Origin of the sequence: Geobacter grbiciae, assembly GCF_018531165.1 — a bacterium.
Taxonomy (GTDB): Bacteria; Desulfobacterota; Desulfuromonadia; order Geobacterales; family Geobacteraceae; genus Geobacter; species Geobacter metallireducens.
On sequence record NZ_JAHDIW010000007.1, the window covers coordinates 114,584 to 172,254 of the forward strand.

46 protein-coding genes and 1 pseudogene (2 of these 47 running past the window's edge) are annotated in these 57,671 nt (G+C 62.3%); 27 read left to right on the plus strand and 20 right to left on the minus strand.

Annotation, left to right across the window (positions count from 1 at the left end):
• Positions 1-710, plus strand: partial view of a hydrogenase large subunit gene (locus KJB29_RS10490; RefSeq protein ID WP_215734536.1) — the 3' end only. Its footprint begins 811 nt before the window's first position; the window shows 710 of its 1,521 coding nt (coding positions 812-1,521); its start codon lies off the left edge, out of view; its stop codon occupies positions 708-710.
• A 15-nt stretch (positions 711-725) separates the two neighbouring features.
• Positions 726-1,460, plus strand: coding sequence for an NADH-quinone oxidoreductase subunit B family protein (locus KJB29_RS10495; protein ID WP_215734537.1), 735 nt, complete (start codon positions 726-728; stop codon positions 1,458-1,460).
• Here the strand turns inward: KJB29_RS10495 and KJB29_RS10500 are convergent, their stop codons facing one another.
• The gene (locus tag KJB29_RS10500) at positions 1,461-1,958 is read right to left on the minus strand and encodes a hypothetical protein (RefSeq protein WP_246561137.1); all 498 of its coding nucleotides are present in this window, start codon (positions 1,956-1,958) and stop codon (positions 1,461-1,463) included.
• Between the two features lie 212 nt (positions 1,959-2,170).
• Between KJB29_RS10500 and KJB29_RS10505 the strand changes: the two genes are divergently transcribed.
• The 3 genes from KJB29_RS10505 to KJB29_RS10515 all read left to right on the plus strand — a co-directional run bounded on the left by KJB29_RS10505 (position 2,171) and on the right by KJB29_RS10515 (position 7,676).
• On the plus strand, positions 2,171-2,635 hold the full coding sequence (locus KJB29_RS10505) for a cache domain-containing protein (protein ID WP_215734539.1): 465 nt from the start codon (positions 2,171-2,173) through the stop codon (positions 2,633-2,635).
• A 9-nt stretch (positions 2,636-2,644) separates the two neighbouring features.
• Positions 2,645-5,107 carry a methyl-accepting chemotaxis protein gene (locus KJB29_RS19700; RefSeq protein WP_215734540.1) on the plus strand — a complete coding sequence of 821 codons (2,463 nt, stop codon included), beginning with the start codon at positions 2,645-2,647 and terminating at the stop codon, positions 5,105-5,107.
• Positions 5,108-5,339: 232 nt separating this feature from the next.
• Complete coding sequence (locus KJB29_RS10515) at positions 5,340-7,676, plus strand: 3-keto-alpha-glucoside-1,2-lyase-like domain-containing protein (protein WP_215734541.1); 2,337 nt, start codon at positions 5,340-5,342, stop codon at positions 7,674-7,676.
• Positions 7,677-7,832: 156 nt separating this feature from the next.
• Here the strand turns inward: KJB29_RS10515 and KJB29_RS10520 are convergent, their stop codons facing one another.
• The 5 genes and pseudogenes from KJB29_RS10520 to KJB29_RS19830 all read right to left on the minus strand — a co-directional run.
• A complete protein-coding gene (locus KJB29_RS10520) occupies positions 7,833-8,795 on the minus strand; it encodes an SGNH/GDSL hydrolase family protein (protein WP_215734542.1) in 963 nt (320 codons plus the stop codon).
• Between the two features lie 118 nt (positions 8,796-8,913).
• Complete coding sequence (locus KJB29_RS10525; RefSeq protein ID WP_215734543.1) at positions 8,914-9,315, minus strand: PaaI family thioesterase; 402 nt, start codon at positions 9,313-9,315, stop codon at positions 8,914-8,916.
• A 167-nt stretch (positions 9,316-9,482) separates the two neighbouring features.
• Positions 9,483-10,952, minus strand: coding sequence for an IS4 family transposase (locus KJB29_RS10530; RefSeq protein ID WP_215734544.1), 1,470 nt, complete (start codon positions 10,950-10,952; stop codon positions 9,483-9,485).
• 720 nt (positions 10,953-11,672) lie between these two features.
• Entirely contained in the window at positions 11,673-13,340 is a 1,668-nt protein-coding gene (locus KJB29_RS10535; RefSeq protein WP_246561166.1) for a L,D-transpeptidase family protein, read from the minus strand.
• A 99-nt stretch (positions 13,341-13,439) separates the two neighbouring features.
• Positions 13,440-13,931, minus strand: a pseudogene (locus tag KJB29_RS19830) (Na+/H+ antiporter NhaA); the annotation flags it as partial.
• Positions 13,932-14,157: 226 nt separating this feature from the next.
• On the opposite strand from KJB29_RS19830, the gene KJB29_RS10540 reads away from it, so the two are divergent.
• From KJB29_RS10540 to KJB29_RS10560, 5 genes are all read left to right on the plus strand, one after another.
• Complete coding sequence (locus KJB29_RS10540; protein ID WP_215734546.1) at positions 14,158-15,054, plus strand: mechanosensitive ion channel family protein; 897 nt, start codon at positions 14,158-14,160, stop codon at positions 15,052-15,054.
• An 81-nt stretch (positions 15,055-15,135) separates the two neighbouring features.
• Complete coding sequence (gene uvrA / locus KJB29_RS19705) at positions 15,136-20,850, plus strand: excinuclease ABC subunit UvrA (RefSeq protein ID WP_215734547.1); 5,715 nt, start codon at positions 15,136-15,138, stop codon at positions 20,848-20,850.
• A 74-nt stretch (positions 20,851-20,924) separates the two neighbouring features.
• On the plus strand, positions 20,925-21,299 hold the full coding sequence (locus KJB29_RS10550) for a hypothetical protein (RefSeq protein WP_004513455.1): 375 nt from the start codon (positions 20,925-20,927) through the stop codon (positions 21,297-21,299).
• Between the two features lie 22 nt (positions 21,300-21,321).
• A complete protein-coding gene (locus KJB29_RS10555; protein WP_004513456.1) occupies positions 21,322-21,681 on the plus strand; it encodes a DUF2784 domain-containing protein in 360 nt (119 codons plus the stop codon).
• 83 nt (positions 21,682-21,764) lie between these two features.
• Positions 21,765-22,832: an NADH:flavin oxidoreductase/NADH oxidase gene (locus KJB29_RS10560; protein ID WP_004513457.1), complete on the plus strand. Its 1,068-nt coding sequence runs from the start codon at positions 21,765-21,767 to the stop codon at positions 22,830-22,832.
• A gap of 9 nt (positions 22,833-22,841) precedes the next feature.
• Here the strand turns inward: KJB29_RS10560 and KJB29_RS10565 are convergent, their stop codons facing one another.
• Complete coding sequence (locus KJB29_RS10565; protein WP_004513458.1) at positions 22,842-23,330, minus strand: FmdB family zinc ribbon protein; 489 nt, start codon at positions 23,328-23,330, stop codon at positions 22,842-22,844.
• A gap of 135 nt (positions 23,331-23,465) precedes the next feature.
• On the opposite strand from KJB29_RS10565, the gene KJB29_RS10570 reads away from it, so the two are divergent.
• The gene (locus tag KJB29_RS10570; protein ID WP_004513459.1) at positions 23,466-23,648 is read left to right on the plus strand and encodes a MerR family transcriptional regulator; all 183 of its coding nucleotides are present in this window, start codon (positions 23,466-23,468) and stop codon (positions 23,646-23,648) included.
• A 55-nt stretch (positions 23,649-23,703) separates the two neighbouring features.
• Here the strand turns inward: KJB29_RS10570 and KJB29_RS10575 are convergent, their stop codons facing one another.
• Positions 23,704-24,444: a hypothetical protein gene (locus KJB29_RS10575; RefSeq protein WP_215734548.1), complete on the minus strand. Its 741-nt coding sequence runs from the start codon at positions 24,442-24,444 to the stop codon at positions 23,704-23,706.
• A gap of 233 nt (positions 24,445-24,677) precedes the next feature.
• Between KJB29_RS10575 and KJB29_RS10580 the strand changes: the two genes are divergently transcribed.
• Positions 24,678-26,033: a DEAD/DEAH box helicase gene (locus KJB29_RS10580; protein WP_004513461.1), complete on the plus strand. Its 1,356-nt coding sequence runs from the start codon at positions 24,678-24,680 to the stop codon at positions 26,031-26,033.
• Between the two features lie 217 nt (positions 26,034-26,250).
• On the opposite strand, the gene KJB29_RS10585 is transcribed toward KJB29_RS10580, so the two are convergent.
• The 3 genes from KJB29_RS10585 to KJB29_RS10595 form a co-directional block, all read right to left on the minus strand.
• The gene (locus KJB29_RS10585; RefSeq protein ID WP_004513462.1) at positions 26,251-27,192 is read right to left on the minus strand and encodes a methyltransferase domain-containing protein; all 942 of its coding nucleotides are present in this window, start codon (positions 27,190-27,192) and stop codon (positions 26,251-26,253) included.
• A gap of 13 nt (positions 27,193-27,205) precedes the next feature.
• A complete protein-coding gene (locus KJB29_RS10590) occupies positions 27,206-28,099 on the minus strand; it encodes an ATP-binding protein (protein ID WP_215734549.1) in 894 nt (297 codons plus the stop codon).
• Positions 28,100-28,368: 269 nt separating this feature from the next.
• The gene (locus tag KJB29_RS10595) at positions 28,369-29,994 is read right to left on the minus strand and encodes a fumarate hydratase (RefSeq protein WP_004513464.1); all 1,626 of its coding nucleotides are present in this window, start codon (positions 29,992-29,994) and stop codon (positions 28,369-28,371) included.
• 238 nt (positions 29,995-30,232) lie between these two features.
• Between KJB29_RS10595 and KJB29_RS10600 the strand changes: the two genes are divergently transcribed.
• The 4 genes from KJB29_RS10600 to KJB29_RS10615 all read left to right on the plus strand — a co-directional run bounded on the left by KJB29_RS10600 (position 30,233) and on the right by KJB29_RS10615 (position 34,084).
• The gene (locus tag KJB29_RS10600) at positions 30,233-30,412 is read left to right on the plus strand and encodes a Rho termination factor N-terminal domain-containing protein (RefSeq protein WP_004513465.1); all 180 of its coding nucleotides are present in this window, start codon (positions 30,233-30,235) and stop codon (positions 30,410-30,412) included.
• A 177-nt stretch (positions 30,413-30,589) separates the two neighbouring features.
• Entirely contained in the window at positions 30,590-31,960 is a 1,371-nt protein-coding gene (gene dnaB, locus KJB29_RS10605) for a replicative DNA helicase (protein WP_215734550.1), read from the plus strand.
• The gene (lpxA, locus tag KJB29_RS10610; RefSeq protein ID WP_215734551.1) at positions 31,950-32,759 is read left to right on the plus strand and encodes an acyl-ACP--UDP-N-acetylglucosamine O-acyltransferase; all 810 of its coding nucleotides are present in this window, start codon (positions 31,950-31,952) and stop codon (positions 32,757-32,759) included. The genes dnaB and lpxA overlap by 11 nt, the downstream gene beginning before the upstream one ends.
• A 17-nt stretch (positions 32,760-32,776) precedes the next feature.
• Positions 32,777-34,084, plus strand: coding sequence for an enoyl ACP reductase FabMG family protein (locus tag KJB29_RS10615; RefSeq protein ID WP_215734552.1), 1,308 nt, complete (start codon positions 32,777-32,779; stop codon positions 34,082-34,084).
• An 80-nt stretch (positions 34,085-34,164) separates the two neighbouring features.
• Here the strand turns inward: KJB29_RS10615 and KJB29_RS10620 are convergent, their stop codons facing one another.
• The 4 genes from KJB29_RS10620 to dusB form a co-directional block, all read right to left on the minus strand.
• On the minus strand, positions 34,165-34,728 hold the full coding sequence (locus KJB29_RS10620) for a hydrolase (protein ID WP_215734553.1): 564 nt from the start codon (positions 34,726-34,728) through the stop codon (positions 34,165-34,167).
• A gap of 16 nt (positions 34,729-34,744) precedes the next feature.
• Positions 34,745-36,187: a sigma-54-dependent transcriptional regulator gene (locus KJB29_RS10625; RefSeq protein WP_215734554.1), complete on the minus strand. Its 1,443-nt coding sequence runs from the start codon at positions 36,185-36,187 to the stop codon at positions 34,745-34,747.
• Between the two features lie 79 nt (positions 36,188-36,266).
• Positions 36,267-37,358: a two-component system sensor histidine kinase NtrB gene (locus KJB29_RS10630; protein ID WP_215734555.1), complete on the minus strand. Its 1,092-nt coding sequence runs from the start codon at positions 37,356-37,358 to the stop codon at positions 36,267-36,269.
• A complete protein-coding gene (gene dusB / locus KJB29_RS10635; protein WP_215734556.1) occupies positions 37,355-38,329 on the minus strand; it encodes a tRNA dihydrouridine synthase DusB in 975 nt (324 codons plus the stop codon). Before dusB ends, KJB29_RS10630 begins: the two co-directional genes overlap by 4 nt.
• A gap of 178 nt (positions 38,330-38,507) precedes the next feature.
• Between dusB and KJB29_RS10640 the strand changes: the two genes are divergently transcribed.
• Positions 38,508-38,699, plus strand: a complete 192-nt coding sequence (locus tag KJB29_RS10640; protein WP_215734557.1) for a hypothetical protein — start codon at positions 38,508-38,510, stop codon at positions 38,697-38,699.
• Positions 38,700-38,709: 10 nt separating this feature from the next.
• Here KJB29_RS10640 and KJB29_RS10645 read toward each other — a convergent pair whose 3' ends face one another.
• On the minus strand, positions 38,710-40,371 hold the full coding sequence (locus KJB29_RS10645; RefSeq protein ID WP_215734558.1) for an HD domain-containing phosphohydrolase: 1,662 nt from the start codon (positions 40,369-40,371) through the stop codon (positions 38,710-38,712).
• A gap of 235 nt (positions 40,372-40,606) precedes the next feature.
• Here KJB29_RS10645 and KJB29_RS10650 point away from each other — a divergent pair, with 235 nt between their 5' ends.
• The 9 genes from KJB29_RS10650 to KJB29_RS10690 all read left to right on the plus strand — a co-directional run bounded on the left by KJB29_RS10650 (position 40,607) and on the right by KJB29_RS10690 (position 50,494).
• Positions 40,607-41,377, plus strand: coding sequence for an enoyl-ACP reductase FabI (locus tag KJB29_RS10650; protein ID WP_215734559.1), 771 nt, complete (start codon positions 40,607-40,609; stop codon positions 41,375-41,377).
• A gap of 61 nt (positions 41,378-41,438) precedes the next feature.
• On the plus strand, positions 41,439-43,079 hold the full coding sequence (gene hflX / locus KJB29_RS10655) for a GTPase HflX (protein WP_215734583.1): 1,641 nt from the start codon (positions 41,439-41,441) through the stop codon (positions 43,077-43,079).
• An 88-nt stretch (positions 43,080-43,167) separates the two neighbouring features.
• Positions 43,168-44,691 (plus strand): lytic transglycosylase domain-containing protein, encoded by a 1,524-nt coding sequence (locus KJB29_RS10660; protein WP_215734560.1) that lies wholly within the window; start codon positions 43,168-43,170, stop codon positions 44,689-44,691.
• Between the two features lie 41 nt (positions 44,692-44,732).
• Positions 44,733-45,464 carry a tetratricopeptide repeat protein gene (locus KJB29_RS10665; protein WP_215734561.1) on the plus strand — a complete coding sequence of 244 codons (732 nt, stop codon included), beginning with the start codon at positions 44,733-44,735 and terminating at the stop codon, positions 45,462-45,464.
• 77 nt (positions 45,465-45,541) lie between these two features.
• Entirely contained in the window at positions 45,542-46,756 is a 1,215-nt protein-coding gene (locus KJB29_RS10670; RefSeq protein WP_215734562.1) for a DUF401 family protein, read from the plus strand.
• A 55-nt stretch (positions 46,757-46,811) separates the two neighbouring features.
• Complete coding sequence (locus KJB29_RS10675) at positions 46,812-47,690, plus strand: OmpA/MotB family protein (protein ID WP_215734563.1); 879 nt, start codon at positions 46,812-46,814, stop codon at positions 47,688-47,690.
• Positions 47,687-48,415 carry a Smr/MutS family protein gene (locus KJB29_RS10680; protein ID WP_215734564.1) on the plus strand — a complete coding sequence of 243 codons (729 nt, stop codon included), beginning with the start codon at positions 47,687-47,689 and terminating at the stop codon, positions 48,413-48,415. Before KJB29_RS10675 ends, KJB29_RS10680 begins: the two co-directional genes overlap by 4 nt.
• A 9-nt stretch (positions 48,416-48,424) precedes the next feature.
• On the plus strand, positions 48,425-48,847 hold the full coding sequence (locus tag KJB29_RS10685; protein ID WP_215734565.1) for a hypothetical protein: 423 nt from the start codon (positions 48,425-48,427) through the stop codon (positions 48,845-48,847).
• A gap of 6 nt (positions 48,848-48,853) precedes the next feature.
• A complete protein-coding gene (locus KJB29_RS10690; protein ID WP_004513484.1) occupies positions 48,854-50,494 on the plus strand; it encodes an aspartate:alanine exchanger family transporter in 1,641 nt (546 codons plus the stop codon).
• A 6-nt stretch (positions 50,495-50,500) separates the two neighbouring features.
• Here the strand turns inward: KJB29_RS10690 and KJB29_RS10695 are convergent, their stop codons facing one another.
• From KJB29_RS10695 to KJB29_RS10710, 4 genes are all read right to left on the minus strand, one after another.
• The gene (locus KJB29_RS10695; protein WP_215734566.1) at positions 50,501-51,703 is read right to left on the minus strand and encodes a methionine adenosyltransferase; all 1,203 of its coding nucleotides are present in this window, start codon (positions 51,701-51,703) and stop codon (positions 50,501-50,503) included.
• Positions 51,704-51,836: 133 nt separating this feature from the next.
• Positions 51,837-52,061 (minus strand): hypothetical protein, encoded by a 225-nt coding sequence (locus KJB29_RS10700; RefSeq protein ID WP_215734567.1) that lies wholly within the window; start codon positions 52,059-52,061, stop codon positions 51,837-51,839.
• Positions 52,062-52,413: 352 nt separating this feature from the next.
• A complete protein-coding gene (locus KJB29_RS10705) occupies positions 52,414-53,241 on the minus strand; it encodes a hypothetical protein (protein ID WP_215734568.1) in 828 nt (275 codons plus the stop codon).
• Positions 53,242-53,267: 26 nt separating this feature from the next.
• Positions 53,268-55,706 carry an Rne/Rng family ribonuclease gene (locus KJB29_RS10710; RefSeq protein WP_215734569.1) on the minus strand — a complete coding sequence of 813 codons (2,439 nt, stop codon included), beginning with the start codon at positions 55,704-55,706 and terminating at the stop codon, positions 53,268-53,270.
• A gap of 290 nt (positions 55,707-55,996) precedes the next feature.
• Here KJB29_RS10710 and KJB29_RS10715 point away from each other — a divergent pair, with 290 nt between their 5' ends.
• Positions 55,997-57,671: the 5' portion of an ABC-F family ATP-binding cassette domain-containing protein gene (locus KJB29_RS10715; protein ID WP_215734570.1), read on the plus strand. It continues 251 nt past the right edge of the window; 1,675 of the gene's 1,926 nt are visible here — the first part of the coding sequence; it begins with the start codon at positions 55,997-55,999; the stop codon falls past the right edge of the window.

A 57,671-nucleotide genomic window follows, 5' to 3' on the forward strand; every position in this document is an offset into this window, starting at 1 on the left:
CCTTCTGTGGCCGTATCAGGGGGGATTTCCTCAATATGACCGCTGTCCTCTGCGGCAGCCGTTTCGGGCGGGGGCTTCTCGTCCCGGGCGGGACGATTTTCGATCTGACGCCAGGGTTGCGCGACGATCTTCTCAAGCGTCTGGCAGAGGCGCGACGTGATCTGACCAATGCGATTGAGCTCCTCTGGAGCTCGCCTTCGGTGATGGGGCGTCTGGAGGGGACCGGGGGATTGACGCGGGACCAGGCCCTCGAACTCGGCCTGGTCGGGCCTGCCGCACGGGCCTGCGGGATCAAGAGGGATGTCCGCCTTGACTATCCGTTCGGCATCTATCGCATGACCCATCTTCCGGTTGCGACCGCGTTCCATGGCGACGTGTGTGCGCGCACCATGATCCGGTGGCTGGAAGCCCAGAAATCAATGGATTTTATCGAAGAACAGCTGCGGCAGCTCCCCGGAGGCGGGCATCGGGTCGCTGCCGCCCCCTGTGCCGGCGAGCGTCTGGCCGTTGCCCTGACCGAGGGGTGGCGCGGGGAAATATGTCACGTGGCGGTCACCGACGATGCCGGGCGTTTCATGCGCTACAAAATCGTCGACCCTTCGTTTCATAACTGGCAAGGGCTCGCCTTGGCACTTCGGGGACAGCAGATATCCGATTTTCCGCTCTGCAACAAGAGCTTCAACCTGTCCTATTGCGGGTTCGACCTCTAGGGAGGATAACGTTACATGTTCCGAGCAATCGCTTCCCGAATCAAGCAAGGCCATCGCACCACCCCCTATCCCGCTGCGCCGCTGCAGATGCCTGAGCGGTTCCGCGGCTATCCGCTTGTCAGCCCGGTAAACGCGGCTTCTGAGGACACGTGCCCCTACGGTGCTTACTCAAAGGAGAGCGGCGGGTGTCTCGACATGGGCAAGTGTCTTTTCTGTGCCGAATGCCCGGTCGGAACCATCCAGTTTACCACGGACTATCAACTGGCCGTTACGAACCGTGACCATCTGCTGGTTCATCCCGGATCGGAACATCACCACGCTCGACCGTTGCCTCCCGACCTGCGGCGTCTGTTCGGGCGCTCCCTTAAATTCCGGGAGGTCAGCGCCGGCGGGTGTAACGCCTGCGAAGCCGATACCAATGTCCTTTCGACCATCGGCTGGGATCTCGGTCGGTTCGGCATACAGTTCGTGGCGTCGCCACGCCACGCAGATGGCCTGTGGGTGACCGGTCCGGTTACTGAAAACATGGCCAAGGCACTTCTTACCACCTATGAGGCGATTCCTGACCCGAAGATCGTTGTCGCCTGCGGCGCCTGCGCCATCAACGGCGGACCTTACATCGACACCCCCCAGGTCTGCAATGGCGTCGACAGCATTGTTCCCGTTGATTTGTACATCCCCGGTTGCCCACCCCATCCGGCTACCATCCTCGATGGCCTGCTGCGCATTCTGAATAAAATAAAGAGATAATCACTGACGGGAGTCGAGGAGAGCAAGGGCCTCGTCGACCATATCCTGGTGGTGCTGCCACTCCCGGGCCGCGTCGAAGCGGCTCCAGGCGGAGGTGCAGGCGAAGTCGGAGGCCGGTTCCAGGGCCTGGCAGGCACGGGGGCGTTCCTCGAAGGGGAGGGTGCACCCCTCGTCCCCCAGGAGGACGCATTCCCCGGCGCCGGGGACGACCCGGAGGCTCCCCTCCGCCTGCTCCCGCCGGGTGGCTGGCCGGGGGTAGAGAATGATCCGGTCCGGGTCCCCCGTCTCCCCCTTCCCGGGATCGTAGGGGACACCGTAGTGGGTGTCGAGGACCCAGAGGCCTGAGGCCAGCAGGCGCGCCAGCTCCTCGGCGGGATTGGCGGCGGCAAGGAACCGCGCAGGCGCCTCGATCCCCGGCCTGGTCCGGCAGCATTCGCCGCCGCAGGTACGGCAGAGGGAAAATTCCTCGTTGTTGGTGATAGAAGTGGTGTTCGGCATGGCAGAGTTTCTCATGGAATGGGACGAGGGGAACTCCTGTCAGGATACTTGGAAGGCTTCCTTGGAATCAAGATGAAAGACGAACCCAGAGCACGCTTTTGTTCGGGGTCATCCTGAATTAATCCTAAAGTATTAACGCTAATTGTCGATACAGGAATAAAGCAAATGATGACCATGATGGTCATCAACACTATGAAGATAGGGGGAAAAGAATGAAAAAATCGCTGGTTGCGCTCCTGGGAACTGTTGCTGTGTGCCTTGCCCTGCTTGTCTCCGTTTCGGTGGTCCGGGCCGATGAAAAGGATGAAGCGGTTAAGATGGTGAAGGAAGCCGCGGCTCTTTACAAGGCAAACGGGCTGGAAAAAGCCCTCGACGCCCTTAACGACCCCAAGGGGCAGTTTGTTAAAGGGGCTCTGTACGTCTTTGCGTATGATGTGAACGGCATTTTGATCGCCAATGCGACTGCCCCCGACAAGATCGGTCAGAACGTTCTGGACGTTCCCGATTCCAAAGGGAAAAAATTCCGCAAGGAGATTGTCGAACGGGCGAAGAAGGAAGGCTCGGGATGGGTAGACTACACGATCATCAACCCCAAGTCCAAGGTGGAAGAGCAGAAAACCTCCTATTTTGAGATGGCCGGAGAAATGGTCCTCGGTTGCGGCATCTACAGAAAATAGGAGCGGCACGTGAAAACCAGAACCTGGCTCTACGCGAGCGCGGCCGTCATGCTCGTCGGTCTCGGCATGCTGGCATTCGTCAGCGTCTATTCCATCTACGACATCCGCGGCATCATTTCCCAGCTCACCGACCGCTCCACTCCCCTCCAGATCAAGACCACGGAGCTGCAGCGTTCCATCGAGTCGCTGACCGGCGTGCTGCTCCGTCTCGGGGTGGCCACCGACAAGCGGGAAGTGGCGGAACTGGCGGCTGCCGCCGACGATCGCCTCAAAGGTCTCAAGACCGCCCTGGACGGCATCAAGGCTCTCGATGCCACCCAGGGCGGCGCCATAGACGTGACGGTCATCGACAAGGTTTACGATGATGTGAAGAGTGCCACCCGGGCGCGTATCGAAAGCCTTGGGAATTACCAGGAGGAATCGCGGAAGGTTGAGGCAGACATCCAGAATGTGGAGCGGGTTCTCGGTAACGTGCGGCGCGACATGCAGAACCTCACGGCGGCAAGCTCAAAGATGGTCGCCAACTCGTTCACGTCGTCCACCCAGATGGTTTCCGCTGCCCAGCAGGTCAAAGAGCTTGTTATCAGGCTCAAGGATGTCCAGGTCGTGCTGAAAGACCTTGAAATAGCAAAGAGCTCGACAGAAATTTTCGCCAACAAAGCGAAGATGAAGAACACGGTGGCGGCGATCCAGGAGATCAACGTCAATGATGAGACCGTGGCGGCGGTCAAAAAGGCCGTCAGCGACATCAACCAGAAGTTCACCAAGCCTGAAACCGGTCTGGTGGCCCTGAAACAGGGAGCCTTGAGCGGCAAGGACACCGATGGCAAGTTCTCGGAAGAAAGGCGTCAGATCAATAACGAGCTGATGGACCTTGCCATCAGGCTCAATACCGCCACTGCCCGGATCGAGAAGCGTGTGGAGCAGAACCGCAAGGATGTGGAGGGGGTTCTGGCTTCGAGTCAGCGCATCGCCGGCATCGACACGGCGGTAAGCGGTATCAGCCTCTCCGCCAAGACCCTCGACGCCAAGGTTCGTTCGCTCATGCTGTGCGAAACAGCCAAAGACGCCGAAATTGCCGCTGCCGACATCCGGGCGGTATTCAGCCAGATAACAGGGAATGCGGCCTCGGCCCGCCGGGAGCTGACCCGGATCAGGCAAACCGCCGCCCTGAGGAACATCGACGCGGCCTCTACCTCCGTGCGGGGAGCGGCAGCGTCGGTGGAGCGGATCATCGGGGCGCAGCTCAAGATCATCGAGAGCAACGACAAGGCGAAGAAGGCCCTCGCCATGGTGAAGGAGGCGGCAAATCGCGAACTCAAAACCGGCGAAGAGTTGGTCCGAAATACCGCCGTCGGGCAGCAGCAGATGGTCGAAAAGACCAATGCCGCCGCCCGGAAGATGACGGGCACCATCATTGTCCTCGCCATTGTCATTGCCGTCCTGTCGGCCATCCCCCTCTGGTACACCATCATCCGCATCACCCGATCCCTTTCCGGGGTCACGGCCATGGTCCGCGACATCGCCGAAGGGGAGGGGGACCTGACCAAGCGCCTCGACGAGAGCGGCAAGGACGAGTTCGCCGAACTGGCCCACTGGTTCAACCAGTTCGTCGGCAAGCTCCACGACACGGTCGTAACCATCTCGTCGCGGGCTTTGGATGTATCAGCCGCCGCGGACGGATTGTCCGGGCTCTCGTCGAAAATGGTCTCCACATCCGGCCAGTTGGCCCAGGAGGCCGATGGCATTGCCACGTCCAGCGAACAGATGTCCGCCACGTCCAACGATATCGCCAACAACTGTCAGGTCGCGGCGGAAAATGCCGTGGGTGCCGCGCAACTCACTTCCTCCGGCCGCAGCGTCATGGACAGCACCGTCTCCACCATGCGCAAGCTTGCCGACGAGGTCGGTGTGGCCTCGGACATCGTCAACAAGCTCGGCGCATCGACCGACCAGATCGCGGCAATCATCACCTCCATCGAGGATATCGCCGACCAGACCAACCTTCTGGCCCTCAACGCGGCAATCGAGGCCGCGCGGGCGGGCGAACAGGGGCGCGGGTTCGCCGTCGTGGCCGATGAAGTCCGGGTGCTGGCGGAGCGCTGCTCCGAGTCGGCCCATGAAATCAAGGAGATCATCCGGACCGTCCTCGACGGAACGGGCTCGGCCGTGCAGGCAATGGAGCGGAGCGTGGTGGAGGTCAAGTCCGGCGTGGGGGTAGCCGAAGAAGCGATGGAGGCCATGGACACGATCATCACGAGGATTGATGCGGTTTCATCCCAGGTGAGCCAGATAGCCACCGCCTCTGAAGAGCAGAGCGCAACCACCGGCCACATCACGAAAACAATCTCCAGCATCAGTCATCTGGCGTCGCAGGATTCCGACAGCTCCCGGAATGTGGCCGAAGCTGCGGAACGGCTCGATACATTGTCGGAAGAGCTTTCCCTCCTCATGGGGCGGTTCAGAACCTGATCCTGAGGCGGGAGAATGGATGTGAAAGGGGCGTCGCATTGTGTGCGGCGCCCCTTTTGTCTTGTGTACTGTCCGCATCATCGTGGTCGGCAACATCATGCTGAAGGAGGATGCCACGTCTTCCTGTGTCAGGTCCCGATCGCCGTTGGCCGCCCTTAATGTTGCATAATGATTCTGACGGGTTACACTTGCAGCATTCGTTTAGACCCCCTCCAGGGAAAGGAAAAACCCCATGATCAATCGCCTTACGGAAGTGAACGAAACCGTGCTGATCCAGAATACCTCCTTTTCGGTCGACATGCTGGGCCGCTTCATCTGCAACACCTGGGATGAAGCGGTCAACAACGGCGGCCTCCCCTTCGATGCGGTCGTGATCGGCGGGGGGATGTACGGGGCCTATTGCGCCGAAAAGATATACCGCGCAGGAGGGAGGGTGCTGGTGCTGGATGCAGGCCCTTTCCTGGCCTCCGAGCATATCCAGAACCTCACCCAGATGGGCCTTAACGCGCCGAGCCCCGCACGGGTTTTCTTCAATCAGGATGACCCCCAAACGCGCAACCTCGTGTGGGGAACTCCCTGGCACAGCGCCGAATCCTTCCCGGGACTCGCCTACTGCGTCGGGGGGAGGTCGCTTTTCTGGGGCGGCTGGTCGCCCCGCCTCACCGATGCGGACCTGGCTCAATGGCCCACAGAGCTGGTCACCTACCTTGCGGCCACCTACCCGTCCGTGGAAGAGGAAACCGGAGTCAACCCAACCACTGACTACATCTCCGGATCCCTCTTCCAGTCCCTCTTTGCCCGCTTTCAGGCAGTGCAGGGGAGCGTGCCGACAGTCACCGGAATAGAGGAAGCACCACTCGCGGTACAGGGGGCGGCGCCGGCCCCCGGCCTTTTCAGTTTCGACAAATACAGCAGCGCCCCGATCCTGTCCGATGCCGTCCGGGAAGATGTGAATCCGGCCGCTCCTACGCCTGATTCACAGCGTCGGCTCTTCGTTGTGCCGAGGGCCCACGTCGTGAGGCTGAACACAAGCGGAGGGCAGGTGGTGCAGATTGAGCTCTACGTGAATGGCCAGCATCAATTCCTCAACCTTTCACCCGACTGTGCGGTTGTGCTGGCGGCGAGTACCATCGAGTCGACCCGCCTGTCCCTCGAATCGTTTCCGACAGCGCTCATGGGACGAAACCTGATGGCCCATCTCCGCAGCAACACAACCGTCCGTATCAAGCGCTCCGTTTTCAGCGGCCTGCAGACACCGCCAACGCAGCTTGAGGCAGCCGCCCTTCTGGTCCGTGGCTCGGCAATGGCCGGCGGTGGAAACAGGCGCTACCACCTCCAGGTAACCGCCGCCGACGTTCAGGGAGCCAACCCGGAAAAGAACATGTTCCGCATGATTCCCGACATCGACCTCCAGCACCAGATCCTGGCGAATCAGGACCCCAACTGGATTGTCATCACCCTGCGCGGGATCGGTGAAATGGGAGGCGACAAGAACGCCATGCCCCAGAACGCCGGAACGAGCTGGATGAATCTGACCCTGACCGTTCCCGACCAGCAGGACGAGTTCTTCATGCGTCGGGCGTGGGTAAACCTGGTGAAGACCGCCGCCGACGACCAGCTCTGGCGGTCCATGGACGACGCAACGATTGCCCTGGCCCAGCAGTTGGCAAACAACGACCCTGCCAATATCCAGTATTTCTATGACGGGGGATGGCAGCCGACGCCTCCTCCGCCAAGCACCAACAACCGCCCCAATGATCCCAACAACAAGGTCCGCGACGGTCTCGGCACGACCCACCACGAGGCGGGCACCCTCTGGATGGGTACCGACCCCACCACCTCCGTCACCGATCTCAACGGAAGGTTCCATCACGTCAGCAACGCGTACGTCGCAGGTCCGGCTCTCTTTCCGACCCTCGGCTCCGCCAACCCGTCCCTGACCGCCTTTGCCCTGGCGCGCCGCACCGCCTCGGCAATCGCCATGCCGACGGTCGAGGCGGGATTCACCCCGCTATTCACCGGCTCGCTGGCTGATTGGCAGATGGCGGGTGCGGGAAGGTTCAACGTCATCGGCAATACCATCCTCGAATCCCAGGGAGGAATCGGCCTCCTCTGGTACACAAAGGCCCAGTTCGCCGACTTTATCCTCAAGGTAGATTGGCGGGCATCGAGCATCTTCGACAACTCGGGCGTGTTCATCCGCTTCCCCATCCTGGGGAGCAGCGACCCGGCAAACGACTGGAAGCTTGCGGTGGATAAAGGGTATGAGGTGCAGATTGACGACCGGGGCTACAACCCCGACACCAACAGTTTTGGCGATGCCCTCCATGAAACCGGGGCCATCTACACGTTCGCGGCGGCCTCCCGGCTGGCGTCGAAACCGGTCGGGCAATGGAACGTCTATGAAATCCAGGCACAGGGGAACAACTTCACGGTGAAATTGAACGGGGAAGTCGTCAGCACGCTCACCGGGGACGGGAGCCGGCCGTTGTCAGGGCATATCGGGCTGCAGAACCACCATCCGGGGTCACGGGTGCAGTTCCGCAATATCCGCATCAAGCCGCTGTAGGGAACACCACGGGGATAGACGGCCCACCCTGAATCTGGCGGGTGGAGATCTGTATGCATGAAAAAGGGTGGAGTAAAGGGGAGGATACGACCTCCTCTCTACGCCACCCTTTTACTTTTCGCGAGGGCTTTCCCGGTTACAGGGACGAGCCCGCGGTCAGTTTGCCAGCGCGGATGCCGCTTCCTGTGACATGATGGCATGAACCGCCCTGGTTGGGTGGGTTCCATCCCAGAACAGGAATTGATCGGGATTCTGGCAGGCGAACGGCGGGGTATTTGGCATTATGCAGGCACTGTCCACCACGCTCAGGCCGAATGTCGCCGGAGTGGCAACCAGCTCGTGCAGCTTCTGGAAAAAATCAACCCGCACGATCTCGATGCCGGGAAGCCCCGCCATCGACCCCAGAAGAAGATCGAGCCCCGAGTTGTAGGTCACCGTCAGAAAGCTGGCGAATTGGCCAGCGCCGGGGGAGAGCTTGTCAAGGGTGAGAACAGCGGGAGTCAGCGAGATGTCGGGGGCGTTACATATGAGGAACTTCCTCGCACCCGCCGCGTAGAGTGCCCCGAGGTTGTTGCCGATGGAGGCAAGGGCGCCTTCAAGGATGGGACCGCCGGCAGCGCCCGCCGCCAGGGCGTCGCGGATGTCGTTGCTGCCGAACTCCACCACGTAGAGGGCATCGGCCGGCGCAGCGCCGCCAAAAGCGTTGAGGAACGCGGTCACCTGGGCCTGGAGGTTGACGTTGATCCCGTCGTCATGGGCTCTGGCGCCACCTACTGCGTAATTGGTGGCCTCGGTATCCGATCCCTGGAAGGCCGACCGGGTGTTCCCGGCAAGCCCCAAGGGTTCTGAAAGCTGCTCAACCCAGGTTGCCCCGTTACTGAAGTGGTGCCCACCTCTCGCATAGGGTTTGTCAGGAATAAGGAGCTGGTCCAGGGTGTTGTAGGGCGGTGTATTCGCTCCCCCCTCCAAGGCAAACAGGTTGCCGGGATCGGACAGGCTGTCGCCGAATACCACGATCCGCCCAAACGTAGTCTGCGCCGAGGCCAGGCCCGGCACTTGCAGCACGAGAGCCAGCAAAAGGCCCATGACAGCCCATCCATTAACACGCGTCGTCTTCATCGGGTCGCCCTCCATGGTTATTGGTTTGAGATGTAATTGTTCCATGTAATTTCTTCATGTCCAGCGTATAGTTCGGCCTTCACTGCTTCATTGCCCCTGAATAGGCTGTTGTTCCTACTCAGGAAACCATCAACGTTACCGTTCCGTGCGCCACCAGTTTATCATTCTGGTTTTTCACCGTCACCGTTATGCTCGCCATCCTCCGCCCCATGTGTATCAGTTCCGAGCGGGCCGTCAGAACATCCCCCATGGTAGCCGGTCTGACATACGTGACGTTGAGATTGGTCGTTGTGCTGGATTTTCCGGAGGGGAGCAGCGGTCGGGGGAAGAACGAAACCGTATCCACCAGTGTCGCAATCAAACCGCCATGTGCTCCGCCGAAGTAGTTGCTATGAAGTTCGCAGACGGTTACCTCCATGATGGCGTGAGCGTCCCCGATCTCCCGCAGGTGAATGTTCAGCGCCCGAATCATCGGAATTTCGTTGCCTGACTTCAGAGTGGCGGGCTCAAGCTTCTGCATTGAATGGCATTCCTTTCGTTGCCTGATCGTTTCGGTCAAGGGGTCAGCTAATGATGTAGGCAGCCGTACCAGTCGCTATCAACAGGTCTGCGTCGTTGTTTAGCTCCATCTGCACGGAGGCAATACCACCGGGACAAAAAAAGGGGACAGGCTAGAATGGCGCTAGTTTAAGCATTACTAGCATGATATCTGTTCCGGTGTGGGATCTCCTTCATTTGCTGCCTTGGGGTGGTCATGAGCTCGTAATTTTTCGGCCGGCGTTTGCGACATCGAGGTTCACTTCGACCAGGGCGTTGTCGGATCGGAGTGTCGGTGATCGCCTCGTACAAGTCACACATCAATCGTAAACGTTCTGCCCTGCTGACCTTTGCTTGATTTAAATGGGGCTCCCAGTTGCGTAGGGCCTGTAGACTGCCTTTGAAGCTGACATCCCGAACCGCAAGATCAGCCTCTCTGGCCGCCTCGGACATCAGTTGCCGAATACAGTTGTAGGCAATGAAGTTCATCAAGACTTCTTTTCGAATCATTTCCGGTGTCTGGCATCGCAGCACATCCATCCCCATGGTTGTCTTGATGTCACGGAAAAAAAGCTCGACATCCCAGCGCTGGAAATAGAGATCGGCAATCTCGGCAGCGGGGTATTGAACGGGGTCCAGCAACGTGGTGACAATGTAAAAGTGCTGAACCCTGAAGCCCGGACAGGGCACAGTTACCCTGATCTGCCGCAAGGTTAATTCCTCCGGGAGGGTGCCCCATTCCTCCTTCGAATACGACGGCTTGTTGCTGTAGCGAGGGCGGGGCCAAGTTATCAGTAAGTCATAGGTGCCGAGCTTCTTCAGGCTTTGGGCCGATCGAACCGGTGCTCTTCGTGCGAGGGTGACCACGCTATCAACGCCCTGGTCCCTCAGTTGGGCCATGTCAAAATAGCTGCAAAACCCCTTGTCGCCCAGGAAGATGTCTCCTGACTTGAACGTCTTCCACTGTTGGCGAAACAGCCGAAGTTCATGGCTTTTTTTGTTGCCAGTGGCATAGCTGAGCAAGGCTCCGGTTGTCAGCGAGAAGCAGGCGCAAATACGGGCCGTGGGGAATCCGCACCCCGGTTGTTGACCGGTCGATTGAGGCCAAACCTCCTGATTCTTGACCGTGTCCGGCATGCTCACACCCGTGCCGTCGACAACAATCACCCGCCGGTTGTTCAAGCGGCCAGTCCTGGGCAGCCGTTCCCGCTGCCTGGTGGTATGTTCAAAGATATCGGTGAGAGTCTGAATATCAAGCTTCTTACGGGCGGTGCAATAGGAGGCGGTTGAGGAGGAAGGAAAGGCGATTCCCTTGATTGAAGCGTACGCCTGAAGCTTGCGAATCACTTCTTTGCAACCTCCGTCAGCATCGAGGATCTGGCTGAAAAAAGCCCAGAAAGTGTTCTCCTTGGAGAACAGCCTTCGGCGGCTCATCACACCGTCTTTCTCCGGCTTGAGAAGTGCCTTCGGTATGAACTTTTCAAAGACCTCTCCGACTTGCTTAATAGACTTTTGCTGCAAAAAAGCCAACTTGTCAGCAAGTTTTTGTGACTCTGAGCGAGGCTTGCGGCGGAGGGCCTGGAGATGAAAGCCCGGTAACATCGGTGTCGAATATCTCATGGCGCATTATGCCATTTTTAGCCAATATTTTCAGCTATTTTACCATGGGAAAAGGCCTTAAACTAGCGCCATTCGGGACAGGCTACTGGTTCTTGCTATAGCTGCGCACTTTTCTTGGTCCCAATATCTTTGCCAATTTCGACACCTCTGTTGGTTTGAGGTGTCTACACTACCGTGCCCTGTTGACCTGCCGTGCGGGGGTCTTTTCCGCACGGTCAGCGTCCGACAGGCTGGTTATGCCTATTTCCTCAACTCCATTGCTTCAGCTAAACTCAATTCAGTTTGGGCTCGGAACCCTTATGGAGTACAAACCTTCTCCGAAGGTTTGGCCCTCGGTTGTAATTGAAGTTTCCATGTTGAAGGCGAAGATGCCCCAAGCTAAACCTGCAACCATTAAACAAATTCCAAAAAATTTCATGCCGTTATTCCTCTCTTTCTTTTGGGGGTATAACTCGCTATTAATAGGTTTTCCTATATAAGAAACTTGTTTCCTATAAAGGATGCTTGTTTCTTATATAAGAAACCCGAGAGGTTTCCTATATAGGAAGCCTGACGTCTTTGGCTTCGTTCCAGCGTTCCTGCATGAAGTCCCTTGGTGGGCAAAATGATAAATGATCGTTCACGAAAATATCTTCCGAATGGAGGGATGTCAAGCTCCCGGGGGCGCGGAAGGAAGCTTTTCATGCCTGTTCAGGGGCGGGAGCCCGACGTGTCACAACCTTACGGGGAAGGGGGCGGTGTATCCAGGGCGGCTGACACAAGGGCATCCCGGGAGTAGAGGTCATCGCGAAACTGGATCACCCCATCCCTGTCCACCCATGCGGTCCAGTAGAGGAAGTAAACGGTAATCGGCCGTGCCAGGCGCACCCTTTTCTCCCGCTGTTGCTCCATGAGTTCCAGGATTTTCTCCTGAGGCCACGACGGGTCATCGGCCAGAAGGTACTCGGCAAGCTCCACGGGCTTGTCTATCCGGATACACCCTGAGCTGAAGCCCCGCACGGCCATCTCGAACAGTTCCCGGCTGGGGGTGTCGTGGATGTAGACATCGAACCGGTTGGGGAGCATGAATTTGACGCGACCCAGGGAGTTGCGGGGGCCGGGGTCCTGACGGAGCCGGTAGGGGAAATTGTCCTCGCTGAGACGCCGCCAATTTATGCTCCACGGATCGATCTGCCGTGCGTTCGCGCCCCATCCCCGGAAAACCCGTATCTTCTCCTTCGCCAGGAAGCGGCGGTCCTTCTGGATTTTGGGGAGGAGATCCTTCACGGCGATGCTGTGGGGAATGTTCCAGTAGGGGCTGAAAACGAGGTGGGTCATCGTGGCGGTAAATGACGGCGTCTGGCGGTACGGACGCCCCACGATGGCTTTCATCTCAAGCACAACCTTTCCCCCGTCCACCACTTCAAGCCTGAAATCGGCTACGTTCACCAGAATATAGCGGCTGCCAAGTTCAGCCGGGAGCCATCGCCGGCGTTCCAGATTCACCACGATCTGTTTCTCCCGCTCCTCTACCGGGACGTTGAGAGCGACCAAGGTCTGGGGGCCCACGGCTCCGTCGGGGTCGAGGCCGTGGCGAAGCTGGAAGTGGAACACGGCTTCCTCCACCTCTTCGTCGAACTCCTCTCCTTGGGCGAAGTCGGCATCGAGGTCGGCGGTGGCCACCAGGCGGGCGCGAAGGGCGGCTACACGGGGGCCGGTGTCGCCTGTCCGGAGCATGGGGCCGTCCGGGACGGGGGGCCATCCCCCCTGTGCGCGGATTTCCCGGTAGTGCGCGAGGGCCTCCTTGAGTCGCCCATAGGCGGGATCAGCGGGGAGAAGGCTGGTCAGGCTCGCTTTGATGTCGCCGGATTCGAGGGCTTTGCGCAGAATTGCCGCCGGGTCCGCTTCGGTGCGGCTGATATGCCATTCCGTCTGGAGCGTCTCCGGGTTCACGTGCCCCGCAAGGAGGTGGGAGGCATAGAGGAGGTATGCGTCGGTGAGCAGGAGGTCGAGGTCCGCCAGCGCCTCGGGCCGCTGGGGTTTCTGGCGTGCCGCCGCAAGCAGGGTTTCGATTCTTGCCAGATGGTAGTCGTGGGGTTTCAGCCCCTCTGCCTCGGCCCCATGGAGTGCCTCCAGCAGGGAGTCGGCCAGGTGCGATGGCCCGTCGGCACCAATCCAGGCCGGCTGGAACGCCCGGCCCTGGTAGAATCCGGTGACGGCTTCGGAGGCAAGGAGGATTTCCCCCTCTGCCACGATCTTCGGTGGGGTATCAGCCGATTCGATGCGTTGCCGCAGGAACTGGGCCGCTTCATCGTGGATATTCTCGCTGTAAGCTGCCGGGATGGGGAGCGTCTGGCAGGCCAGAAGTAGAAGAATAATGCAGAAAACCCGCACTCCAAAGGTTGCCATGTTCGCTCCCCGGGCTGATCGGTCAATGCTGCTTGGTGTTAGCAATATTACCCGAGTTTTTCGCCATGGCCACGGTTCGGGGCCAGTTTGTCCTGCACAGGGAATCCGTCGTACCTTCAGAACTCGGCCGAGGGCCACGGCCACCAGGAGCACGCCTCCCGAGAGGAGCGCCCCCATCTTTGGCGCACCCTGGATGTCGGGCTCCACGAAGGCTACCCCTGCCACGAAGAGGGCGACGGTGAGCCCCATGCCGGCCACCAGCCCCGTCAACGCCAGTTCCTTGGATCCGACTTTGGCAGGAAGGGGGAAGCCGAGGGCCTGCCCCAGGGAGCCCAAGGTGAAGATGCCCACTGTCTTGCCGACCAGAAGGGCCGTCAGCACGAGCCAGGTGGCCGTCCCCACGGATGAGAAGCGGACCCCTGCGTTGGCGAGGCCGAAGAGGAAGAGGCCGAAGTCGACGACGATCTTCCAGTCGTGCTCGAAACGGGCGAGGGGGGAAGTGTCGCGGGGGGCTTCCTCGAAGAGGTGCGCCGATTCCCTTGGAGGATGGGGGAGGAAGGGGATGATGAAGACGAGGGCCAGGGCCGGGTGGGCAAATTACGGGGACATCATACTTAACCTTCTGTCCGATCCTGTCCGCACCTGAAGTTCAATTCCCTCGGTGCCGCGCTCCTGAAGTTGCACAATCTCAACCCTCATCTAGAATTGGAGAAAGCCTATCTCGACCGCCAATGCCCCCGGAAAGCCCGTGCCGTTATAGGGAGATTCCTGTGAAAAAGCGAACCCCCGGTTCTGGCCTTTATCGCAAGGAGGCTTGATGGAAACCTTTCGCGACATCCTGATTCAGATCAAGCAATTCCTCGAAGTCCCCCTCGTGAAGCTGGGCAGTACGCCGGTGACCCTCTGGACCATTATCCAGCTTGTGGTGCTGGTGGGGCTCCTCTTCTACCTCTCGGGAAAACTCCGGGGCTGGATCGTGGATCAGTTCCTCACCCGGACGAGGATGGAGCTGGGTACTCGCCAGGCCACCGGCTCCATTATCCGTTACACCATCATTGCCATCGGTTTCATAATCATTCTCCAGACCGCCGGCATCGACCTCACCACCCTCAACGTCCTGGCCGGCGCCGTTGGAATCGGTGTCGGTTTCGGCCTCCAGAACATCGTCAACAACCTCGTTTGCGGCATCCTCATCCTCTTCGAGCGCCCCATCAAGGTGGGGGATCGGATCGTGGTGGGCAACGTGGAGGGTGACGTGGTGCATATCGGCGGCAGAAGCACCACGGTGGTGACCAACGACAACATTACGATCATTGTCCCCAACTCGAAGTTCATCACCGAAAATGTGGTGAACTGGAGCCACAACGAGCGAAAGGTCCGATTCCGGATACCGGTCAGCGTCGCCTACGAAAGCGATGTCCAGCAGGTGGAGCGGCTGCTGCTGGATGTCGCGGCTGCAAACCCGGATGTGCTGGAAAAGCCGGCTCCCGGGGTTCGGCTCATGGAGTTCGGCGACAATGGCCTCAACTTCGAGCTTAGGGTCTGGAGCACCACCCTCATTCACCGGCGGGGTCTCCTGACGAGTAACCTTAACTATGCCGTTTACCGCTCCTTTGTCGAGCATGGAATCGAGATACCCTTTCCTCGCCGTGATGTCCGTGTCCTGCGTGAGACGCGTCAGGCGGAACCGTTTGACGGCAACGGCAGTTCGTGAGGCTGCCTGCTGTTAGGTGAGGACGCTGAACGTGGCCGCTGACGTGGCAGGTGCACGTTTTGCCTGCTATACTCTCTCCCCATGAGCCACGAATCGATTTCCATCCGCAACGCCCGCCAGAACAACCTCAAAAATCTCGATCTCGACCTTCCCCTCGGCGAGCTGATCGTCGTCACCGGCGTCTCCGGGTCGGGGAAGTCGTCCCTGGCCTTCGACACGGTCTATGCCGAGGGGCAGCGCCGCTACGTGGAGACCTTCTCTCCCTACGCCCGCCAGTTCCTGGAGCGGATGGACCGTCCGGCGGTGGATCGGATCGACGGCATCCCCCCGGCCATTGCCATCGACCAGACCAACCCGGTCCGCACCTCCCGCTCCACCGTGGGAACCATGACGGAGCTGAACGACCACCTGAAGCTCCTCTTCGCCCGGGGGGCGCGGCTCTTCTGCCGCGGTTGCGGTCGGCCGGTCAGGCGCGACACGCCGGAGAGCATTGTGGATGAGTTGCTGGCGCGAGGCCCTCACCCGGCCTCCGGCCACCCTCTCCCGGAGGGCGAGGGTAAAAATCTCTCCCTCTCCCCCTCTGTCCTCGTCACCTTCCCGGTGCCGGTACCGGCGAACTTTTCCGCCGACGAGGTGAAGGGGTTTCTGGCCGGCCAGGGGTACACCCGCATCCACCGGGAGGAGGGCGGCGTCCTGGAGGTGATCCAGGACCGCACGCGGCTGGACCCGGAGAACCGCTCGCGGCTGGTGGAGGGTATGGAGGGGGCGCTGCGGGTCGGCCACGGGCGGCTCTTCATCTATCCCCTCGGCGGCGACGGCGCGCCGGGGGGGCCGTGGCGCTTCTCCACCGACCTCCACTGCCCCGACTGCGACATCTCCTACCACGACCCGGCCCCCCATCTCTTCTCCTTCAACTCGCCAGTGGGGGCCTGCGCCACCTGCCGGGGGTTCGGCCGGGTGATCGGCATCGACCACGGCCTCGTGATCCCCGACGAGTCCAAGACCCTGGCCGGCGGCGCGGTGAAGCCGTGGCAGACCGAGAGCTACCGGGAGTGCCAGGACGACCTGATGACCTTCGCCGCCAAGCGCGGTATCCCCGCCGACGTGCCGTGGCGGGAGCTGACGGAGGCCCAGCGGGAGTGGGTAATCGAGGGAGAGGGCTCCTGGGAGGACGGGCTCTGGTACGGGGTGCGGCGCTTCTTCGACTGGCTCGAAACCAAGAGCTACAAGATGCACATCCGGGTGCTCCTCTCCAAGTACCGGGCCTACACCCTCTGCCCCGCCTGTCGGGGGGCGCGCCTGAGCCCCGATGCGCTCCTCTGGCGGCTCGGGACGAAGGAGGAGGCCGACCGGGTTCTCGCCCCGGAGCTCCGCTTTCGCCCCGAGGGGATGGAGCTGTCCGATGAGATCCTGCGTAATCTTCCCGGCCTCACCATCCACGATGTCATGCTTCTCCCCCTGGACCGCTGCACCGAGTTCTTCGGCGCCCTGGCGCTGCCGCCCCCCCTGGACGAGGCGGCGGAGCTGCTCCTGCGGGAGATCCGTGCCCGCCTCGGCTACCTGGGGACGGTGGGGCTCGGCTACCTGACCCTGGATCGCCAGTCCCGGACCCTCTCCGGCGGCGAGGTGCAGCGGATCAATCTGACCACGGCCTTGGGGACCTCCCTCGTCAACACCCTCTTCGTGCTGGACGAACCCTCCATCGGCCTCCATCCCCGGGATATGGGGCGGGTGATCGGCGTGCTCCGGCAGTTGCGGGACGCCGGTAATACGCTCCTGGTGGTGGAGCACGACCCACAGGTGATGCTCGCCGCCGACCGACTGCTGGATCTCGGCCCCGGACCGGGGGAGCGGGGGGGCGAGGTGGTCTTCTTCGGCACGCCGGGGGGGATTCTGCGGGAGAAACGGTCGCTGACGGGGGAGTACCTGGCGGGGAGACGGCGGGTGAGCCCTCACCCGGCCTTCGGCCACCCTCTCCCGGAGGGCGAGGGTTATGATAGCCCCCTCTCCCGCCGGGAGAGGGTTGGGGTGAGGGGAGAGGAGAGGGAGAATGCCGGATACCTCGAAATCCTCGCCGCCGCCGCCCACAACCTCGCGGGGATCGACGTCCGCATCCCCCTGAACCGCCTCGTCTGCATCACCGGCGTCTCCGGCTCGGGCAAATCGACTCTGGTCCAGGATGTGCTCCACCGGGGGCTTCTGAAGCTGAAGGGGAAGCCGACGGAGCTGCCGGGGGCCCACGCCGCCATCAACGGCGCGGAGCTGATCGGCGACGTGGTGCTGGTGGACCAGTCCCCCATCGGCAAGACGACCCGCTCCAACCCTGCCAGCTACGTGGGGGCCTTCGACGCCATCCGCAAGCTCTTCGCGGCCGAGCCCCTGGCCAGGGAGCGGGGGTACACCACCGGCACCTTCAGTTTCAACGCTGGCACCGGGCGCTGCCCCGCCTGCGGCGGCAACGGCTTCGAGCACGTGGAGATGCAGTTCCTCTCCGACGTGTATCTGCGCTGCCCCGACTGCGACGGCCGCCGCTACCGCCCCGAGGTGCTGGAGGTGCGACTCGTGCCGGCCGGGGATGGGCGCCCCGTCTCCATCGCTGACGTGCTGGAGATGACCGTGACCGAGGCGGTGGCCTTCTTCGCCGGCCAGCGGGAGGTGCTCCGGGGTCTCGAACCCCTGGAGGCCGTCGGCCTCGGCTACCTCCGCCTGGGCCAGCCGGTGCCGACCCTCTCCGGCGGCGAGGCCCAGCGCCTGAAGCTGGCCGGCCACCTGGCCGAGGCGGGGAAGAAAAGGTTTTCCCGGTCCCCGGTCCCTGGTCCCCGGTCCCCGGTTTCAAGTCCCCGGTCCCTGTTTTTATTCGACGAGCCCACCACCGGCCTCCACTTCGAGGACATCGCCCGGTTGCTGGCCGCCTTCCGACGGCTCCTTGAGGCCGGCGACTCCCTGGTGGTGATAGAGCACAACCTGGATGTCATCGCCGCTGCCGACTGGCTCCTGGACCTGGGACCCGAGGGGGGCGACGGCGGCGGGCGGCTGGTCTGCGCCGGCACCCCGGACGAGGTGATGGTGTGCGATGAGAGCCACACCGGTCGGGCCCTGCGGGAGTACGGGGAGGAACTGGCCGCCCTGGTGAGGGAGTCGACCCGGACTGTGGCAGAGGCGCCCCCCGCCGTGGTGCCGGACCGCTCCATCCGTATCGTCCACGCCCGGGAGCACAACCTGAAGAACGTCACCATCGCCGTCCCCCGGGACCGCTTCACGGTCATCACCGGCATCTCGGGGAGCGGCAAGTCCACCGTCGCCTTCGACATCCTCTTCGCCGAGGGGCAGCGGCGCTACCTGGAATCCCTCAACGCCTACGCCCGCCAGTTCGTCCAGCCGGCGGCCCGTCCCGACGTGGACGCGGTCCTCGGCATCCCCCCCACGGTGGCCATCGAGCAGCGGACAAGCCGGGGGGGGCGCAAGAGCACCGTGGCGACCCTGACGGAGATCTACCACTTCCTCCGGCTCCTCTTCGTGAAGCTCGGGGTGCAGCACTGCCCCGACTGCAGCATCCCCATCACCCCCCAGACCCCGGATGCCATCGTGGCCCGGCTCCTGCGTGATTTCCGGGGGAAGCGGGTGGCGCTCCTGGCGCCGCTGGTCACGGCCCGTAAGGGGTACTACACCGACTTGGCCAAGTGGGCCGCCGGGAAAGGGTTTACAAGCCTCCGGGTGGATGGCGTCATGACCCCCGTGGAACCGTGGCCGCGGCTCGACCGCTTCCGGGAACATGACATCGACCTTCCCGTGGGGGAGATCACGGTGGCGGCGAAAGGGGAGGGGGCGCTGCGGGAGCTGCTGGACCGGGCCCTCGCCTTCGGCAAGGGGGTGGTGCGGGTGGCGGTGGCGGGGGGGGAGGAACAGCTCTACTCGACGCTCCGCGCCTGCACCTCCTGCGGCCAGAGTTTTCCTGAGCCCGACCCGCGGCTCTTCTCCTACAACTCCCGCCATGGCTGGTGCCCCCGCTGCTTCGGCACGGGGCTGGAGATCCCCGGCTTCGACGCGGAGCAGTCCGGCGAGGAGATCTGGTGGAACGAGTGGTTCGAGGGTGAGGAGCGGACCTGCTCCGCCTGCCACGGCGCCCGCCTCAACCCCGAGGCCCTGGCGGTCCGCTTCCGGGACCGGAACATCGCCGAGTTGACGGCCCTTACCGTGACCCAGGCGGCTTTCTTTGTGCGCGACCTGGGGCTGGAGGGGCGGGAGGCGGCCATCGCCCGGGATATCGTGGCCGAGATCACGACGCGGCTCGCCTTCCTGGGCGAGGTGGGGCTCGGCTACCTCGCCCTGGACCGGGCGGCACCCACCCTCTCCGGTGGCGAGGCCCAGCGGATCAGGCTCGCGGCTCAGCTCGGCTCGAACCTGCGGGGGGTCTGCTACATCCTGGACGAGCCCACCATCGGCCTCCATCCCCGGGACAACCGGATGCTCCTGGACACCCTGCGGAAGCTGGAGGGGAAGGGGAACACCATCGTGGTGGTGGAGCACGACGAGGAAACCATCCGCCGGGCCGAGCACGTCATCGACCTGGGCCCCGGCGCCGGCGTCAACGGCGGTCTGGTGGTGGCCGAGGGAACCCTGGAACAGGTGATGGCGGCCCCGGACTCCCTCACCGGCCGCTACCTGGCGGAGCCCCTGCGCCACCCCCTCGTGGAGCGGCGTCCCGCACCGACACCGGAGGAGCCGAGTATCCAGGTGCTGGGGGCCACCCTCCACAACCTGCAAGGGGTCGACGTCGCCTTCCCGCTCCGGCGGCTCGTCTGCGTCACCGGCGTCTCGGGGAGCGGCAAGAGCACCCTGGTGCGCAACGTCCTCCACTCCTCCATCCAGGGGCTCCTGGCCCACGGCAAGGGAGCCCATGCCGCGGCCGGGTGTCGGGAAATCACCGGGTGGGAGCAGCTCACTCGCGTCCTGGAGGTGGACCAGACCCCCATCGGCAAGACCCCCCGGTCGTGCCCCGCCACCTACGTGGGGTTCTGGGACGCCATCCGGAAACTCTACGCCGGCACCACCGAGGCGCGGCTCCGGGGGTACGGCCCCTCCCGCTTCTCCTTCAACGTGAAGGGGGGGCGGTGCGACGAGTGCGAGGGGCAGGGGGTGAAGACCATTGAGATGAGCTTCCTCCCCGACGTGAAGGTGGCGTGCGAGGTCTGCGGGGGCTTGCGCTTCAACGCCGAGACCCTCATGGTCCGCCACCGGGGGAAATCCATCGGCGACCTCCTGGCCATGAGCGTGGACGAGGCGGTCGGGTTCTTCGCCGCCCACCGGGCCATCCTCCACCCGCTTCAGCTGCTGCAGGACGTGGGACTGGGGTATCTGACCCTGGGGCAGCAGAGCCCCACCCTTTCCGGAGGCGAGGCCCAGCGGATCAAGCTCGTCACCGAGCTGGCCAAGGCGAAGCCGGTGAAGGACGCGCTCCGGGTGCCGCGAAACGCACCCCACTCCCTCTATATCCTGGACGAGCCCACCATCGGCCTCCACATGGCCGACGTGGAGAAACTGGTCCGGGTCCTCCACCGGCTGGTGGCGGCGGGGAATTCGGTGGTCGTCATCGAGCACAACCTGGACGTCATCGCCGAGGCCGACTGGCTCATGGACCTGGGGCCCGAGGGGGGGGACGGCGGCGGGATGGTTGTTGCCCAGGGAACGCCGGAGGAGGTGGCCCGTATGGGCGGCGTTTCCCACACGGGGCGGATACTTGGGGAGTTCCTGCGGGAGCGGGGATCGGAAGGGGAAGTAAAGCGGACACGAGAGTGATTTCTCCCTTGAAGTGAAGGGGAGGGGTGTTGTAGGTTGTTTCGAAATTAGAATTTGATAAAAGGGGGAATGGTATGCCAATCACAAAGGGTAAAGTATTCGGCGGGATAGCCGGAATAGTGGTGCTGGTGCTGGTGGCGATTGCCGGATACACATGGTTTTCTCTCACCTGGACCTATTCCACGGGGGAGCGCGCCGGATACGTGCAGAAGTTCTCGAAAAAGGGATGGGTGTTCAAGACCTGGGAGGGTGAGCTGCAGATGCTTCCAGTGCCCGGCGCAATCCCGGAGAAGTTCGCGTTCAGCGTGAGGGATGACGCCATCGCCCAACAGATCAATGCTGCCGTAGGGAAAAAGGTCGTTCTCCACTACGGGCAGCACAAGTGGGTTCCCTCGACGATCTTCGCGGAAACGGAATACTTCGTGGAAGAGGTGAAGGTGCTGGAGTAGCCGGGAGCGTGCCGGAGGCGTGATGGGGTATTCGCTCCTTGCCGATGCGGTGGTGCTCGTCCACGGCCTGTTCGTGCTCTTCGTGGTGCTGGGCGGGCTTGTGGTGCTCCGGTGGCCGCGGCTGGCATGGCTCCATGTTCCGGCGGCCATATGGGGAGCCATGATCGAGCTGAGCGGCAAGGTCTGCCCCCTGACCTACCTGGAGGTCCGCTTCCGGCGCCTGGCCGGGGAGACGGGCTACACGGAGAGCTTCATCGAGCACTATATAGTCCCGCTCATCTACCCGCCTGGGCTCACGCGGGGGTGGCAGATAGCCGTGGGGCTTCTGGTGGCGGCCCTGAACCTGGCGGTCTACGGAGTGCTCCACCGTCGCCGTCGCTAGCCGTCTGTCCCGTCTTCCATTCCTTTACTCCCCCCTTCCGTCTGATACACTCTTCCTGAACACCACGAACGGAGGAGATCCCCATGAGTGCCCTTTTCACTCCCTTTACCCTGCGGTCGGTCACCTTCCGCAACCGCATCTTCGTCTCCCCCATGTGCCAGTATTCGAGCCTTGACGGGATGCCTACCGACTGGCATCTGGTCCACTTGGGGAGCCGGGCCGTGGGGGGAGCGGGTCTCGTGATGGTGGAGGCGACGGCGGTGAGTCCCGAGGGGCGCATCAGCCCCGACGACAGCGGCATCTGGGACGACCGGCATGGGGAGGGGTTCGCCCCTATCACCCGCTTCATCGCCGAGCAGGGGGCGGTTCCCGGAATCCAACTGGCCCATGCGGGCCGCAAGGCCTCCACCGATCTCCCCTGGCGCGGCGGGCTCCCCTTGGGGCCAGAGGCCCGGGGGTGGCAGCCGGTGGCGCCGAGCCCCCGCCCCTTCGCGGCCGATTATCCCGTTCCCCGGGAGCTGACGGTGGAGGAGATGGACGATGTGGTCAGCCAGTTCCGGGATGGGGCCCAACGGGCGTTGGCCGCCGGTTTCCAGGTGGTGGAAATTCACATGGCCCACGGCTATCTTCTCCACGAGTTCCTCTCCCCCCTCTCGAACCGACGGACGGACGACTTCGGCGGCAGCCTGGAGAACCGGATCCGTCTCCCCCTTCGGGTGACCCGGGCGGTGCGGGAGGTGTGGCCCGCCGATCTCCCCCTCTTTGTCCGGATATCCGCCACCGACTGGGTCGAGGGTGGATGGGACCTGGATCAATCGGTGGTCCTTGCCCGAAAGCTGAGGGAGGCTGGCGTCGACCTCGTCGACTGCTCGGCCGGCTTCCTCACTCCCGACGCGGTCATCCCCTTCGGATCGGGGTACCAGACCCCCTTTGCCACTGCCATCCGGCGCGAGGCCGGAATCCCCACGGGGACCGTCGGTTTCATTACCGACCCGGCCCAGGCGGAGCAGATCGTGGCCACGGGGCTCGCCGACGCGGTACTCCTGGCCCGGGAGATGCTCAGGGATCCCTACTGGCCCCTCCACGCCGCCCGTTCCCTCGGGGTCAACGTTCCGTGGCCTCCCCAGTATGAGCGGGCGAAACTCCCCTGATAGCCGCAATTACATGGTATAAAGCGTATCGTCGTGGGCCGGGGGGGCGAGCCTCTTTTTTATCCCCCGAATCCCCTCTTTGGCAAAGGGATTGTCGGCGTCGAGGAGGTCACCCATCTCCGCCTCGATCTTTTCCGGGTCTTCGCCTGCCTCCAGCCGTCGCATGGCCTCCTCGAATCCCGATCCCAGATTCATCCCCGTGGCATCCTGGAGTTTGCGCATGAAGCGGGCCATCTGCCGGGGGTCGTTCTCGTCCATCCCCTCCATCTCTCCGGCCAGCCCCATCATGGCCCGCTCCAGCTTTTCCTCGTCCAGATCGGGCATCCCTTCCAGCGGTTCTTCTGTTCTCCCCTTGGAGAAGGCGAAGCGGGATACCTGGCGTTGCAGTTCGTGACGGCCGCACCGGGGGCAGTCGGGGCGCTTCTCCGTATCCACCCGGCGGGAGAGGAAGTTGAAGATGGTGTGGCAGTCGGCGCAGTAGAATTCGTAGACCGGCATTGATGGGGCTCCTTTCGATACCGTATGCAGCAAGATAACCACGGAGTTCCTGCCCCGTCAAGTTCGGTGGTCCCGGAGACGGTTGCGGTATGGGGTGGTATACTGGAAGCAGGTTCCCGGGAAGGAGGCAATGTCATGTCCATGGATAAAATCTGGTATACCCTCGATGAGGCGGCAGCGAAATTCGGCGTTCCCTCGGCGCGGATTCTCTCGTGGGTGGAGGATGGCCTTGTGCGAAGCGAGGATGAGGGGGGGAAGATCGTCCGGGTGAACGGCGACGACTTGGAGTTGAAGGTGGAGGAGTTGACCGGCCTCTGACGGGAAATCACGTTAATCCCAGGACGGCGGCGAGATGGCGTAAAAGTCGCAGCCCCTACGGAAGAGAGAGGGTGAAGGTCTCTTCTCCATATTCGGTGGCTGTGTAGTAGGCGGCCATGAAATCTCTGCTGCGCCGGGCAACTGCGTAGTTGAGCCCCGTGGCCGCGGCCGCCTGCTCCAGGAGCTGGTCGTCACCGAGTGAGGGGTTTTTCTTCCGGGCTGCATCGATGGCCTGGGTGATGGCAAGCCCCGCGGCGAAGGTCTCCCTGTCGGGGAGGTAGAGGCGGGGGCGGTCCACCGTTTCACCCTTTTTATCCTTGGTGCCGATGAGGGTGTTGGCCTCCTCCATCTGCTCCAGGGAGGGGATGCCGTAGCGCATATCCACCTTCCCCCGGTCCCAGGTAACCTCGGCCATGGCACAAACGGGGCAGTCCACCGAGGGTTTCAGGGTCAGGACGATTCTCTCCGCTGCCGGGACTTTCTCCTTCAGCTTCTTCAGCATCGCCACCGCCGCTGCCTTCAGGTCCGACCGATCGCTGTCGAAGGTGACGATTCCGATTCCCTCCACGGTTTTCCCCCTGTTGCCGAACCTGACGTTCCGCACCTCGAAGTTGAGATCTTTCCGCACTGTTCCCGTCACAAAGGGGGGCTCCTTGGCGGCGGGGGACGGCACCGCCGGCGCCGGGTTCCTCTGCTTCGGTTCGGGCTCCAGCCAGAGGCCGATCCGCCACGCCAGGAAGAGGGCGATGAAAAGAGAGATGATGCCGGTGACGAGCTTGTAGGTTCTGCCGTTCATGGGGATTCACCTGCCAAGGGAGTTGATGGCCGCGGTACTGATTCCAAGGGTACAGTGATTGACTGGAAATGCAAACGTAGAGGGGGATGTGCGGCATAATCCCTTGACAGATTTCGTCCAAAACTGCTACGGTCTTGCCATTACCATCAGCTGTTCCCGGATACCGCGACAATCGTAAGCCCTGGAATTTACCAGGGCTTTTTTGCTTCGAGGAACGCAGAAAGAAGGAATCAATGGAATTCAAGGAGTTCAACCTCCACCCCCAGGTTATGGCCGGTGTCACGGCGGCGGGGTACACGACCCCTACGCCGATCCAGGCCCAGGCGATACCGACTGTCATGGAGGGGCGCGACGTCATGGGGCTCGCCCAGACCGGCACGGGCAAGACCGCAGCCTTTGCGCTGCCGATCCTGCATCGGCTCGCCCAGGGAGAGCGGGGGCGCGTCCGGGCCCTGGTCATTGCCCCCACCCGGGAGCTGGCCGAGCAGATCAATGACAGCTTCGTCACCCTGGGGCGCCAGACCCGGCTGCGGAGTGTCACCGTCTACGGCGGCGTTAACGTCAACCCCCAGATTCAGAAGCTCAAGGCGGGCGCGGAGATCGTCGTGGCTTGCCCGGGGCGGCTCCTGGACCACATGGCCCAGGGGACCATCGACCTCTCGCACCTGGAGGTGCTCGTCCTGGACGAGGCGGACCAGATGTTCGACATGGGCTTTCTCCCTGACCTTCGCCGGATCCTGAAGCAGCTTCCCCCCAAGCGCCAGACCCTCCTCTTCTCGGCCACCATGCCCATCGACATCAGGGTCTTGGCCCAGGAGATCCTGCGGGACCCGGTCACGGTGCAGGTGGGGACCGTGGCCCCGGCGGTCACCGTCACCCATGCCCTCTACCCGGTGGAGCAGCACCTGAAGACGCCGCTCCTGCTGGAGCTGTTGCGTCACACCGACACCGAGTCGGTCCTCATCTTCACCCGCACCAAGCACCGGGCCAAGCGGCTGGGTGAGCAAATGGAGAAGGCCGGCTACAAGGCCGCGTCCCTCCAGGGGAACCTCTCCCAGAACCGGCGCCAGGCGGCACTGGACGGGTTCCGGGACGGCACCTTCCAAATCCTCGTGGCCACCGATATCGCCGCCCGGGGGATTGATGTCTCCCAGGTGTCCCACGTCATCAACTACGACATCCCCGACACCGCCGAGGCGTACATCCACCGCATAGGCCGCACGGGCCGGGCCGCCCGCAGCGGCGACGCCTTCACCATGGTGACGAGCGAAGATACGGCCATGGTCCGCACTATCGAGCGTAAGCTCAACACCTCCCTAGAGCGCCGCACCATGGCCGGCTTCGACTACAGCGTGCCGGCACCGAAAAAGGACACCGAGTTCGCTCGTCCCCCCCGGCAGCCCATGCCGTCCCGCCGTCCCACGGAGGCGAAGAAGGGGGGAGCCCGTCAAGGTGCATCCCATCAGCCGGGAAGCGCCAAACCCGCCGAGGGGAGGCGTTCCCAGCCCCAAGCTGCGAAGGCAAATCCAGCCCGCACCGCCGGAACCGGTGGCCAGCGCACCGGCCAGCAGCGCCGTCAGCCCCGCTGACCTGCACTGCTGTCACGGAAACGAAAGAGGGGGAAGCTGCGCTGGCGGCTTCCCCCTTTCTATTAAAAAGTCAGTTGAATAACACGGAGAGACGGAGAACACGGAGAAAATAAAATAGATTGAAATGCTACAGAGGCGAGAACATTGCTTTCAACGGGATTGGCTTGAAAGGGTTTTACTCCGTGCTCTCCGTTTCTCCGTGTTATTTGATGTCTTATTACCGCTCCGCCACCAGGAACTCGCTCCTGATCAGCTCGAAGTGGTTGCGGTGGGAGCGGATCTTCCACCAGACGCTCCCCTCCCGGGCGACGGTCCAGGGGGGGGCGATGATCGCCTCCTTCCCCCCCAGGATTGCCTTGACGTTGTCCATTCCCCGCCCCGAGTAGGGGCCCGACTCGGTTCCCCCAAGCCATTTCTCTTCCGGCGCGTTGGCCGTGGACCAGGAAAAGGGATCGGACAAGAGGAACGATGCACCAGACAGTCGGGCGACCCGGTTCATCTCGTAGAGGTGGGCCAGGGGGTAGGAGACCCGGTCGATGAGGTTCAGGGAGGCGGTCCGGTCGAAGGTCTCCCGGGCGAAGGGGATGGCCAGGGCGTCGGCCACGACGAACTCCACTTCGTCGGTCCGCCAGCAATCGGGGAGGGTAAGGCGGAATTCATCCCGCAGGTTCCCCTCCCGGGGAAGGGAGAAACGGATCTGTCTCTCCCGGGCAAGTTGCCGCGCCGCCCGGATGAAGGTGAGGGAGAGATCGAAGCCCACCGCGAGCCCGCTCCGCTGCCCCAGTTCGAAGGTGAGCCTCCCCACGGCGCAGCCGGCATCGAGGGAGGTTTCGGCGTTTCCGGCAAGGGCTGACGCCCAGGAGGCGTAGGCGTCACCCGCCTCCGGGTCCCCGGCCAGGTCCGCGAAGTGGCTCCAGAGATAGGTGGCCAGCGTCCCCTGCTCCTCGTACTTCCACTGTCCCCCCGACGGCCCCGTGTCCGGATCGGGAAGGAGCACGGCAATACCGTCCCGGATCGGGAACCGGCGCCGGCATCCCTTGCAGGAGAGGTGGCCCGCCGTGATGTCGCCGTCCGCTTCGGCGGTGGCCGTGAGCTCCAGGGGGCGCTCCTTGGGGAGGCAGGCGGGACAGACGAGGAGGGGGGCAATGCTCCGCTTCATGGGAGTCGGCGCCTCACGCGGCCTGTCTGGCCAGGAGGTACTTGCCGACCCAGTGCTTGGAGAACTGGTAGGCGGTGCGGCCGCAGCGCTTTTTCTTGTCGTGGGACCACTGGATGGCGTCGAGCCTTAGTTGCTCCGACCAGGGGATATCCACCTCCCGGGTGCGGGCCTCGCGCTCCACGCAGAGGCGCACCGCTTCCAGGTAGCGGTCCTGGGTGAAGACGTGGAACGGCACCCAGAGGCCGAACCGGTCCGAGAGGGCGATTTTTTCCTCCGTGGCCTCGCTCTCCTGCAGTTCGCCGTTGACCAGCTTCCAGCCTATGTTGTCGGATTCGTACTCGGGAAGGAGGTGACGGCGGTTGGAGGTGACATAGATCAGGACATTCTCGGGAGGGGAGTAGACCGACCCGTCCAGGGCGCTTTTGAGGATCTTGTAGGTCAGTTCCCCCGGCTCGAAGGTGAGGTCGTCGCAGAGGAGGATGAAGCGGTAGGGCTCGTTCTCCACGGCGGAGAAGATGTCCGAGAGATAGATCAGGTCTTCCTTCTCCACCTGGATGACCCGGAGCCCCTCGCAGGCGTACTCGTTGAGGAGCGCCTTCACCAGTGACGACTTCCCCGTCCCCCGGGACCCCCAGAGGAGGGCGTTGTTGGCTGGGAGCCCCTTCAGGAACTGGCGCGTGTTGCTGATCATGATCTCCTTCTGCTTCTCCACTCCCAGCAGTTCATGGAGGGAGGTGGTATCGGTCACCCTGACCGCCTGGAGAAAGCCGGAAAAGGAATGGCGGCGCCAGTTGGCGGCGTAGCAGGTGGACCAGTTGACCGGCTTTACGGCCCGGGGGAGGAGCATCTCCACGGAGCTGAGGACGCGTTCCAGCTGGGCAACGAATTCGGGTTTCATGGTAAGCATGGTTTTTCTCTTTTCGTGATGTTGATTATGCAAGTTTGTGAGACTGTAGCGACGTGTTCGCGGTAAAGCGGCTAACGGTTCGAAAAAACAAGATAAAACAGTGGTTGTTTTTGGTATACGTCATCCCAGCGCCCTCTGTCAAGTCCAAACCCCGGGCCTGTGGCCGTAAACGCGCTCCCCGCGCGGGTAGGGAGAATTCCCTTCCGCACACGGAAAAGCCCCCGGCCGCGAGATACGACCGGGGGCTTTTGCCACTTTCATGGGGGATACTACAGACCCAACTGCTTGAAGAAGTCATTCCCCTTGTCATCCACCAGGATGAAGGCCGGGAAGTTCTCGACCTCGATCTTCCAGACCGCTTCCATCCCCAGTTCGGGGAAGTCGATGCACTCGACCTTCTTGATGTTCTCCTCGGCCAGGACCGCGGCAGGGCCGCCGATGGAGCCCAGGTAGAAGCCGCCGTGCTTCTTGCAGGCATCGGTCACCTGCTGGCTCCGGTTCCCCTTGGCGATCATGATCATGGAGCCGCCGTTCGCCTGGAGAAGATCCACGTAGGAGTCCATGCGGCCGGCAGTGGTGGGGCCGAAGGAGCCGGAAGGCTTGCCAGCCGGGGTCTTGGCCGGTCCGGCGTAGTAGATCGGATGATTCTTGAGATAGTCGGGGAGCGGTTTGCCGCTGTCGAGAATCTCTTTGAACTTGGCGTGGGCGATGTCGCGCCCCACCACGATGGTGCCATTCAGCAGCAGCGGCGTGGAAACCGGGTGCTTGCTCAGTTCGGCCAGGATCTCCTTCATGGGGCGGTTCAGGTCGATCTTGACCCCGTGCTCATGCTTGCCGCGGTACTGCTCGGGAATGAGTCGGCTCGGATTGCGGTCCAGTTCCTCGACGAAGAGGCCGTTTTGGGTGATCTTGGCCTTGATGTTGCGGTCGGCGGAACAGGAGACCGCCATCCCCACGGGGCAGGAGGCGCCGTGGCGGGGAAGCCGGATGACCCGTACGTCATGGGCGAAGTACTTGCCGCCGAACTGGGCGCCGATGCCGAGCTTGTAGGCCTCTTGGAGAAGCTTCTCCTCCAGTTCCACGTCGCGGAAGGCCCGGCCGTGCTCGTTCCCCGTGGTGGGGAGGGCGTCAAGGTACTTGGCGGAGGCGAGCTTGACCGCCTTCATGCAGGCGTCGGCCGAGGTACCGCCGACCACGACGGCGATGTGGTACGGCGGGCAGGCGGCGGTTCCCAGGTACTTCATCTTGCCCACCAGGAACTTGAGCAGGCTGTCCGGGGTAAGGAGTGCCTTGGTCTCCTGGTAGAGCATGGTCTTGTTGGCGGAGCCCCCCCCTTTGGCCATGAAGAGGAACTTGTAGTAATCGCCGTCCACAGCCTGGATGTCGATCTGGGCCGGCAGGTTGGTGCCGGTGTTGACTTCCTTGTACATGTCCAGGGCCACGGTCTGGGAGTAGCGGAGATTTTCCTCGGTGTAGGTCTTGTAGACCCCCTTGGAGAGAAACTCCTCGTCCTTTCCGCCGGTCCAAACCTGCTGCCCTTTCTTGGCCACGACGGTGGCGGTGCCGGTGTCCTGGCAGAGGGGGAGCTCGAAGTTGGCGGCGATCTCGGCGTTCCGCAGGAATGCCAGGGCAACCCCCTTGTCGTTCTGGGAGGCTTCCGGATCCCGGAGGATCTTGGCCACCGACTCGTTGTGCTCGGGGCGGAGCAGGAAGGAGACGTCCCTCATGGCCGTGTTGGCCAGGACGGTGAGTGCCTCGGGATCGACCTTGAGGACCTCTTTCCCTTCGAAAGTTGCGACGCTGACATACTTCTCCGAGTCGGGAATCTTGTAGTACGACGTCTCATCTTTCTCGAGGGGGAAGGGTTCCTGGTAAACGAACGGCTTGGTGGACATACATGCTCTCCTTTCGCGTGGGTTTATGAGGAGTTTTCTGTATACAGTATGCAGGTCGCAATCTTATGTAATATTTTTCATTTTGTCGAGAGGGAAGTTGAACATAACCGGGAGATTGCAGTTGCGAACAGCCGATCTTCTGGTACATGTTGTAAGAACGTCATAACGCGGTAACATGACGATGATAATCGGAACAACAGAGGCCTCAGCAGAAAAGCTCATTCGGGAGGAAAGCACCATGAAGATGCAGGAGATCAAGGAAATTGCCAAGCAGCGGGGGGTCAAGGCCGGCACCCTGAAAAAGGCCGAGCTGATCAAGGCCATCCAGCGCATGGAAGGGAATTCCGACTGCTATGCCGAGGGAAAGGCCGCAAACTGTGGTCAGGACCAGTGCCTGTGGCGGGAGGACTGTGACTGAAACCCGGTGCTGCGCGGAGGAATGAAGGGCGGGGCGGGCTGTTTGGTCGCCCCGCCTTTGCTTTTGTGCCGATGGGGAGGCGGGTCAAAATCGTTGACCGGGTAGGCGGCGCGAGTTATAGTACCCCCTTCCCCCACTTGCTTCCGGCATTCGTTTTAAACATTCCCAAGGCAGGCCATGTCCGCAGTAGACCTGAGAAAAGTTCCTCCCCAGAGCATTGAGGCCGAGATGTCGATCCTCGGCGGTATTCTCCTCGAAAATGAGGCGATCAACCGCGCCCTGGAGATCATCGAGACCGACGACCTCTACCGGGAGACCCACCGGAAGATTTTTCGGGCCATGGTGGACCTCTCCACCCGCAACGAACCCTGCGACCTCATTACACTCACCGACGTGCTCAAACGCTTCGGGGAGCTGGAGGAAGTGGGAGGGGCCGCGTACCTGGCCACCCTGGTCGATTACGTCCCCACTGCCGCCAACATCGCCTACTACTGCCGGATGGTGAAGGAGAAGTCCATCACCCGCCGTCTCATCACCGCGGCCACCGACATCGTCACCAAGGGGTACGACGTGGAGACCGGGGTGGAGGAGCTTCTCGACACGGCCCAGAAGAACATCTTCGAAATTGCCGACAACAAGCTCCGCCCAGCCTTCACGCCGGTCGGCACCATCCTCAAGGATACCTTCAAGCACATAGAGACCCTCTACGAGAAGAAGGAGCATGTCACCGGCGTCCCCACCGGTTTCTACGATCTGGACGAGATGACCGCAGGCTTCCAGCGGGGGGATCTCATCATCATCGCCGGCCGCCCCTCCATGGGGAAGACCGCCTTTGCCCTCAACATCGCCCAGCATGCCGCGGCCCACGCCAGCACGCCGGCGCCGGCGGCCATCTTCTCCCTGGAGATGAGCAAGGAGCAGCTGGTGATGCGGCTTCTCTGCTCCGAGTCGCGGGTCGACGCGAGCCGCCTGCGGACCGGCCATCTGGTGGATACCGACTGGCACAAGCTGACCAGCGGGGCCGACAAGCTGGCCAAGGCGAAGATGTTCATCGATGATACTCCGGCCATCCCGGTGCTGGAGATGCGGGCCAAGTGCCGGCGTCTCAAGGCGGAGCACGGTCTGGGGCTCATCGTGGTCGACTATCTGCAGCTCATGCGGGGGTCGAGCACCGAGTCGCGCCAGCAGGAGATCTCGGAGATTTCCCGCTCGCTCAAGGCCCTGGCCAAGGAGCTGGACGTGCCGGTGGTGGCCCTGTCGCAGCTCAACCGCTCCCTGGAGAGCCGCACCGACAAGCGCCCCATCATGAGCGACCTGCGGGAATCGGGAGCCATCGAGCAGGACGCCGACGTGATCATGTTCGTCTACCGGGACGCCGTCTACTGCGACGATTGCAAGAAGCGGGACGGCTCCTGCACCAAGGAGCACGACAAGGACGCCGAGATCATCATCGGCAAGCAGCGTAACGGCCCCATCGGAACGGTAAAGCTCCTGTTCAACGGCCAGTTCACCAAGTTCGAAAACCTGGAGAAACGTCATGACTACTAATATCCATCCCACCGCACAGATCAGCGCCACCGCAACCATCGCCGACGGCGTGGAGATCGGCGCCAACGTCATCGTGGGGGACCATTCCTCCATCGGCGCCGGCACGAAAGTGATGGCCAACGCCGTCATCGGCCCCTGGACCCGGATCGGCGAGAACAACACGATTCATTACGGAGCCATCGTGGGGCATGATCCCCAGGACTTCGGCTACAAAGGGGAGGAGAGCTGGACCATCATCGGCAGCGGCAATATCATCCGCGAGGGTGCCACCATCCATCGGGGGAACCGGCCCGGCACCAAGACGGTGGTGGGCGACAACAACTTCTTCATGGTCAACTCCCACGTGGGGCACAACTGCGTGCTGGGGAACAATATCATCCTGGTGAACGGGGTGCTCCTGGCCGGCCACGTGGTGGTGGAGGACCGGGCCATCGTCTCCGGCAACTGCGTGGTGCACCAGTTCTGCCGCATCGGCAAGTTCGCCATGATGCGGGGGCTCTCCCGCTCCGCCCGCGATGTGCCTCCCTTCTGCATCGTGGACGACACCCACACGGTGAGGGCCCTGAATCTGGTGGGGCTGCGGCGCAACGGCTTCGACCAGGCCCGCATCCGGGCCATCAAGAACGCCTTCAAGCTCCTCTTCCTCTCGGGGCTCAACATGCAGAACGCCCTGGCCGAGGCGGAGCGCACCCTTACCATTACCGACGACGTCCGCTATCTCCTGGATTTCATCAAGAGCGCCAAGCGCGGTGTCTGCTTCGGGCGCGGCGTGATCGTGGACGTGGAAGAGAAAGATTAGTTAAAGGAGTTTCCCCGATGACCCAATACAATCCTTTGAAACAGCTTCCCGCGACCGCCGGCTACGGGAAGGGCGATGCCTTTGTCCTTTTCGGTGAACTCTTTGGCCGGGGGTACGCCAATGGCATCGTCGACGAGGCAAAAAAAGCCGGCATGACCATCATCGGTGCCACCGTGGGGCGCCGCGACAACAACGGACCGCTCCGTCCCCTCACCCCCGAGGAGCTTGCCGAGGCCGAGGCGAACCTGGGGGGGAAGATCATCAACGTGCCGCTGGAAGCCGGGTTCGACCTTGAGCCGGCCGACGACGGCCTCACCCCCGCTGACCGCCTCAAGGGGGTAAAGCCCGACACGGTGGTGGAGACGCGGCTCGACATGGCCGCCATCGATGAGTCTCGCCAGAAGGGGCTCGCCCGCTTCCGGGAGAATCTTGCCCTCTTTACGAAAGAGCTGGAAGGGCTCATCCCTGCCGGGGCCAATGTCCTCATCGCCCACACCATGGCCGGCGGCATCCCCCGTGCCAGGACCCTCATGCCGATCCTGAACCGGGTCTTCAAGGGGCAGGGAGACCGCTACCTGGCGTCAGGACCCTTCTGGAAATCCGACGTGGGGCAGCTCTGCTCCCTCTCCTTCGACGAGGTGACCGCCGACACCTTCGGCGCCCTCATCGCCGCCACCGCCGGGCTCCGGAGCCGGGTGGAGGGGGCCGGTTCCCGCATTTCCTACTCGGCCTTCGGCTACCACGGCTGCGCGGTGCTCATCGGCGGAGAATACCGGTGGCAGTCCTACACCCCGTACCTCCAGGGATGGGCCAAGATCCGCCTGGAGGAAGTCACTGCGAAAGCCTGGCAGGAAGGGGTGAAGGCCACGGTCTACAATTCCCCCGAGATCCAGACCAACTCCAGCGCCCTCTTCCTGGGGGTGGAAATATCCCTCTACCCGCTGCTGGCGGCCCTGCGGAAGGAAGGGGACGGACCCGCGGCCACGGCCATATGGGATGCCTGCCAGGGGCTCATGAAGGAAGGGGAGACCCTCGATGCCCTCCTGGCCAAGGCCGATGCCTACCTCTCGTCGCCGGTCCTGAACTCCTTTGGAACTTACGAGGAGTGGCCTCACAACAATACCGCGGAGCAGGCGAGCCTCATGCTCACCGTCTCCGACGAGCTCATGACCATGAGCGCCGACCCCAAGAACGTGGTCTGCGCCGAACTCTCGAAATCGGTCTTCCAGGCGGTGGGACGCCTCATGTTCGATCATTCCTGGAGCCCCCAGGCGCCGGTAGTCTGGCTGAACCACGATACCATCGCCCGCCGGCTCATTGGCTGACCGGCACCCGGATAGAAGTGCAAAAAAAGAGCCGTCCCCTTGGGGCGGCTCTTTTTTTGCGACGGCTGTGGACTGTTCGCCTATCGTACCAGTTTCGACAGCTTCTTGAACTCCTCGGTCCCTGCCACCCGCAGGAGCTGGAACAGGGCCGCCTCGGTAGAGGTGATGGCCGCGCCGGCCGCTGCTGCGGCGTTGACCCCCACCTTCCAGTTCCCTTTTTTGCGGCTCATGACCGCGTCCTTCACCAGGTGGACGTGATATCCCCGCTCCCGGAGCTCCAGGACCGTCTGGAGGACGCAGACGTGGGTCTCCATGCCGGTGACGATCACCTGCTTCCGCCCCAGCTCCGCCAACCGGTTCAGAAAGGCCTCGTCGCCGCAGCAGCTGAAGGCCATCTTCTCGAAGGCGGCCCCCTCAATCTTTTCCCGCAGCTCCGGGACGGTGCAGCCAAGCCCCTTCACATACTGCTCCGTGGCCACCACCGGGATGCCGAGTTCCTTCGCGGCCTCCAGGAGGATGCCGGTGTTCTTCGTGAGTTGCGCCAGGACCTCCTGATCCATGGCCGCGCAGAGCTTTTCCTGCACGTCCACGACGACGAGTACCGCGTGGTTGCGGTCGAGAAAAAACGTGTCCATGATGCCCATGTGGTTAACCCTCCTTTCAGTCCCTTCTGATTTCGATGCCCAGTTCCTGAATTTTCTTCCGAAGCGTGTTCCGGTTGATGCCGAGGATGTCGGCCCCCTTTACCTGGTTCCCCCGGGTCTTTTCCAGGACGAAGCGGATGAGGGGGCGTTCGATCTGTTTGAGGACCAGGTTGTAGATGTCGCCGGTCTCCATCTTGTCTAGGTTGGTGAGGCTCGCCCGCAGCTTCATGTCCACCAGGGCCTCAAGCGACAACTCGTCGGTGGCGACGGCCTCGCCGGTGCGCTGGATCCGTAGCCCCGGAAAGTCTGCCGGTGTGAGGAGCGGGTCGGAGGAGAGGATCACGGCCCGCTTGATGGTGTTCTCCAGTTCCCGCACGTTGCCGGGCCAGGAGTAGGCCGTGAGGAGCGCCATGGTCTCGGGGGAGCAGGTCCTGCCGGGGACCTCCAACTCGGCACAGGTCTTGTGGAGGAAGTACTCCACCAGGGCCGGGATGTCCTCCTTGCGCTCCCGCAGGGGCACCAGCTGGATCGGCACCACGTTCAGGCGGTAGTAGAGGTCTTCCCGGAACTGTTTGTTCCGGGCCAGTTCCTCCAGGTTCTGGTTGGTGGCCGCCACAATCCGCACATCCACGGCGATGTTCTGGCTCCCGCCGGTGCGGGTCACCTCCTTCTCCTGGAGAACCCGCAGAATCTTAGCCTGGAGGTCCAGGGGCATGTCGCCGATCTCATCGAGGAAGATGGTGCCGCCGTTGGCCTGCTCGAACTTGCCGAGCTTGCGCTCCACCGCGCCGGTGAAGGCCCCCTTCTCGAAGCCGAAGAGCTCGCTCTCCAGGAGCTCCTTGGGGATGGCCGCGCAGTTGAGGGCGATGAACGGCTTGCCGATCCGCTTGGAGTTGAAGTGGATGGCCCGGGCGATGAGCTCCTTGCCGGTGCCCGACTCCCCCTGCACCAGCACCGTCACGTCGCTGGGGGCAACCTTGCCGATGGTCTTGTAGACCTCCCGCATGGCCGGGGAGTTACCGACGATGTTCTTCTCCAGGAGATAGCGGTCCTTCAGCTCCTCCCGGAGGATTGACATCTGGGAGGTGATCTCCCTGGCCCGGTTCACCTTCTCGATGATGGCGTCGATCACGTCCAGGTCAAAGGGCTTGGTGATGTAGTCGTAGGCGCCGCGCTTCATGGCCTCCACGGCGTTCTTCATACTTGCCTCGGCGGTCATGATCACCATGAGGAGATCGCTCTTCAGCTCCTTCACCCGGTCCAGGAGGTCGAGCCCCGAAATACCGGGCATCTTGATGTCGAGGATCGCCAGATCGTAGTCGCCGGACTGGATGAGGCGCAGGGCCTCCTCCCCGTCCCGGGCGAGATCCACGGAAAATCCCTTTTTCCGCAGGGCCTTGGAGAGGACCCAGCGCATGCTTTCTTCGTCGTCGGCAACCAGTATGCGGTGCAATACCATATCAACCTCGGCTGAAGGCCGAAGGCTGAAGGCTGATGGTGGTGTATTTCCCGTCAGCCGTCAGTCTTCAGTCTGTAGTTTACTGAATTAACGGCAGCATCACCGTGAACGTCGTCCCCGTGCCCGGGTCTGACTCCACCTTGAGCATGCCCCGGTGCTCCGTGACGATCTTCTGGCAGATGGCGAGGCCGAGTCCGGTCCCCTTGGCCTTGGTGGTGAAGAAGGGGGTAAAGAGTTGCTCCAGCTGCTCCTTGGGGATGCCGGGGCCGTCGTCGCAAACGTCGATGGCCACCATGCGGGAGCGGCGCTCCCCCTTCTGGGTCATGCTGTAGTCGGAGATGACCCTGCTCGCGACGCGGATGGTGCCCCGCTCGTCCACCGCCTCCACAGCGTTCTTGATCAGGTTCAGGAAGAGCTGGGTCAGAAGTCCCTCGTCGGCCAGGATTGGCGGGATGCTCGGGTCGAACTGCTGCTGGAACGTTACGGACTTCCCTTCCGTGGCCCGTTTCCTGAGAGTGACAATGTCGCCGAGGACCTTGTGGAGGTTCACCTTGGTGAGTTGGAGCTTGCGAGGCGATGAGAGTGCCAGGAGCTCCTCCACGATCCGGTTGACCCGGTCCACCTCCCTGACCACGACCCGGACGTTGTCCCGCAGTTCGCTCTCGAGGGGGAGTTCCATTTCCAGGAGCTGGGCCGCACCCTTGATCCCCCCCAGAGGGTTCTTGATCTCGTGGGCCAGGCCCGCCGCCAGGGTGCCGAGGGTGGAGAGCCGGTCGGCGTGGCGGACCGCATCCTCCAGTTCCCGGATGTTCGTCAGGTCCCGCAGCATGAGGATGGTGCCGATGGGCTCGCCGTTCTGCCGCAGGAGCGGAAACGTGGTGGCAGCGACCGGGGTAAGCTGCTTCGCCTTCCTGATGACGATATTCTCGTTGTCGGAGATCGTCATGCCGGTGGCGGCGGTCTTGGCGACCATCTCCAGCAGAATTCCCTGACTGCCGAGGAAAGCCGCGAAGGGGTGCCCCAGGGCCTGGCGCCGGGAGATGGCGATGATCTCCTCAGCAGCGGGGTTCATGAGGGTGACCCGCCCCTCCAGATCGATGACGATGACCCCGTCGCCGACGCTGTCGATGATGGTGGCAAGGAACGCTTCGTTGGTGCTTTCCGAGTTCATGGCGCCTCCGGCGCGAAGAAGCGGTGCAGTGCTTCGAGAAGGGCTTCCTTTCCCTCGATGATGTTGACGGCCTTGCGGAACTGGGCCGCGCCGGACAGGCCGTGGGAGTACCAGCTGAAGTGCTTGCGCATCTCCCGCAAGGCCACCCGCTCGCCGCTCAGCTCCGTGAAGAGCTCCAGGTGTCTGAGCGCGGCGCGGAGCCGCTCCCCGGTGGAGGGTGCGTCCGGTTCCCTGCCGTCCAGGAGGGCCAGGGCCTGGCGAAAGATCCACGGGTTACCCAGGGCGCCCCGGGCCACCATGACACCGTCGCAGCCGGTTTCGGCCAGCATGGCGGTGACGTCGGCGGCGGTGAAGAGGTCGCCGCTGCCGATCACAGGTATTTTCACGCTCTGCTTCATCTCGGCGATCTGTTGCCAGTCGGCGTGCCCTTCGAACATCTGGGCGCGGCTCCGGGGGTGGAGGGTGATGGCGTCGCACCCCTCCTCCTCGGCAATCCGGGCGATTTCCAGGAAGTTGGCCTCACCGCAGACCCAGCCGCTGCGGATCTTGACGGTCAGGGGAAGGCGCGTGGCGCGGCGTGTTTCGCGAATGATGGCCCTGACCTTTGCCGGATCCCGCAACAGGGCGCTGCCGGCCCCGGTGCCGACCACCTTCTTGACCGGGCATCCCATGTTGATGTCGATGAGGTCGCCGTGCCCCTCCACCATCCGTGCCCCTTCGGCCAGAAGCTGCGGGTCGTCGCCGAAGAGCTGGATTCCCAGGGGACGGTCCTCCGGCACGCTGCGCAGAAGCTCGAAAGTCTTGCGCCCCTCCCGCACGAGGCCGTTCACGCTTACCATCTCGGTAAAGCAGAGGCTTGCCCCCTCCTCCCGGGCCAGAAGCCGGAAGGGGAGGTTCGTAATTCCCGCCATGGGGGCGAGGACCAGATTGTTTGCCAGGGTCAGGGAGCCGATGGCCAGGGGGTTGAGCATTGGTTATTTCTATTCATGTAGTGATGATGTGCTTAAAATTTAAGCATGGTAGCACGGGGGGCAAAAAAGGCAAGGAATTTTTCCCGGCGATGACAGGGGACAGCCCCCTGCGATTGACATTCGGCAGAGCGGGAATTACCCTTCAAGAGCGGATGTCGGGCGATAAAAGGGGGGGAGCATGGAAATCGTTGGCGGTTTCATGGTGATGATGTGGATTCTCGGCCTGATACTGACGGTGGTCTGGCTTGTCATGCCGTTCGTGGTTCTTGCCATAAAGGGGAAGGTGGAACAGAACCATCTGCTCCTGGAATCCATCGACCGGCGCCTTGCCGCCATCGAGGATCGGCTTCGGGAGGGGGGCCGGCAATGAAGGGCGAGGGCTACCCTCCCGCAACCTTCTTGAACGCCCCCGGAAAGTCTCCGGAGAGTTCCCTCCCCATGGTCCGTTCAAGGTAACGGCAGAAGCACTCCACCACCTTCGGGTCGAACTGTCTCCCCGCCTCCCTGCGCAACTCGGCAATGGCCTCGCCGATGGTATACCCTTTCTTGTAGGGACGCTCCGACACCATGGCGTCAAAGGAGTCGGCAACCGAAACGATCCGTGCCGAGAGGGGGATTTCCTCCCCCTTGAGCCCCTTGGGATAGCCTGTGCCGTCATAGCGCTCGTGGTGGTGGAGGATGGCGGGGAGAACGTCATTCAACTGGGCGATGGGAGAGAGGATCGCAACCCCCTTCTCCGGGTGGGCCCGAAGCGGGGGGAACTCGTCGTCTGAGAGGACCGCCGGTTTTTCCAGGACCGCCTCGATCACCCCAATCTTGCCGATGTCGTGAAGGAGGCCGCCGAGCCGCACCTTCTCCACCTCCTGTTCGGAAAACCCCATTTCCTTCGCGATGCGGGCCGCGATGTGCATGACCCGCTCCGAGTGCCCCTTGGTCCAGGGGCTCTTGGCGTCGATGGCGTTGGCGAGGCTCGCCACGGTGTTGATGAAGAGGCTCCGCATGTCCTCGTAGAGCCGGGCGTTTTCCAGGGCCACCGCCATCTGGGATGCGATCTTCTCGATGGTGAAGGTCTCGCCCCGGGCGAATTTCCCCGCCTCGGTGTCCCCCAGAAGGAGTACCCCCTTTACCTCATTCCGGACCACCAGCGGAATGGCCAGAACCGACCGGATGCCAAGGGAGTAGAGTGCCTGGTCCACGGGGGGCATCCCCTCGGTTTTCCCCATGAAGACGACGCTCGTGCTGCGTCCGTTTCGGCGGGCATTCCATGCGGCGCATCGCCCCCGGGGGAGCCGTGAGCCGGCGCTGAGAATGCCGGGGATCGGAAGCTCTCCGGCGTGGGATGCCATGATCGCCAGTTTACTCCCCTCCACCTGGAGGATCGCCACGAATTCACACCCCGTTATCCGCTCCACATGCTCCATGGCGGTTCCCAGGATCTTGTCGCTGGAAAGGGACGACGAGATCGCCTTGTTGATCTCGTCGAGGGTAAGGATCACGTCGATTCGCCCCGCCAGATCCAGGGCCATGTCGAGGGATTCGTCGAAAAGCTGGATGTGGGAGACGATAAGGGCCGCGTGGGATGTCAAGTCGCGGATCACCGCCACTTCGTCGGGGGAAAAGGGGGGGAGCTCCCTGGCCCGGGCCACGAAGACCGCCCCGATTACCTGGTTGCGGGCCACCATCGGCACGGCCAGTAGCGTCAGGTTGCGCAGGAGTTTTCTCAACTTCTGGGGAATGAGGTGCGACACGCCCGGGTCGGACAGAAGCAGGTGCTGTTTCTTCTGGAGCAGCCCCTTGAGAAGGGGGATCTTGTCGGGGGCAAGGGGCATATCCCGGAAGATGGGGACGAAGCGGGCGGGAAGGCCGTAGCTTCTGGCCGGTGCGAAATCGCGTCGCTCCCGGTCGAAGAAATAAACGGCAATCCATCTGCTCTTGACCAGTCTCTTGAGTAGCCGGGACAGGTCCTTCACTACCTCGTCCACGTCGGCGAGACCGCTCAGACGCTCACTTCCCTCGATAACCGCGTTGAACGTGTCGATCATGGTGATTACCCCTTCGAGTAGTTTGCCACCAAATACCCCATATGTCTTGCCAAAAATAGGTTTTTTTATTACTATCCCCCCTCTGCCGTTGTGGCGCCCGAGTAGCCTGCGGGGCTCCCTTGACGGCTCTCGGACCGGGCGTTGAACTCCCCTGTCGCCGAGAAGATTATCAACATTGTCAGGAACGAAATGGATGGCGCCGGAAAGCGCCGTCTCTGTTTCAGGAGGAATCTGAATGGGGCTTTTGGATGGCAAGAAGGCGGTCATTTTCGGTATCGCCAACGAGAAGAGCATCGCATGGGCCATTGCCCAGGCGTTCCGTCGCGAAGGGGCCGAACTGGCCGTAACCTATGCCAGCGAGACGGTGGCGAAGCGAGTGATCCCCCTGGCGGAGAGCGTCGGTGCGTCCCTCGTGCTCCCCTGTGACGTGCGCAACGACGCAGAGATAAAGGATGTCTTCGATAAGATAGGAACGGCGTGGGGGGGGATTGACATTCTTGTCCACTCCATCGCCTTCGCCGGCAAGGAGGAACTCAAGGGATCGTTCCTCAATACGACCCGCGAGGGGTTTGCCCTCGCCCTTGATATAAGCGCCTATTCCCTCATTGCCCTCATGAAGGAAGCCCACCCCCTCATGGCGGGAAGGGAGGGGAGCGTTCTCGCGCTTACCTACTATGGTGGCCAGAAGGTTTTCCCGAACTACAACGTGATGGGTGTGGCCAAGGCCGCTTTGGAGATGAGCGTCAAATACCTGGCCGAGGCCGTGGGTTCCGACGGGATCAGGGTGAACGCCATTTCTGCCGGCCCCTTGAAGACCCTGGCCTCATCCGGGGTGGGGGGATTCAATCAGATCGCCGGCCACGTGGCGGAAAAAGCGCCCCTTCGCCGCAATATCACCCAGGACGAGGTGGCCGGGGCGGCCGTCTATCTGGCCAGTTCCCTGTCAAGCGGCGTTTCCGGCGAGATTCACTTCGTGGACAGCGGCTATAATATTATTGGGCTGTAAAACCGGGAACCGGTAAAGGCGGAGAACGAATATCAAACAGCTGCACGGCAACCTCATCGGCCTGAAGCCGAATCAGATCGCATCCCTGGAGCGGCTCTACCGGCGCCGCGTTCCCCCCGACGAGCTCATCACCGCCGAGCTGGCAGGGCGGATGGTGGAGATCTCGCGGGAGATCCGGCGGCAGATCGGTGTTCTCATCGACCGTCACGGGGCCGTGGAGTATGTCATTATCGGTGACGAGAAAGGGATATTCATCCCCGAACTCTCCGATTACCCTTTGGGGCGCCGCCTGTTGCGGGGGCTCCGCTACATCCACACCCACCTCAAGGGGGAGTCCTTCTCCGAGGACGACCTGACCGACCTGGCGCTCCTGCGCTTCGACCTCATGGCGATCCTCCAACTCCACCCGGACGACCGCCGAGTCGCCATCCAGACCGCCTCCCTCACCCCCACCGCCGGCGCCGCTCATCCCTACCGGGTGGAGGCGTCCGAACCCCTTGCCACCTTCCGCATGGATTTCGGTTCCTCGGTATCGCACCTGGAGCGGGAGCTGGAGAAGGCGGTGGCCACCGATGCCCGCGAGGTTGCTGCTTCGGGAGAGCGGGCCATTCTCATCTCGGTCACGAAAGAGTCCCGTGAGGAGGCCGAGGACTCCCTGGAAGAGCTCAAGGAGCTGGCCCGCACCGCCGGGGTCGCCGTCCTCGACGTGGTGATCCAGCGCCCCCGGCAGTTCAACCCCCGCTACCTCATGGGGGAGGGGAAAATGCGGGAGGTGGTGATCCGGGCGCTCCAACTGGGGGCGACGATCCTCATCTTCGACCAGGAGCTTTCCCCGGCCCAGGTTCGCTCCATCTCCGAGATGACCGAACTCAAGGTCATCGACCGGAGCCAGCTCATCCTCGACATCTTCGCCCGCCGGGCCACGAGCCTCGACGGAAAGGTGCAGGTGGAGCTGGCCCAGCTCAAATACATCCTCCCTCGCCTCACCGGGCGGGGAGTGCAGATGTCGCGCCTCATGGGGGGGATCGGTGGCAGGGGCCCCGGCGAAACAAAGCTGGAGACGGACCGGCGGCGAATCCGCGATCGGATCGCCAAGCTGGAGCGGGAGCTTGAAGAGTTGTCGCGGGGACGCCAGCAGCGCCGCCAGAAGCGGGTGCGGGCCGGGCTCCCCATCGTCTCCATCGTCGGCTACACCAACGCCGGCAAATCGACCCTTCTCAACGCCCTGACCCGCAGCCACGTCTTCACCGAAAACCTCCTCTTCGCTACCCTCGACACCTCGACCCGGCGGCTCCGCTTCCCCCGGGAACGGGAGGTGATCATCACCGATACGGTCGGCTTTATCCGCTCCCTTCCCAAGTCCCTCATGGGAGCCTTCAAGGCTACCCTTGAGGAACTCCAGGACGCTGATCTCCTGCTCCATCTGGTGGACTGTACCAATCCCCGCGTGGAGGAGCAGATCCACCAGGTGGAGACGATCCTGGAGGAACTGGACCTGGGGGACAAGCAACGGCTCATGGTCTTCAACAAAGTAGATCTTCTACCGGAGTTGAAGAAAAAGAGCCCCCTCGGCTTCATGAAGGTCCGCCAGCTATCCCGGCGCTTCAACGCCATCACCGTCAGCGCCGTGGATCCGTCAAGCCTGGAGGCGCTTCTCCAGGAAATGGAGCGCCGTTTCTGGCCTTCATCCCCCCAATCTTGACACCAATGCCCCGATTCCCTATAATGCGGGTTCCGTCCGGCACTACTTCCCACATCCGGCCGCTATGGCCATGCGTGGAAGGTTTTTCATGAAAAAAGCACTTCTCCTCCTTGTTATATGTCTCTTTCCGGTTTTTACTGTCCTGGCATCGGAAACCCGTAACTCACCCCTCAAGGAACTGGCCGCGTTGGGAAATGCCTCCTCGCTTCCCGACCTTTCGGGCGCCGTTCCCTCCGGGTTCAATTCCTACCCCAGGGGTGCGGCCGCTGGAGGTGCAGTCCGTCGGTCCGGCTCCCGCGAAACGTCCCTGGGGGATCTGGTCATCATCGAAGACCAACTAGCCTCCAATGAAGACTTCGAGCTGACGCTTCCCGAGGGGCCGCTCCCCGACTCGGACATCCCCCTCACCCTCAACGGCCAGGTGGAGTACTTCATCCGCTACTTCCAGACCTCCGGCCGCAAGTCCTTTACCCGCTGGCTTTCCCGCTCAGAACGCTATATTCCGATGATGAAGGAAGTCCTCAAGAAGAATGGGCTTCCCGAGGACCTGGTCTATCTCGCCATGATCGAGAGCGGCTTCACCCCCCACGCGGTGTCGGTGGCGAGCGCCGTGGGGCCGTGGCAGTTCATCTCCGGCACCGGCAAGCGCTATGATCTGCGGATAGACCAGTGGATCGACGAGCGGCGGGATCCCCTCAAGTCGACGGTGGCGGCGGCCCTGTATCTGAAAGAGCTCTACGCCATGTTCAACAACGACTGGTACCTGGCGGCGGCCGGATACAACGCAGGGGAGAACAAGATCCTGCGAGCCATCGACCGGTACAACACCCGAGATTTCTGGGAGATCTCCAAGGGGTCGTACCTGAAGCGGGAGACCAAGGAGTATGTGCCGAAGCTCCTGGCCGCCGCCATTATCGCCAAGGAGCCGACTCGCTACGGTTTTGCCGACGTTGCCTACCTTCCCCCCATCGAGTTCGACACGGTGACGATTCCCTCCCGCACCGATCTGGAGGTGGCGGCGAAGCTCTGCAATGTGGACTACCAGGTCGTCAAGGAGCTGAATCCTGAACTGCGCCGTTGGTGCACTCCCCCGGACTACCCCGGCTACGAGCTTAAGATTCCCTTTGGCAAGAAGAGGGCCTTCGAGCAGGCCTATGCGCAACTTCCCGAGGGTCAGCGCTACGCCGAGCGGTTCGTTTACGCCCGCTACCGGGCCAAGAAAAGGGATACCCTGGCGTCAATCGCCAGCCGTTACGGCACCACCCCGCAGGCCCTGGCCGAGGTGAACAAGCTGAAGCTCTCCGCCAAGGTGCGGGGGCGGACCCTCCTTGTGCCGGTGGTTGCCGACAAGGAACCGGCGGTCCAGACCGCGAAGGCCGATGCTCCGCGCAAGGAGAGCGCCAAGGGGTTCAACAAGTACTACACCGTGAAAAAGGGCGACACGATTGCGTCGCTTTCAAAGAAATTCAATATCTCGTCCCGCATTCTCACCGCCTGGAACAACCTGAAGGGAAAACTTGCCCTTCGTCCCGGCAAGCGGATCATCGTTGCCAAGTACGTGGAGAAGAAGGGTTCCATGGTTCCGGTGTCGGGCGGCGACGACAACGGATAAACAGGCCAAGCTCTACGCAGCATGAAAGGACATGAATTTTTATGTATAACTTCCTGATCTCCGGCGGCATCGCCCTCATTGCAATCATCATCATCTTCATCGCTGCGGGATCGTCGGCCTGGTGGTGGGCCATTCTCGTGGGGCTCATCCTGTTCGGCGCCTCGTTCCTCCTCATCTCCCGCGTCATCATGAAGAAGATCCTGGAGATCATGGAGACCGCCAACCGCGACATCCAGGCCCAGCGGGTGGACAAGGCGATCCGCGAGCTTAAGGAGGCATTCAAGTACGGCAAGTGGCAGATGTACGTGGATGGGCAGATCAACTCCCAGATTGGCATGATCTATTTTCTGAAGCGGGACTTCTCAACTGCGTTTCCCTATCTGGAAAAGTCCTTCGCCAAGAACTGGGTCTCCATGGGGATGCTGGCCGTCACCTACATGAAGCGGAACAAGCGCGACAAGATGAAGGAAACCTTTGAGAAGGCGGTCCAGTGGAGCCCCAAGGAGTCCCTTCTCTGGGCGCTCTACGCCTACTGCTGGACCGAGTGCGACGACATCGGCCAGGCCAAGGCGGTCCTGGAGCGGGGACTCAAGAAGCTCCCCGGCGACGAGAAGCTGAAGGCGAACATGGAGTCCCTCGAAGAGACGAAGAAGATGAAGATGAAGGTCTACGGCGAGATGTGGCTTCAGTTCCACCTGGAGCGCCAGGGTGTCGTCATGAAGCAGCAGATGGCGGCCATGGGGGGAATGAAGAGGCGGGTGGTCAGGAGATAGCCGCTCTCGGAGGCATACAATGTAATTACGGAAAAAGGGACGGTGGCGTCCCTTTTTCCTTTTGATCGGTACGGTGCATGATTGATCTCCTGAAAACCCTCGCCGTCCTCGTCGCTGTGGTCGTGATGGTGCGCCGCAGGTGGCACCTGGGAGCGGTCATGGCCCTGGGGGCGGCGTTCCTGGCATTCTCCTACCTCACGCCGCCGCTCAGGTTTCTTAGTGGGGCATGGGTAGCCCTTGCGTCTCCGAAGTCCCTGGAGATGACGGCCACCCTTGTCTTTACCATGATCATGGAGCATATCCTCCGCACGACCGGTACCCTGAGGCGGATGGTGGCGAGCCTTTCGGAGGTCCTCCCCGATTCCCGCCTCATCATGGCCGCCATGCCTGCCATGATCGGGATGCTTCCTTCCCCGGGGGGAGCGGTCTTCTCGGCCCCCATGGTGCGGGAGGCCTCTGCCCACCTGACGCTCCCCGCTGACCAGAAGGCGTTCATCAACTACTGGTACCGTCACCCCTGGGAATACATCTCACCCCTCTATCCCGGTATTATCCTGGTGGCGGGGCTCTCGCGCATCCCCTACCAGAAGATCGTCCTGGCGAACAGCGCCTTTGCCGTTTCCGTGATCTTCTGGGGGACTATCTTCTGCTTCCGGGGAGTCGGTTCCGCACCGGTGCCCGTGGGGGAAACGGTGGGCAAGCGACGGGCGCTCAGCACCTTTATCATTTCAGTGGCGCCTATTCTGGCGACGCTCATCTTTGTGGTGGTGCTGCAGGTCAATCCGGTGGTGGCCATGGGGGGAATGACAGCGCTTCTTTTTGCGGTCCACCGCTACGGACCGGCCAGAATTGTGACGACACTGAGGGAGAGTGTCTCCGTCAAGGCCCTTTCCCTTATTTTCGGGATCATGATCTTCCAGGAAACCCTGCGGCTCACCGGAGCCCTGGACGGGATATCGCATTTTTTCGTGGCGAGCGGCCTGCCTGTGCTCTTCATCATTACGGCCATTCCGTTCCTGGCGGGAGTCATGACGGGGCTTACCGTGGCCTTCGTTGGGATTACCTTTCCCATCCTGATGCCGCTCATGGGGGGAGACATTCCCTCCCTGGGGCTTCTTTCCCTCGCCTTCGGCAGTGGTTTCGCCGGGGTGATGCTCTCGCCGGTCCATCTCTGCCTCGTGCTGACGGGGGAATACTTCGAGGCTGACATGGCCCGGGTCTTCCGTCGTCTTTGGATTCCCCAGGCCCTAGTGCTTGCGGCAGCCGTGGTGCCGGTGTATATTTTCTCATGACCGTGCCGTGATGCGTTGCGCATTGCGGTTTTTTTCCGTACCCGAGGAGGTTTTAATGGCAAAGCGGATTGTGATTCTGATGCTGCTGGCGTTCACTAGCATTTCCCTCTCAGGGTGCCTTGTGGCTGAGAGCAAATACCTGAAAAAAGCGGAGGAGGCCGATACCCTCGGCCGGGAAGCCGCCACCCTTCAGGAAATGCATCAGAAACTCTCAGCCGAGAATGGCGCCTTGAAGGCTCAGCTTGCCAAGGTGAGGGAGGAGGCGGCCGGGTTGGCAAAGGAGAAGGAGAAGCTCGGCGCTGACAATAAAGAGCTTGAACAGGTGCTTCGCGCCAAGACCGATACCCTGTCACAGAGTGTCGCCGATCTGAGGCAGAAGGTGACGGACCTGGAGACCGAGAACACCCGACTCAAGGCGGAGATCGCCGAAACCCGTAAAGCCAGGGAGGAGAAAGTCCGGGAGGTGAGCAAGACCTACGAAGATCTCCTTGACCGCATGAAGGGGGAGATCGCCCAAGGGCAGGTGACGATTTCCGAGCTCAAGGGGAAACTGACGGTCAACATGGTGGATGCCATCCTCTTCGATTCGGGCAAGGCGGAGGTGAAGCAGGGGGGGATGGAGGTTCTCGCAAAGGTGGTGGATATCCTGAAGGGGATTCAGGACAAGATGATCCGTATCGAGGGGCATACGGACAACGTCCAGATTGTCGGCAACCTGACAAAACGCTTCCCCACCAACTGGGAGCTCTCGGCGGCCCGGGCCATTAATGTGGCGCGCTATCTCCAGAGCCAGGGTATCGACCCGACGGTCCTCGTGGCGGTGGCCAACGGCGAGTACCGTCCCGTGGCTTCCAATGACACAGAGGAGGGGCGGGCGAAAAACCGTCGGATCGAGATTGTCCTCGTTCCCCGGGATGCGCCTGACCGCCCATGAAAAAGAAGAGTTCGAAAACCGAACAGAAGCCCAGGGAGTTCGCGGCGCGTCCCTTCGCTGCCCTCAAGGGGCTTAAGCCCGATGATGCCACAGCTCGGGATGCGGCACCGGCCAAGGCACCCGCCCCTCCACCTCCAAAGCGAGCCGCCGAGCCCGACGATCTCTCCCTGTTCCTGCGCGAGATGGCTGACGTTCGGCGGATCCGTCCTGCAGCGGAACCCTCGCCGAAGAAGGAGGGAGAGAAGGCACCGGAGCCCCGCGAGCTGGCAGCGGCGGCAGAGATCCGCCGCCAGCAGGAGGCCGAAGAGCACCGTGTGTTTGCCGACGCCATTTCGAACCTGCGGCTCGATGTCACCTTCAGCGACCACCTGCCGGAAGAGAAGGGGGAGCCCCCCCGTCCGACGAGCCGACTCAAACAGCTGAAAAGCGGCCAGATCCGCGTCGGCCTGGAGCTTGACCTTCACGGACTTACCAAGGAAGAAGCTTTGGAGAGTCTGGAGAGCTTCATCGCCGCTGCCCATCGCCGCGACCAGAAAGCGGTTCTCGTCATTACCGGCAAAGGGAATAACTCTCCGGGGGAGCCGGTCCTCCAGGGCGCGGTCCTTTCGTGGCTTCGGGAGCGCGGGAAGGGGAAGGTGGCCGAGTTCGCCCCCGCACCTCGGGAACTGGGCGGTAGCGGCGCCATTGTCGTCTTTCTCAGGACGCCGGGCAAGAAGGGCGATTAAGGGGGAACCATGTTCGGGCTGTTCAGAAAGAAGGTTGGTGAGCCCATCGAGTTCGGGAGTACCGGCGCGGCTTTTGACTATGCCTGCCGCAACCTGGAGAACCGGATTCTTCTGGAGGCGGTCATCCCTGCCCTGGTGGAGGAACGGCGGGGGATGAGCCCGGAAGGAGAGCAGCTTTTCCTGGTCCGGCTGGCCAACCGGGAGGGGGGCAGGGTTGTCGAGGCGTGCACCCTCAAGGAATCGCTCCGGCATCCCGCCGCGGGGGATCTGGTCGGCTTCCGGGTGGTGAAGGTCGAGCCGGAACTCCCCGAACCCTTTGACCTCCTCGGCTTCATAGCATGTCGGCTCCAGCCGGTCTACGTGCCGGGAAGGGGGTGGCGGATCGCGGAAAGCTTCGTCCCCGACAACATCAAGCCGACCTTGCGGATGTGACCTCCCATGATCAAAATATTCATCGACAATCCGCTTCTTCTTCTCTTCGTCGTCGCCGCCATCGGTTATCCCCTCGGCCGGATCCGGATCAGGGGGTCGAGCCTCGGCGTGGCGGCGGTCCTCTTTGTCGGCCTTGGCATCGGCGCGCTCCATCCGGAGCTGAAACTCCCTGAAATCGTCTATGTCCTGGGGCTTGCCCTCTTTGTCTATACCATCGGGCTCGCCAGCGGGCCGGCCTTCGTTGCGTCGCTCAAGGAGGACGGGGTTCGGAACAACCTCCTCATTCTCGGCGTTCTTGTGCTCGCGGCGGCCCTCACCGTAGCTGCCCAGCGGTTTCTTGCCCTTCCGGCCACAATCACCGCCGGCCTTTTCGCCGGCAGTCTCACCAATACCCCGGCCCTTGCCGGCGCCCTTGAAACCATCAAGCACGTGGCGCCGCAAAATCTCATGGAACAGCTCCTGGCCGAGCCGGTCGTGGGCTACTCCATCGCCTATCCCATGGGGGTTATGGGGGTGGTGCTCGCCATCAGCCTCGTCCAGAAGCTCTGGCGGATCGACTACGCGGAAGAGGCGGCACGGACCAGGATCGCCGGCGCCGCCACCGAAAGCCTGAGGTCCAGAACAATCCGGGTCACCTGGCCCCAGGCCGGACGGCAGACCGTTGCGGCACTCTCTCATCAGCAAAAGTGGGACGTGGTTTTCGGCAGAATCAAGCGCGGGGATGAATGTCTGCTGACCGGGCCGGAGGTCCGCTTCCGCCCGGGGGATCTGGTGCTGGCGGTCGGTACCGATGTGGAACTGCAGCATGTGGCGGAGGTTCTCGGCGAGGTGAGCGAAGAGGAGATTACCGTCGACCGGAGCGAGTTCGACTACCGGCGGATCTTCGTCTCCAATCCGCGGGTGGCCGGCCGGCGGCTGGGGAGCCTGAATCTCTTCGAACGGTTCGGCGCCACGGTAACCAGGGTCCGGAGGGGTGACGACGATTTCCTTCCCCACGACGACATGGTGCTGGAGTTGGGGGATCGGGTCCGGGTGGTCACCCACCGGGATCGGATGGGGGAGGTGACGGCCCTGTTCGGCGACTCCTACCGGGCGGTTTCCGAAGTGGACATCCTCACCTTCAGCCTGGGTCTTGCTCTGGGGCTGTTGCTCGGCATCGTGCCGTTCCCCCTGCCCGGGGGGGTGACGCTCAAGCTTGGCTTTGCGGGCGGCCCCCTTATCGTGGCGCTCGTCCTCGGAACTCTCGGCCGCTCGGGAGGAATGATCTGGAGCCTCCCCTACAGCGCCAACATGACACTGCGCCAGATCGGTCTCGTCCTCTTCCTGGCCGGCATCGGCACCCGGGCCGGCTACGGCTTCGTCTCCACCCTTGCCAAGGGTGGCGGGTTCGCCATCTTCGCCGCAGGGGCGGTGGTCACCTGCTTTGCAGCCCTTACCACCCTATGGGTTGGTCACCGGATCCTCAAGATTCCCATGGGAATCCTCATCGGGATGGTGGCTGGCCTCCAGACCCAGCCCGCAGTTCTCGGTTATGCCCTGGAGCAGACCGGCAACGATCTCCCCAACATCGGCTACGCCTCGGTCTACCCGGTCGCAACCATCGGGAAAATACTCATTGTCCAGGTGCTTTTGTCCTTACTGATGTGATTCCCTTCAGCAGACCGGATAGCGGCCAGCCGCCAGTTCCATGCAGAATCCGTTGATACCAGCCAGCCTCTGGCCGATGATCTCCTCGGCCTTTGCCGAAACATCGCCGAGCCGAATTCCCTTTTCCAGCAGCAGCTGAGCCGCCGCCATCCGGGGGCGGTCGATGGGGGTGCCGATCCGGCTCAACAAGAGAACGTGGGCCTCTCTGACCCCCTCCAGTTCCTCGCAGATCTCCTGGGCGAGCCGGTGGGCAAGGATGTTGTAGATTTTTCCCACATGGCTCACCGGGTTCTTGCCGGCGGCGGCCTCGGTGCCGAGGGGACGTCCCAGGGCAATGATCCCGTTGACCCGGTTGCCGCGCCCCACCTGGCCCGAATCGGCGTCTTCCGCCGAGGTGCCCAGGAGACTCAGGTAGACGCCTCCAAGTCCCCGTCCCGGTTCGTCAAGGGCGTTGAGGCGAACCCCTTTTCGGTCGAAACCGGGGAGTCCCGTGAGAAACTCACCAATCTCCCTCTCAACCACGCCCTTTCTGGCGAAGTATTCCCCTTCTGATTCGATGAAACGCGCCAGGAACGGCATTGCCACGGTCAGCTCGAGATCGTTCCCCGAGCGTAGGCCCATAACCTTGATGTCCTCGCCGGTTTCGGGAAAGTGCTCCTTGAACTCCCGGGAATTCAGGTGCTGCTCCAGGGCGAGGACCGCCAGTTCCGTCGGCGAGAGGGGCCAGTAGCCCACGGCTGCCGAGGTGTCGTTGGCTGCCATGACTTCCCCCGGCCGGGCGAAGATGTCGGTGAGTTCTTCAGATCCCGGCGCCAGCACCACACGGAAATTTACGTGCAGCTCCGGGTCCACGAAACGGAGGTTCTTTCTGAACCACTCACGGGCGGCGCCCAGGGCGATCTCCGTCACCGGAATCTGCCGATCTCCCACGGAAAACGTGGCCCGGTCACCGATGATGAGCTCCATGGGACGGGTCACCCTGCCGCCGCCGAAGCGCTTTTCCACGCTTCCCGCCGCAAGGAGGCTCTTGTCGATGTTGTGGTGGAGAATGCGGCCGAACTGCCGGATATACTCCTGGGACAGGGCCACGGAGACGGCGTCCATGGCCGCGTCGCAGATGAAGTCGGGATGGCCTTTACCCTTCCGCTCCACGATTTCCACCTGCTGCTCCTGAACAGAGTTCCCCTTGAAGGCTTCGATGGTTATCATGGATTACACTGTATCATATCGGCGCGCAATTTCATGGAGGCGGGCACTGGAAACAAGAAAGCCGTCCCCGCTGTCCGGGGACGGCTCTTGAAGCCGTGAATGGAAAAGCATCCGTCAGGTTTCTTGCCTCAATCTATTCCACTCCTTCGGCCGAAGGCCTTGTGTCGGGGCGGGGGAAGGAGTAGATGCTTCTGACCATCGAAACAAACAACAGCACTCCGGGCACCAGTTGGCAGGCGAAGGCAATGGTTCCCAGGCTGATGAAAAAGACCAGCAGGAACTCGTCGATACCGAAGCAATTCAATATGAACGGGGAGGATATATCCTGAAGGAGGGGGAAGCTGATTTCCACGAACATAATGGTGGTCCTCTTTTGTTGTGAATCTGTAACCATTGCTGGACACCTGCTAGTATTGCACCGTACATACCAATCCAGAGAGGGTGAGGGGTGTTTTGTGTAACTGCCCGATACTATTGGACAAATCCTGCTCTTAATGGGATGGTTGGAAGAGTTGCAGACGCATGGCGTATGATTTTTTGATACACACACGCGGAGCGAATGGGACGGCAGTCTGAAGGTGGAGTGTTATAACGTGTTGCTATTGCAAAAGATTGGTCGATGCGCCAGAGGGTGTATGCGGGAGATATACAGATATGCGGTAAAAAACGGGGCTTCGTGCGAAGCCCCGTTCAGTCGAAGAGGGAGTGATTTAATGGAATGAATATGCGAAGGAAATACCCACAATGTCCGAGTTGGACTGGGGCTGATGTATCTGGTATATGCCTCGCTGTTCAACGGGAGAGCGCCTGAAGCGGAATCCCTCGTAAAAGAGGGCAGGGCGAAACGCCTTGTGGCGGATCCCCAGTTCGGCGAACGCCGACCAGTCGGAACGGGGTTCGAGGGTGACATCGCCGGCGGAGGTGTCCTCGGCCCTGTTGCGGGTGTAGAGGGGATACTTGGCGCCCGCCTCCAGGAAGAGGGCGGTCTCGTTGCCGAAAGGGAGTTCGCCCTTGAGCCCGTAGCGGGTGTAGATGGTATCCCAGTATTCGGTGGCACTTCCCACCGCAAAGCGTCTGCCTGTTTCGGTGGTGGCGGTGGAGCTGGCAATGTCCCTGAGCCACGTCCGGTAGCCGATCCCGAAGAAGGGCTCCAGCGATCCGCCACTGAAGGCGAATCGCCACCCCAGATCTCCTTCGATCTTGCCGCCGAAATAGCGGGTGTCGGAGTCGGCGGGCCGGTTATTTTCGGCAGGGTCGCTGGAGGCCTGCGTCTGCCCTGCGTAGTCGACCACCGTCCCGAACAGTTCGGCCTTGCCGTGCAGGATGAGGGATCTTTGGAGAAGGTCGACCCTTGCGGCGGCGCCGGCGCCGAAGATGGGACCGCTCTCCCTTACCACCCGGCTGCCGGCGTTAGTATATTCCTGCCAGGAGAAGTATCCGCCGTAGCCGTAGGCGCTGATCTCCTCAAGACCCCCTGCGAGGCAGGGGGAGGCCATCAGAAGAGCGGCAAGCGCCGTTATCGCGATGTGGTTGATCATGATCGTTCCTCCTCACCGTCCGTGTGTCATGGAGTATCATTCTCAGGCGGAGCTTCAGGGGTTTCCTTTTTCTTGCGCGGTGCCCGCTTGCGTTTCGGTGCCTCGGCTTCCGGCGTCGGCTCCGGCGCGTGCGCCTCAGGGGCGATGGCTTCCTCCGCCGCGACGGCTTTCTTGCGGGGTGCCCGTTTGCGCACAGGCTTTGCCGGTGCCGCTTCAGTAGGTGCCGGTTCGGCGGATACCGCCTCGACGGTCTGTGGCTCCGCGGGTTCTGAAGCCGCAACGGCAGCCCTTTTGGTACGCGGTGCACGGGTCTTCTTCGGCTTCGGCTCTTCCGGTGCAGGTTCGACAGCCGATGCAGGCTCGACAGCCGATGCAGGCGCAGGCTCCGGCGCCACTGGGGCTGTTTCTTGCGGGGTGGCTGACTCTTCGGCGGCCGGTCCCTCCTCCTCTCGCTTGCCGCTGCGGCGTTTGCGGCGGCGGCGCTTCTTTTTCGCCTCCTCTGCAGCCGGTTCTGCTGGTTCTTCTGCTTCCGCTGCGGATTCCGCATCAATCGGCGCTGAGGGTTCGACGGCCGGCTCGGGAGTCACAATCTCAGCGGCGACTTCAGCGGCCGGAACCTCGCCGGCTTCGCCGGCGCGCGGCTTCTTCCCGCGGCGCCGTCTCCTGCGCCGCTTTTTCTTGGCTTCTTCACCCGGCGCAGCCTCGACCCCCTCTTCGATCTCCTCCGGTTCCTCACCGGTTTCAGGCTCCCCGACGACTTCTTCCTCCTGCAAAGGCTCTTCGGTAAGGGAGACGGCCGGAGTTTCCTCTCCCTTTCCTTTCTTGCGGCTGCGGCGACGCTTGCGCTTTTTCCCTTCTCCGCCTTCCTGGAGAGCCGTCTCCTCGGGTTCCACGGCCTCGGCGGCTTCCATGACGGTTTCCGGCTTCTTTTCCGGCGCCTCCGCCGCTTCGGCCGGATGCTCGATGTGAGCCGGCTTTTCCCGCTTGACCGTCTCCAGTTCCAGCTCGTTCATGAGGAACGAAGTCCGCCCCTTGACCGTCACCACGATGTCGTAGTCGTCCTCGATCCGGGCCAGTTCCCGCTTCTTGCGGTTCAGGAGGTAGTAGGCCACCTCCAGGGGGAGGCCGCCATGGACCTCGGCCACGGTTCCCTTGGCTGCGGCGGCGTGGACCTTGCGGAGGAAGGAGAGGGCCATGCTCTCAACGCTCTTCACCTTGCCCCGGCCGCTGCAGTGGGGGCATTCGAGGGTGCTTCCCTGCTCCAGGGTCTGCTTGATCCGCTGGCGGGACATCTCCAGCATGCCGAACTGAGAGATGCGCCCCACCTCGACCCGGGCCTTGTCCTCCTTGAGGGCGGCCTTGAGAGTCTTCTCCACGGTGGCGTTGTGCTTGCGGTCCCGCATGTCGATAAAGTCGAGGACGATGAGCCCCCCCAGGTCGCGGAGCCGCAGTTGCCGGGCCGCTTCTTCCGCCGCCTCCAGGTTGGTCTTGTAGGCGGTGTCTTCCACCCCCTTCTCGCCGGTGGTCTTGCCGGAGTTGACATCGATGGAGACCAGGGCTTCGGTGGGCTCGATGATGAGGTACCCGCCCGATTTGAGGGGGACTTTCTTTTCGTAGATGAGATCGATCTGTTCCTCGATCTGGTAGCGGGAGAAGATGGGGCGCTTCTCCGTGTGGAGCTTCACCAGCTTCTCGTACTTGGGCATGGTCTGCTTGAAGAAGTCCCGGGCTTCCTTGTAGACTTCCTTGCTGTCCACGAGCACTTCGTCGATCTCGGCGGTGAAGTAGTCGCGGATGGTCCGGATGACGACATTCATCTCCTGGTGGATGAGGGCCGGAGCCTTGGCGGCGGTGGCCTTTTCCAGGATCGAATTGTGGAGGCTGATGAGGTTCTGGAGGTCCTTGTTCAGCTCGGTCTTGGTCTTGCCGAGGGCCTCGGTCCGGACGATATAGCCGATCCCCTCGGGGATCTCCATCTGGCTGAGCTTCTCCTTCAGCTTCTTGCGGTCGGCATCGCTCTCCACCTTGCGGGAGATGCCGGCGGAGTCGCTTCCCGGCATAAGGACCATGTAGCGCCCCGGGAACGACATGTAGGTGGTGAGGGCCGCCCCCTTCATGTCCCGTTCGCCCTTTTCCACCTGGACGATGAGTTCCTGGCCCCGGCGGATCACCTCCTGGATGCGGGGGCGACGGTTGCGGTTCTCGGGGGGGACGTCGTCACGCCACTGCCAGAAGGAGGGGTGGATCTCCCCCATCTGGAGGAAGCCGAGCCTTTTAGCGCCGATATCGACGAAGGCCGCCTGGAGCCCCGGCTCCACCCGGACCACCACCCCCTTGTAGACGTTGCCGCGGGTCTGTTCGCTCCCCGCGATCTCGATGTCCAGATTGTCCAGCTTGCCGTCTTCGACGATGGCAACGCGGGCCTCCTCCGGATGCATCACGTTGATGAGCATCTTTTTTGCCATAGGTTCCTGTCCTTTTGGGCGGCGGGGCGCACCCCGCGCCGCTGAAATGTCGGCCGCCCCAGGCACGGAGCCGGGCAGCCCGATTGATGTGTATTCAAAGGCCCGCTACGGAGTCGAAGGGCCTTGAAGTCGCGTAAAAATCGATAAACTATACCAGAGTTTTTTGCTGTTAATAAGAAAAAACTGGCATTTGCGGTCATTGAGGGACGCGGAATGTTAGTGAGAACATTGACAAGGCCGATTTGCCCCCCCTACAATGGCGCCATCACTCCAACACGGAACGGAACTCCATGCTCCATCTCAAGAACCTCTCCAAGGACTTCGCGGGAAGGCCCCTCTTCACCGGCATCAACTGGCACCTGAAAAAGGGTGAGCGGGTAGGCCTCGTGGGGGAAAACGGCGCCGGCAAGTCGACCCTCATGAAAATCGTCGCCGGGCTCGTGGAGCATTCGGCCGGCGAGATGATCTTCGCCAAGGGTGCCACCGTCGGCTACCTCCCCCAGGACGGTATCGTCACCCGGGGCAAGGGGCTCCTGGCCGAGGTGATGACAGCCCTGGACGACCTCCAGCGGATGGAACGGGAACTGGCCGACCTTACCCGGCGCCTTGAGGAGATTCCCCACGATGACCCGGAGCACGATGCGCTTCTTGATCGTTACGGGCACCTCCAGGAGGAGTTTCGGCTGAGGGGCGGCTACGCCATGGAAGCGGAGGCATGCCGGGTGCTGGACGGTCTCGGTTTTCTCACCACCGACCGGGGGCGCGACTGCGGCGAGTTTTCCGGCGGGTGGCAGATGCGGATCGCCCTGGCGAAGCTGCTGCTGAAAAAGCCCAACGTGCTGCTCCTGGATGAGCCCACCAACCACCTGGACATCGAGGCCCGCAACTGGCTGGAGGGGTACCTGTGCGAGTATCCCCATTCAGTCATCCTCGTTTCCCACGACCGGTTCTTCATGGACCAGGTCTGCCACCGGATTACGGAGGTCTGGAACAGCGTCCTCACCGACTACCACTGCTCCTACAGCCGCTACCTCGTCCAGCGGGAGGAGCGGGTGACGGCCCTGCGGGAGGCGAAGCGGCGCCAGGATGAAGAGGTTCAGAAGATTGAGGACTTCATCACCCGGTTTCGCTACAAGGCCGACAAGGCGTCCCTGGTCCAGTCCCGCATCAAGCAACTGGAGAAGATCGAGCGGATCGTCCTTCCCCCGGAGCGCAAGAAAATCCGCTTCCGGTTCCCCGATCCGCCCCCCAGCGGCCGGATCGCCATGGAGCTTGCCGGCGTGGTGAAGGCCTACGGTGCCAACGTGGTGCTGAACGGCATCGATCTCACCGTGGAGAAGGGGGAGCGGGTCGCCCTGGTGGGACATAACGGTGCCGGCAAGTCGACCCTCATGGGCATTATGGCGGGAAAGCCCTTCGAGGGGGGAGAGCGGACCGTGGGGCACAACGTGGCCCTCGACTACTTTGCCCAGGACCAGGCCCAGGTCCTCGACAGCGACAAGAGCGTCCACGACGAGCTCCTTGCCGACGCCCCCTTTGCCATGGTGCCGCAGCTGCGGGACATCCTCGGCGCCTTCCTCTTTTCCGGGGACGACATCCACAAGAAGGTGGCGGTCCTCTCGGGGGGTGAACGGAACCGCCTGGCCCTGGCCAAGATGCTCCTGCGCCCCTCGAACCTGCTCCTCATGGACGAGCCCACCAACCACCTGGACCTCTTCAGCAAGGACGTGCTCCTGGACGCCCTCAAGACCTTCCCCGGCACCGTGGTCTTCGTCTCCCACGACCGCTACTTCATCGACGGCCTCGCCACCCGCGTGGTGGAGGTGGCAGGGGGGCAGCTCACCAACTACCACGGCGACTACGAGTACTATCTCCAGAAGAAGGCCGCGGTTGATGGTCAGATTTCCCCGGTCCCCGGCCCCCGATCCCCGGCCCCGGATTCCAGCCCGGAATCAAAGGAAGGGC

Excerpts from the sequence above, each read along its gene's own strand:
- KJB29_RS10495 (WP_215734537.1), top strand. The coding sequence starts at position 726 with ATGTTCCGAGCAATCGCTTCCCGAATCAAGCAAGGCCATCGCACCACC.
- KJB29_RS10500 (WP_246561137.1), bottom strand. The coding sequence starts at position 1,958 with ATGCCGAACACCACTTCTATCACCAACAACGAGGAATTTTCCCTCTGC.
- KJB29_RS10505 (WP_215734539.1), top strand. The coding sequence starts at position 2,171 with ATGAAAAAATCGCTGGTTGCGCTCCTGGGAACTGTTGCTGTGTGCCTT.
- KJB29_RS10515 (WP_215734541.1), top strand. The coding sequence starts at position 5,340 with ATGATCAATCGCCTTACGGAAGTGAACGAAACCGTGCTGATCCAGAAT.
- KJB29_RS10520 (WP_215734542.1), bottom strand. The coding sequence starts at position 8,795 with ATGAAGACGACGCGTGTTAATGGATGGGCTGTCATGGGCCTTTTGCTG.
- KJB29_RS10525 (WP_215734543.1), bottom strand. The coding sequence starts at position 9,315 with ATGCAGAAGCTTGAGCCCGCCACTCTGAAGTCAGGCAACGAAATTCCG.
- KJB29_RS10530 (WP_215734544.1), bottom strand. The coding sequence starts at position 10,952 with ATGAGATATTCGACACCGATGTTACCGGGCTTTCATCTCCAGGCCCTC.
- KJB29_RS10535 (WP_246561166.1), bottom strand. The coding sequence starts at position 13,340 with ATGGCAACCTTTGGAGTGCGGGTTTTCTGCATTATTCTTCTACTTCTG.
- KJB29_RS10540 (WP_215734546.1), top strand. The coding sequence starts at position 14,158 with ATGGAAACCTTTCGCGACATCCTGATTCAGATCAAGCAATTCCTCGAA.
- uvrA (WP_215734547.1), top strand. The coding sequence starts at position 15,136 with ATGAGCCACGAATCGATTTCCATCCGCAACGCCCGCCAGAACAACCTC.
- KJB29_RS10550 (WP_004513455.1), top strand. The coding sequence starts at position 20,925 with ATGCCAATCACAAAGGGTAAAGTATTCGGCGGGATAGCCGGAATAGTG.
- KJB29_RS10555 (WP_004513456.1), top strand. The coding sequence starts at position 21,322 with ATGGGGTATTCGCTCCTTGCCGATGCGGTGGTGCTCGTCCACGGCCTG.
- KJB29_RS10560 (WP_004513457.1), top strand. The coding sequence starts at position 21,765 with ATGAGTGCCCTTTTCACTCCCTTTACCCTGCGGTCGGTCACCTTCCGC.
- KJB29_RS10565 (WP_004513458.1), bottom strand. The coding sequence starts at position 23,330 with ATGCCGGTCTACGAATTCTACTGCGCCGACTGCCACACCATCTTCAAC.
- KJB29_RS10570 (WP_004513459.1), top strand. The coding sequence starts at position 23,466 with ATGTCCATGGATAAAATCTGGTATACCCTCGATGAGGCGGCAGCGAAA.
- KJB29_RS10575 (WP_215734548.1), bottom strand. The coding sequence starts at position 24,444 with ATGAACGGCAGAACCTACAAGCTCGTCACCGGCATCATCTCTCTTTTC.
- KJB29_RS10580 (WP_004513461.1), top strand. The coding sequence starts at position 24,678 with ATGGAATTCAAGGAGTTCAACCTCCACCCCCAGGTTATGGCCGGTGTC.
- KJB29_RS10585 (WP_004513462.1), bottom strand. The coding sequence starts at position 27,192 with ATGAAGCGGAGCATTGCCCCCCTCCTCGTCTGTCCCGCCTGCCTCCCC.
- KJB29_RS10590 (WP_215734549.1), bottom strand. The coding sequence starts at position 28,099 with ATGCTTACCATGAAACCCGAATTCGTTGCCCAGCTGGAACGCGTCCTC.
- KJB29_RS10595 (WP_004513464.1), bottom strand. The coding sequence starts at position 29,994 with ATGTCCACCAAGCCGTTCGTTTACCAGGAACCCTTCCCCCTCGAGAAA.
- KJB29_RS10600 (WP_004513465.1), top strand. The coding sequence starts at position 30,233 with ATGAAGATGCAGGAGATCAAGGAAATTGCCAAGCAGCGGGGGGTCAAG.
- dnaB (WP_215734550.1), top strand. The coding sequence starts at position 30,590 with ATGTCCGCAGTAGACCTGAGAAAAGTTCCTCCCCAGAGCATTGAGGCC.
- lpxA (WP_215734551.1), top strand. The coding sequence starts at position 31,950 with ATGACTACTAATATCCATCCCACCGCACAGATCAGCGCCACCGCAACC.
- KJB29_RS10615 (WP_215734552.1), top strand. The coding sequence starts at position 32,777 with ATGACCCAATACAATCCTTTGAAACAGCTTCCCGCGACCGCCGGCTAC.
- KJB29_RS10620 (WP_215734553.1), bottom strand. The coding sequence starts at position 34,728 with ATGGGCATCATGGACACGTTTTTTCTCGACCGCAACCACGCGGTACTC.
- KJB29_RS10625 (WP_215734554.1), bottom strand. The coding sequence starts at position 36,187 with ATGGTATTGCACCGCATACTGGTTGCCGACGACGAAGAAAGCATGCGC.
- KJB29_RS10630 (WP_215734555.1), bottom strand. The coding sequence starts at position 37,358 with ATGAACTCGGAAAGCACCAACGAAGCGTTCCTTGCCACCATCATCGAC.
- dusB (WP_215734556.1), bottom strand. The coding sequence starts at position 38,329 with ATGCTCAACCCCCTGGCCATCGGCTCCCTGACCCTGGCAAACAATCTG.
- KJB29_RS10640 (WP_215734557.1), top strand. The coding sequence starts at position 38,508 with ATGGAAATCGTTGGCGGTTTCATGGTGATGATGTGGATTCTCGGCCTG.
- KJB29_RS10645 (WP_215734558.1), bottom strand. The coding sequence starts at position 40,371 with ATGATCGACACGTTCAACGCGGTTATCGAGGGAAGTGAGCGTCTGAGC.
- KJB29_RS10650 (WP_215734559.1), top strand. The coding sequence starts at position 40,607 with ATGGGGCTTTTGGATGGCAAGAAGGCGGTCATTTTCGGTATCGCCAAC.
- KJB29_RS10660 (WP_215734560.1), top strand. The coding sequence starts at position 43,168 with ATGAAAAAAGCACTTCTCCTCCTTGTTATATGTCTCTTTCCGGTTTTT.
- KJB29_RS10665 (WP_215734561.1), top strand. The coding sequence starts at position 44,733 with ATGTATAACTTCCTGATCTCCGGCGGCATCGCCCTCATTGCAATCATC.
- KJB29_RS10670 (WP_215734562.1), top strand. The coding sequence starts at position 45,542 with ATGATTGATCTCCTGAAAACCCTCGCCGTCCTCGTCGCTGTGGTCGTG.
- KJB29_RS10675 (WP_215734563.1), top strand. The coding sequence starts at position 46,812 with ATGGCAAAGCGGATTGTGATTCTGATGCTGCTGGCGTTCACTAGCATT.
- KJB29_RS10680 (WP_215734564.1), top strand. The coding sequence starts at position 47,687 with ATGAAAAAGAAGAGTTCGAAAACCGAACAGAAGCCCAGGGAGTTCGCG.
- KJB29_RS10685 (WP_215734565.1), top strand. The coding sequence starts at position 48,425 with ATGTTCGGGCTGTTCAGAAAGAAGGTTGGTGAGCCCATCGAGTTCGGG.
- KJB29_RS10690 (WP_004513484.1), top strand. The coding sequence starts at position 48,854 with ATGATCAAAATATTCATCGACAATCCGCTTCTTCTTCTCTTCGTCGTC.
- KJB29_RS10695 (WP_215734566.1), bottom strand. The coding sequence starts at position 51,703 with ATGATAACCATCGAAGCCTTCAAGGGGAACTCTGTTCAGGAGCAGCAG.
- KJB29_RS10700 (WP_215734567.1), bottom strand. The coding sequence starts at position 52,061 with ATGTTCGTGGAAATCAGCTTCCCCCTCCTTCAGGATATATCCTCCCCG.
- KJB29_RS10705 (WP_215734568.1), bottom strand. The coding sequence starts at position 53,241 with ATGATCAACCACATCGCGATAACGGCGCTTGCCGCTCTTCTGATGGCC.
- KJB29_RS10710 (WP_215734569.1), bottom strand. The coding sequence starts at position 55,706 with ATGGCAAAAAAGATGCTCATCAACGTGATGCATCCGGAGGAGGCCCGC.